This window comes from Corynebacterium sp. ACRPF, from assembly GCF_022347395.1.
Classification (GTDB): Bacteria; Actinomycetota; Actinomycetes; order Mycobacteriales; family Mycobacteriaceae; genus Corynebacterium; species Corynebacterium tuberculostearicum_D.
The window spans coordinates 1-41,393 of sequence record NZ_JAKRNB010000022.1 but is presented as its reverse complement, the minus strand read 5'-3'; the positions used below and the strand labels follow the sequence as shown (position 1 = coordinate 41,393).

40 protein-coding genes are annotated in these 41,393 nt (G+C 59.0%); 31 read left to right on the top strand and 9 right to left on the bottom strand.

Annotated features, from left to right (window positions below):
* The coding region (locus MHX61_RS09890) for an IS30 family transposase (protein ID WP_239194484.1) at positions 1-878 on the top strand (878 nt) is incomplete at its 5' end.
* Between the two features lie 43 nt (positions 879-921).
* Here MHX61_RS09890 and MHX61_RS09885 read toward each other — a convergent pair.
* Positions 922-2,277 (bottom strand): YdiU family protein, encoded by a 1,356-nt coding sequence (locus MHX61_RS09885; protein ID WP_239194481.1) that lies wholly within the window; start codon positions 2,275-2,277, stop codon positions 922-924.
* The gene (locus MHX61_RS09880) at positions 2,278-3,099 is read right to left on the bottom strand and encodes a PhzF family phenazine biosynthesis protein (RefSeq protein ID WP_239194478.1); all 822 of its coding nucleotides are present in this window, start codon (positions 3,097-3,099) and stop codon (positions 2,278-2,280) included.
* A 397-nt stretch (positions 3,100-3,496) separates the two neighbouring features.
* Between MHX61_RS09880 and MHX61_RS09875 the strand changes: the two genes are divergently transcribed.
* The 5 genes from MHX61_RS09875 to MHX61_RS09855 all read left to right on the top strand — a co-directional run bounded on the left by MHX61_RS09875 (position 3,497) and on the right by MHX61_RS09855 (position 8,179).
* Positions 3,497-4,351, top strand: a complete 855-nt coding sequence (locus MHX61_RS09875; protein WP_239194475.1) for a sensor histidine kinase — start codon at positions 3,497-3,499, stop codon at positions 4,349-4,351.
* Positions 4,344-5,087 (top strand): response regulator transcription factor, encoded by a 744-nt coding sequence (locus MHX61_RS09870; RefSeq protein WP_239194472.1) that lies wholly within the window; start codon positions 4,344-4,346, stop codon positions 5,085-5,087. Before MHX61_RS09875 ends, MHX61_RS09870 begins: the two co-directional genes overlap by 8 nt.
* A 66-nt stretch (positions 5,088-5,153) precedes the next feature.
* Positions 5,154-6,053, top strand: a complete 900-nt coding sequence (locus MHX61_RS09865) for an ABC transporter ATP-binding protein (RefSeq protein WP_239194469.1) — start codon at positions 5,154-5,156, stop codon at positions 6,051-6,053.
* Between the two features lie 32 nt (positions 6,054-6,085).
* A complete protein-coding gene (locus MHX61_RS09860) occupies positions 6,086-6,838 on the top strand; it encodes an ABC transporter permease (protein ID WP_239194466.1) in 753 nt (250 codons plus the stop codon).
* Between the two features lie 27 nt (positions 6,839-6,865).
* Entirely contained in the window at positions 6,866-8,179 is a 1,314-nt protein-coding gene (locus MHX61_RS09855) for a DUF4921 family protein (protein ID WP_239194464.1), read from the top strand.
* 30 nt (positions 8,180-8,209) lie between these two features.
* Here the strand turns inward: MHX61_RS09855 and yaaA are convergent, their stop codons facing one another.
* Complete coding sequence (gene yaaA, locus MHX61_RS09850; RefSeq protein WP_239194461.1) at positions 8,210-8,932, bottom strand: peroxide stress protein YaaA; 723 nt, start codon at positions 8,930-8,932, stop codon at positions 8,210-8,212.
* Positions 8,933-8,963: 31 nt separating this feature from the next.
* On the opposite strand from yaaA, the gene MHX61_RS09845 reads away from it, so the two are divergent.
* Both MHX61_RS09845 and MHX61_RS09840 read left to right on the top strand, forming a co-directional pair.
* A complete protein-coding gene (locus MHX61_RS09845) occupies positions 8,964-10,733 on the top strand; it encodes a proline--tRNA ligase (RefSeq protein WP_239194458.1) in 1,770 nt (589 codons plus the stop codon).
* Positions 10,734-10,772: 39 nt separating this feature from the next.
* On the top strand, positions 10,773-11,135 hold the full coding sequence (locus tag MHX61_RS09840) for a hypothetical protein (protein WP_204608594.1): 363 nt from the start codon (positions 10,773-10,775) through the stop codon (positions 11,133-11,135).
* 121 nt (positions 11,136-11,256) lie between these two features.
* On the opposite strand, the gene MHX61_RS09835 is transcribed toward MHX61_RS09840, so the two are convergent.
* Both MHX61_RS09835 and MHX61_RS09830 read right to left on the bottom strand, forming a co-directional pair.
* On the bottom strand, positions 11,257-11,586 hold the full coding sequence (locus MHX61_RS09835) for a transglycosylase family protein (protein ID WP_049377454.1): 330 nt from the start codon (positions 11,584-11,586) through the stop codon (positions 11,257-11,259).
* A 182-nt stretch (positions 11,587-11,768) separates the two neighbouring features.
* Positions 11,769-12,620: a DUF4439 domain-containing protein gene (locus MHX61_RS09830; RefSeq protein ID WP_239194455.1), complete on the bottom strand. Its 852-nt coding sequence runs from the start codon at positions 12,618-12,620 to the stop codon at positions 11,769-11,771.
* Between the two features lie 38 nt (positions 12,621-12,658).
* On the opposite strand from MHX61_RS09830, the gene rimP reads away from it, so the two are divergent.
* The 9 genes from rimP to MHX61_RS09785 all read left to right on the top strand — a co-directional run bounded on the left by rimP (position 12,659) and on the right by MHX61_RS09785 (position 22,167).
* Positions 12,659-13,198: a ribosome maturation factor RimP gene (rimP, locus tag MHX61_RS09825; RefSeq protein WP_049361179.1), complete on the top strand. Its 540-nt coding sequence runs from the start codon at positions 12,659-12,661 to the stop codon at positions 13,196-13,198.
* 23 nt (positions 13,199-13,221) lie between these two features.
* Positions 13,222-14,238: a transcription termination factor NusA gene (gene nusA, locus MHX61_RS09820; RefSeq protein ID WP_239194452.1), complete on the top strand. Its 1,017-nt coding sequence runs from the start codon at positions 13,222-13,224 to the stop codon at positions 14,236-14,238.
* Positions 14,239-14,322: 84 nt separating this feature from the next.
* Positions 14,323-14,670: a YlxR family protein gene (locus MHX61_RS09815; protein WP_239194449.1), complete on the top strand. Its 348-nt coding sequence runs from the start codon at positions 14,323-14,325 to the stop codon at positions 14,668-14,670.
* 106 nt (positions 14,671-14,776) lie between these two features.
* Entirely contained in the window at positions 14,777-17,590 is a 2,814-nt protein-coding gene (infB, locus tag MHX61_RS09810) for a translation initiation factor IF-2 (protein ID WP_239194448.1), read from the top strand.
* A gap of 263 nt (positions 17,591-17,853) precedes the next feature.
* Positions 17,854-18,297, top strand: coding sequence for a 30S ribosome-binding factor RbfA (rbfA, locus tag MHX61_RS09805; protein ID WP_239194447.1), 444 nt, complete (start codon positions 17,854-17,856; stop codon positions 18,295-18,297).
* On the top strand, positions 18,298-19,260 hold the full coding sequence (locus MHX61_RS09800; protein WP_239194446.1) for a bifunctional oligoribonuclease/PAP phosphatase NrnA: 963 nt from the start codon (positions 18,298-18,300) through the stop codon (positions 19,258-19,260). It begins immediately after the preceding gene.
* A 20-nt stretch (positions 19,261-19,280) separates the two neighbouring features.
* Entirely contained in the window at positions 19,281-20,597 is a 1,317-nt protein-coding gene (locus MHX61_RS09795) for an MATE family efflux transporter (RefSeq protein ID WP_040425272.1), read from the top strand.
* Between the two features lie 86 nt (positions 20,598-20,683).
* Positions 20,684-21,496, top strand: a complete 813-nt coding sequence (locus tag MHX61_RS09790) for a metallophosphoesterase (RefSeq protein WP_239194445.1) — start codon at positions 20,684-20,686, stop codon at positions 21,494-21,496.
* The gene (locus tag MHX61_RS09785; protein ID WP_239194444.1) at positions 21,493-22,167 is read left to right on the top strand and encodes a 4'-phosphopantetheinyl transferase; all 675 of its coding nucleotides are present in this window, start codon (positions 21,493-21,495) and stop codon (positions 22,165-22,167) included. The genes MHX61_RS09790 and MHX61_RS09785 overlap by 4 nt, the downstream gene beginning before the upstream one ends.
* Here the strand turns inward: MHX61_RS09785 and truB are convergent.
* On the bottom strand, positions 22,164-23,057 hold the full coding sequence (gene truB, locus MHX61_RS09780) for a tRNA pseudouridine(55) synthase TruB (protein ID WP_239194443.1): 894 nt from the start codon (positions 23,055-23,057) through the stop codon (positions 22,164-22,166). The genes MHX61_RS09785 and truB overlap by 4 nt on opposite strands.
* Before the next feature lie 23 nt (positions 23,058-23,080).
* On the opposite strand from truB, the gene MHX61_RS09775 reads away from it, so the two are divergent.
* The 4 genes from MHX61_RS09775 (at position 23,081) to MHX61_RS09760 (ending at position 27,865) form a co-directional block, all read left to right on the top strand.
* Complete coding sequence (locus tag MHX61_RS09775) at positions 23,081-24,103, top strand: bifunctional riboflavin kinase/FAD synthetase (RefSeq protein WP_239194442.1); 1,023 nt, start codon at positions 23,081-23,083, stop codon at positions 24,101-24,103.
* Entirely contained in the window at positions 24,104-25,036 is a 933-nt protein-coding gene (locus MHX61_RS09770; RefSeq protein ID WP_239194441.1) for a nucleoside hydrolase, read from the top strand.
* Positions 25,037-25,205: 169 nt separating this feature from the next.
* A complete protein-coding gene (rpsO, locus tag MHX61_RS09765) occupies positions 25,206-25,475 on the top strand; it encodes a 30S ribosomal protein S15 (protein ID WP_005278802.1) in 270 nt (89 codons plus the stop codon).
* Between the two features lie 143 nt (positions 25,476-25,618).
* On the top strand, positions 25,619-27,865 hold the full coding sequence (locus tag MHX61_RS09760) for a polyribonucleotide nucleotidyltransferase (RefSeq protein WP_239194440.1): 2,247 nt from the start codon (positions 25,619-25,621) through the stop codon (positions 27,863-27,865).
* Between the two features lie 97 nt (positions 27,866-27,962).
* Here MHX61_RS09760 and MHX61_RS09755 read toward each other — a convergent pair whose 3' ends face one another.
* Together MHX61_RS09755 and MHX61_RS09750 are read right to left on the bottom strand one after the other, a co-directional pair.
* Positions 27,963-28,667 (bottom strand): AMIN domain-containing protein, encoded by a 705-nt coding sequence (locus tag MHX61_RS09755; RefSeq protein WP_239194486.1) that lies wholly within the window; start codon positions 28,665-28,667, stop codon positions 27,963-27,965.
* Positions 28,668-28,774: 107 nt separating this feature from the next.
* Entirely contained in the window at positions 28,775-29,164 is a 390-nt protein-coding gene (locus MHX61_RS09750; RefSeq protein WP_239194439.1) for a VOC family protein, read from the bottom strand.
* Positions 29,165-29,307: 143 nt separating this feature from the next.
* Between MHX61_RS09750 and dapB the strand changes: the two genes are divergently transcribed.
* The 7 genes from dapB to MHX61_RS09715 all read left to right on the top strand — a co-directional run bounded on the left by dapB (position 29,308) and on the right by MHX61_RS09715 (position 39,436).
* Positions 29,308-30,054, top strand: a complete 747-nt coding sequence (gene dapB, locus MHX61_RS09745) for a 4-hydroxy-tetrahydrodipicolinate reductase (protein WP_200435522.1) — start codon at positions 29,308-29,310, stop codon at positions 30,052-30,054.
* Positions 30,055-30,057: 3 nt separating this feature from the next.
* Positions 30,058-30,804: an FAD-dependent thymidylate synthase gene (gene thyX, locus MHX61_RS09740; RefSeq protein WP_150851383.1), complete on the top strand. Its 747-nt coding sequence runs from the start codon at positions 30,058-30,060 to the stop codon at positions 30,802-30,804.
* Between the two features lie 56 nt (positions 30,805-30,860).
* A complete protein-coding gene (dapA, locus tag MHX61_RS09735; protein ID WP_200435524.1) occupies positions 30,861-31,769 on the top strand; it encodes a 4-hydroxy-tetrahydrodipicolinate synthase in 909 nt (302 codons plus the stop codon).
* Between the two features lie 2 nt (positions 31,770-31,771).
* On the top strand, positions 31,772-33,907 hold the full coding sequence (locus tag MHX61_RS09730) for a ribonuclease J (protein ID WP_239194438.1): 2,136 nt from the start codon (positions 31,772-31,774) through the stop codon (positions 33,905-33,907).
* 58 nt (positions 33,908-33,965) lie between these two features.
* Complete coding sequence (locus MHX61_RS09725) at positions 33,966-34,601, top strand: TIGR03085 family metal-binding protein (protein ID WP_239194437.1); 636 nt, start codon at positions 33,966-33,968, stop codon at positions 34,599-34,601.
* Between the two features lie 217 nt (positions 34,602-34,818).
* Positions 34,819-38,145, top strand: a complete 3,327-nt coding sequence (locus MHX61_RS09720) for a DNA translocase FtsK 4TM domain-containing protein (protein WP_370658418.1) — start codon at positions 34,819-34,821, stop codon at positions 38,143-38,145.
* Positions 38,146-38,314: 169 nt separating this feature from the next.
* Complete coding sequence (locus tag MHX61_RS09715) at positions 38,315-39,436, top strand: TerC family protein (RefSeq protein WP_239194435.1); 1,122 nt, start codon at positions 38,315-38,317, stop codon at positions 39,434-39,436.
* Here MHX61_RS09715 and MHX61_RS09710 read toward each other — a convergent pair.
* Positions 39,433-39,720 (bottom strand): YciI family protein, encoded by a 288-nt coding sequence (locus MHX61_RS09710; protein ID WP_204608652.1) that lies wholly within the window; start codon positions 39,718-39,720, stop codon positions 39,433-39,435. The two genes, MHX61_RS09715 and MHX61_RS09710, sit on opposite strands and share 4 nt — an antisense overlap.
* A gap of 59 nt (positions 39,721-39,779) precedes the next feature.
* Between MHX61_RS09710 and pgsA the strand changes: the two genes are divergently transcribed.
* Genes pgsA through MHX61_RS09695 form a run of 3 tightly spaced genes read left to right on the top strand, consistent with a single transcriptional unit; the run spans position 39,780 to position 41,258 of the window.
* Positions 39,780-40,364, top strand: coding sequence for a CDP-diacylglycerol--glycerol-3-phosphate 3-phosphatidyltransferase (gene pgsA / locus MHX61_RS09705; protein ID WP_239194434.1), 585 nt, complete (start codon positions 39,780-39,782; stop codon positions 40,362-40,364).
* A gap of 7 nt (positions 40,365-40,371) precedes the next feature.
* The gene (locus tag MHX61_RS09700) at positions 40,372-40,869 is read left to right on the top strand and encodes a CinA family protein (RefSeq protein WP_239194433.1); all 498 of its coding nucleotides are present in this window, start codon (positions 40,372-40,374) and stop codon (positions 40,867-40,869) included.
* Positions 40,870-40,895: 26 nt separating this feature from the next.
* Positions 40,896-41,258, top strand: a complete 363-nt coding sequence (locus tag MHX61_RS09695; RefSeq protein WP_005325127.1) for a helix-turn-helix domain-containing protein — start codon at positions 40,896-40,898, stop codon at positions 41,256-41,258.
* Positions 41,259-41,393 lie beyond the last annotated feature (135 nt).

Below are 41,393 nucleotides of genomic sequence, written 5' to 3'. Positions count from 1 at the left end.
AGGAGCTTAAACGCAACCGGGATGAATTTGGGGTGTATCTTCCCACGCATGCGCACCGTAAATCGGTGTTGCGTAGGTTTAGACCGAAAAAGCGCAAGATTGATGCCAATCCACGCTTGCGCACGGTGATCTGGGAAATGGTAAAAGATAGGTACTCGCCAGAGCAGATTTCTGGGAGGTTGCGCAGTCGCTATCCCGGTGATGAGACTATGTACGTGTGTCCTGAAACGATTTATCAGTCTTTGTATTTCCAGGCTAAAGGCGAGTTGAAAAAGGAAGTCGCTGCTGCACTGCGGCGCGGTCACGCCCAACGTCGACCTCGTGGCACGCGCAGTGCCCGCAAGCGGTTTGTTGACCCTATGGTGATGATTTCCGACCGGCCAGCAGAAGTAGACGACCGAGCAGTACCAGGTCATTGGGAAGGCGACCTCATCTTAGGCGCAGGTAATAAGTCTGCAATTGGCACGCTAGTAGAGCGAACCACGCGCTATGTCATCTTGCTGCATCTACCTCATGGGCATAGTGCTACCGAAGTAAATGAAGCACTTACTAAAGCGATTGCTACCTTGCCAGACCATCTCAAAGGATCACTGACCTGGGATCAGGGAAGTGAAATGGCCTGCCATAAGGCCTTTTCTGTAGCTACAAACTGTCCCGTGTTCTTCTGCGATCCTGGCTCGCCGTGGCAGCGAGGCACCAATGAAAACACCAATGGACTACTAAGGCAGTACTTCCCTAAAGGAACAGACCTAAGCGTCCATAGTGCAGCCGACCTAGAATTCGTCGCCATGCAACTCAACCGCCGCCCCCGCAAAACCCTGGGCTTTCAAACACCAGCCGAGAAAATGGCCGCACTGATAAACTCAACCGAAACATAAGACGTGTTTCCACGACCACTAGAATCCGCCGGTAATGGCAGCCCTAGGTGCCGCAGTAGGTGAGGTAGCCCTCGAGACCATTAGGATCCGGCGATTCGAACGTGGAGTTGGGCTCCCACGGGTGGGTGACCGCGTGGAGGAGCTCCTGATACGGGCCCATCTCCCCGCGTTCGGCAGCATCCAGCGCGGATTCTACGGCGAGGTTGCGCGGGATAACCCGCGGCATGGCGCTGTCGACGCGGGAAGGATCGGGGGAGGAGGCAAGGTAGTCATCCAAGAAGTCTCCCTCGGCAAAGAGCTCGCGGGCGTGGGTGGGGTGACCTGCGGCGGCGTCGGCAAGAGCGCGGTGAGCCAGCGTGATATCTGGACCGTTGAGCTGCATGGCTGCTGCATAGGAAGAAGCGACCTCCAGGGAGGTGTCCAAAGCCTTCGCCACATCTGCCCTGCGCTGGTGCTCAAAGCGGTCGCTAAAGCCGTTGATGGATTCTTGTGCAAGGCTCATGGCCTTATTCATGTCCATATCAAAAAGCGGCAGGAGGGATTCCGCTAAGCGGGCCAGGTTCCACCCCAGAATGGAGGGCTGATTGCCAAAGGCATAACGGCCCTGCCTATCGATGCTGGAGAAGACCGTCGCGGGCGAATAGGCCTCCATAAAGGCACAGGGGCCATAGTCAATGGTCTCGCCAGAGATGGTGGTGTTATCCGTATTCATCACGCCGTGAATAAAGCCCAAGCGCATCCACTGGGACACGGTGCGGATCTGCGCATCCATCACCTGGGTGAAAAATTCCTGGTAGTCCGCGCCAGGGTAGTGGCGCGCAATGGCATAGTCGGCCAATTGGCGGGTGTAATCCGTCTGCGCGGCTAGGTGAAAGGTGCCGACGCGGATGTGGCTAGCGGCCACGCGTACCACAATGCCGGCCGGTTGCACGTGCCCGCGCTGAATGGGCCGTCCGGTGGAAATAACCGCCAGCGCCCGGGTGGTGGGAACGCCCAAGGCATGCATAGCCTCAGAGACTAGGTACTCGCGCAGCATGGAAGACAGCGTTCCGCGGCCATCGGACCCGAGGCGGGAAAAGGGAGTAAGTCCAGTTCCCTTGGCATGGAGATCCCATAGCCGCCCGTCCTTATCCACCTCGCCCAAGAGCATGGCCCGGCCGTCTCCCATCTGCGGGTTAAACGCACCGAATTGGAAACCGGAATAGGCCATGGCGTGGCCGCCCGCGCGGCCGGTAAGGAAATCCATGCCCTCGGAGGAGCGCAGCCAGTCCGGGTCAAAGCCCAACTGCCTGGCCAGTTCCTCGTTGAGGATGACCATCTCTGGGTTCGGCTGCTCCTCCCCCTCGGTGGGGCGAACCAGGTGGGGAAGCTTCTGGGCAAAATCGTGGTGTAGCTGCATCTAAACCTCCAGTGTTCCGCGCACGCGAATCTGGGCGCGACCGCCTACCCAAATATCCGTGCCGTCATCGTTGATAAATACTTCGCCCGCCCGGCCAATCTGGCTGCCTTGTGTTGCGGTATAACGCGTTGGCACCAGGTTGCGCGAGCGCATAAACTGCGCGGCGCCGCCATTGAAAGAACCGGTGACCGGGTCTTCAAATTGCGTGGTAAAGGCCCGAACCTCATAGGCCGGCTCGCCCTCCGCGGCGTTAGGCTTAAGGCCCACAACGCCGACCTTGGGGCGCTCGCCTTGGGGCTTAACCGCACGCACCGCCTCGGCATCGCGTAATTGGAGCAGGCGCCAGCCCGGGCCATTGTCCACCCAGCCATGGTCGACAATATCCGCGCTATCTAGCCCCAGCCCACCGCAGGCCTCCTTCAGATCCGCCGGGCTTAGCGGTTCTTCGCGGCGCAGCGGCGGGGTAGCAAAGGACAAGACTTCGCCCTCTTGGCGGACAGTTACCAAGCCCACGCCGCATTCTTGGACGATGGCTCCCTCTGTCTGCGGGTTATTGCCTAGCGCCCGCCACGCGGCAGCGCTGCCCAAGGTGGGGTGGCCGGCAAAATCAAACTCTTCGTACGGGGTGAAAATGCGCACGCGGTAGTCCGCGCGGGCGTCGTGAGGTTCGAGCAAGAAGGTAGTCTCAGAAAAGTTGGTCCAGTTCGCGATTGCCTGCATCTGCTCGGTACTTAGGCCATCGGCGCCCGCAATCACCGCCAAGGCATTGCCATTAAAGGCACCCGTGGCAAAAACATCAACCTCAAAGAACTCGTGGTGCATGCCAGCCAGTCTAGTCAGCCCCAGGGATGAGGACTATGGCCTAGAGCCTGCGCTAGCCTAGAAAGCCATGAAGAAGCTATGGCCCGATGCACTTCGCGCGTGGGTAGGCCCACCGTGGAGAATTATCATTCCACTGTTTTTATGGGTTTCTTCTGCTTCTTATGCTGCTGATGTATTGGACGGGGATTCCCTCTTTCACAAGGGCGTTTTAGTTCTTTATTGCGTTGTCCTCCCATTGGCGTTGTGGCTGCAACCTAAGTTGAAGGAAAAGGCGATAGGCGCAATCGCCATTGTTTTTACCCTGTGTCTTTTTACCCCTTTGGCCGCGTTGAGTAACGTCCATGCTTTTCCCTTGGCGTATTGCGTTTTTCTCATTGGGGCGCATTCCCCGAAACGCATGCGCCGTGTATGGATTGTCTGGATAGGCGTAGGCACCCTTTTCTCTGTGTGGGCACAGCACTTTGGCAACCTTATCTTTAGGCATATTGATTTTGGGCTCGAGGGGGCACAGATTGATCCCCTAGTGTCCTTAGCCTCCGTTATTCTCATCGCGTGGCCGGTCATGGGATTTTTCTTCTTGCTTGGCACCAATGACCGCAAAAAGCGCGAGGACCAGCAGCTTCTGATTGAACGTGCGGAGATGGCTGGCGCGGTGGAGCGCAACCGCATCGCCCGAGAGATGCATGACATTGTGGCGCATAATTTAGCAGGCGTTATCGCTCTTGCCGACGGCGCCCGGTTCGCCGCTGCCAAAAATTCCGCAGCGGCCACAGAAGCCCTGGAAACCATTGCCTCTACCTCTCGCGATTCCCTCAAGCAGATGCGCGGATTGCTCTCCGTGCTGCGAGATGGCGATTCCCGCGCCGATACCAAGGCGCCTGGCGCGAGCGATATTGCCGGCCTTATCTCGGAAGCCCGCCGCAGCGGCTTCGATATCACCGTGCACGGGCTGGAGGACCTTCCGACCGAAAGCGACGAGCTCTACCAATTCACCGTCTACCGCGTGGTGCAAGAAATTTTGACCAATATGCTCAAGCATTCCCGCGATAAAAGGGGAGTACTGCGCTTCCGCTCTACTGGAAACGGCCTAGTATTGAGCGCCGATAACCCGGCCGCACGCACGCCAGACAATCACAAGCCCGGTTACGGGCTCATCGGAATGAGCGAGCGCGTTAAGGCCTATGGCGGCAGCGTTGCTACCCGTACTGAGGATGGACACTTCTTTATCACTGTGGAGGTACCCAATGACTAACCCTGAGCAGCCAATAGGTGCGTCCGCTGGCCCCATCCGTATCGGCCTAGTCGATGACCAGCCCCTCGTGCGCGCCGGGTTCGCCATGCTTCTTGGTTCCCAAGAGGATTTGGACGTTGCCTGGCAGGCATCCGATGGCGATGAAGTCCTCGACCTCGCCCGCGCGCAGCCTGCCGATATCGTGTTCATGGATGTCCAGATGGCCCGCGTCAATGGCATCGCCGCCACCGAAAGGCTGCTGCCGGAATTCCCGGACACCCAGGTCATCATGCTTACCACCTTCGATGACCAGAACTTTGTCCATGGCGCCATTTCCGCTGGGGCTTCTGGATTCCTGCTCAAAGACGTCGAACCGGAGGAACTCCTCGCCGCTATTCGTACCGTACATTCCGGCGAGGCCGTCCTTTCACCGCGCATTACCGCGCAGGTGCTGCAGCAATTGCGCAGCGAGCAGTCCGCGTCACAGCCTAATTCACATGCCACCCCCGTTGCGACAGCAGCTACCGCCCCTCCGACAGAAGATCTCACGCCACGCGAGCTGGACGTCCTCAAGCTGATGGCACTGGGGTATTCGAATACCGAAATCGCGGAGTGCGAGTTCGTCTCCATGGCCACGGTCAAGACCCACGTGCGCCACATCTTGACGAAAACCGGCTCGCGCGACCGCGTGCATGCTGTGCTTTACGCCCTTACTCATGGCGTGGTTTCGGTGGAGGAGCTGCTGTCTCATCCCTAGGTATGACCTGCTAAATCACTCCCAAGGATGGTTACTTCGTGCTGGTCAGGCGGCACGATGGAAACCATGCTCAAAGTTTCACACCTTTCCAAGAATTTCCGTTCCTTTAAAGCAGTAGATGACCTCTCCTTTGAGGTCCCAGACGGTCAAGTCACCGGCTTCCTCGGACCGAATGGTTCTGGCAAATCCACCACCATGCGCATGTGCGTGGGGTTGGAGAATCCGACTTCCGGCACCGCGACTTTTGATGGCACGCCCTTCCGCGGGCTGTCCAATCCCGCTACCACGGTGGGCACCTTGTTGGATGCCAACTGGTTCCACCCGGGCCGCAGCGCTCGTGCCCACCTGGGGTACATGGCCGCGTTGCAGGGCGTGTCCATGAACCACGTGGATGACACCCTGGACCGCGTCGGACTTACCCAGGTAGCCACCAAGCGAGTGGGCGGCTATTCGCTAGGCATGAAGCAGCGCCTGGGCCTTGCCTGTGCTCTCATCGGCGAGCCGAAGCACTTGCTTCTTGACGAACCCGTCAACGGCCTCGACCCCGAAGGCGTGCACTGGATGCGTGCCCGTATTCGCGAATTCGCCGAGGCCGGCTGCTCCGTGCTGGTTTCCTCCCACCTGCTTTCGGAGATGCAGCTCACCGCAGACCGCCTCGTGGTCATCGGCAAGGGCAAGCTGCTGGGCGAGGGCACCGTCGAGGAGTTCGTCAACGGCACGGGAGGCGCAAGCCTCGAGGTGATTGTGGACCAGCCCGATGAACTCCTGCGGCTGTTGCACGGCACCGATGCGGAGACCTCCTTTGACGGGGAAGTCTTGCGCGTGCGCGGCCTAGAAGGCTCCGACATCGGCCGCATCTGCCTAGACAACCGCATTCTTATCTCCAGCTTGGAACGCAAGCAGCCCTCCCTGGAAGAGGCCTACCTCGGCGCGACCGCTGACCACGTGGCCTACCGCTCCGCCTAAACGCATAACTCAACCTTTAAGGACAGATTTCTATGAATACTGTGGTTTCAGAATCCCGCAAACTCTTTTCTCTTCGCTCTACCTGGGTCTACCTCGCCATCGTGGCACTCGGCATGGCCGCCGGCGGCGTGCTCATGGCCTGGGGCTATGACTTTAACGGCAGCGTGGATGGCAAATTCCAATCTAGCGATATAGCTATTGCTAGTGAACTCGCTGTTGTAGTCATGATTTTCGCATCCGCGATGATGGTCGGCGGTGACTTAGGAAAAGGAACCGTTGCATGGTCTTATCTTTCATCCAACCGCCGCGTTGGTATAGTGCTCAGCCAATTTGCAGTCATCCTGGTAGCACTCTTGCTCGCAGCAACATTTGGCATGGCCGTGGGTGCCCTGCTGATTGCGGCATTCGGCGGCGATATTAACTTTGCTAGCTTCACCCAATGGCCGGATTGCAACCAGATTGTGCTGGCTTATGTGGAATGGACCGGTTTCACCTCACTTGCTATGGGGCTGGCATATTTGCTGCGCAGTGGCACCTTCGCTGCGATGATCTTAGTAGTGGAATTTTTCGTGGTAGAAACGGCACTTATAGCCTTCAATACCTCGTGGGCCCAATCCATCTTGAATGTCATGCCATTTGCCAATATGCAAACCTTGGTCCTTGGCAGCGAGTTAGGCGGCTTGGACCATTCCCGCGGTGTGTGTGCATTGATTCTCGGCGTGATGCTCGCGATCTGCGTCGGGGGTGCATGCGTGGTATCCCGCCGCCGTTCTGTCGCCAAATAGTGCCCAGAAATAACTACGCTGGTGGGCATGAGTGATGCACTTTTTGCCCGCATAGAACCCATCCAGACCATGCGGGATGGCACGGTCAAGCAGGTCAACCCGTTCTCCGGGACCGAGGTGTGGACCGTGCCGGGTCGGGGCAACCGCCCCTTGTCCACACCGGTGGCTAACCCGCAGCCCTTGCACGAAGAAGACTTCACCCACCGCTGCGCGTTTTGCTCAGGGCGCATGACCGATACCCCGCCGGAAAAGGCCCGCATCCTGCCATCCGGCGGGATTGTGCGTGGATTGCCCTTGAGCGAATACGGCCACACCGTCCCGGCCTTTCGCCGCATTCCCAATCTGTTTGAAATCGTCTCCTATGACTACTGGCACGCCAACTACGGCTTTGACATGGATGCGGAGACCCGCCAGCGCATGGACAACTACCTTGCCGATCCTGCTGGCCGTGAACATGTGCTCAATATCGTGCGCACGAAGCGCAAGGCGGCGCACCTGCCCGAGGCAAGCGAAGAGGAACTTATAGAACAGGCGGCGGGCTTTTTCGCAGGTGGCCATGACGTCATCGTGGCCGGACGCCATTTTGAGCGTGGTGCACAGGATGATTCCCAAGTGGTATCTTCCGGCACCTTGAGTGCCGAAGAGCACCTGCTCTTTATGCAGCTGACTATCGATGCCATGCGGGACCTCTACGAGCGCAACCGCTACGCACCCTATGTGGTGGCCTTCCAAAACTGGCTGCAGCCAGCCGGCGCCTCCTTTGAGCACTTGCACAAGCAACTCGTTGCCATCGATGACCGAGGAATGGCCTCCCACCGGGAGGTACAGATGCTGCGCAGCAATATGAACATGTACAACGAGTGGGCCGTGGACTATGCCGCTAGCCGCAACCTCATCGTTGCAGAAAATGACCATGCCGTTCTCTTCGCCGGCTTTGGGCACCGCTATCCCACCTTGGAGGTCTACTCCAAGTCCGCTACCTGTGAGCCGTGGCGGCAGTCAGAAGAGGAAATCCGCGCCATGAGCGACCTTGTTCACGCCGCCCACGCCGCAGTAGGCCGCGAGGTGCCCTGCAATGAGGAGTGGCACCACAAGCCTGCCGACGTCGACGTCGCTCAGCCATGGCGCATTCTCATCAAGCTGCGCATTTCTACCCTTGCCGGATTCGAAGGCGGCACCAAAATTTACCTCAACACGATCTCGCCTTGGGATCTGCGCGATAGGGTAGTAGGCAAGCTTTACCCCTTGCGCGAGTCCGGGCATGTTGCCCGCTCGGTCCGCGTGGCTACCGAATGTTTGGTACAGCGCAATAGCCTGCTGTATAACCCGCAGCTGCGCTAGGCAAGCTGTGCTGAGTAGTTCAAGGTGGGCTTAGCGCTTCACGACGAGCGTGAGCTCACTCGACCCAGGCCCCGGCTCCTCAACGGTCATACCCGCGGCGCGCGCGATGGCGGCAACGTCGGCGGCGCTATAGGCGTCAGCAGGCGAGAGCGCTAACTCGCGGGCTAACAGGCCCTTGTAGTGCTTATTGAAGTGGCTGACCACCTTGCGCGATCCATCGTCCTGCACGCTTTCCACCCGTACCGTTACCGCATCCTTTACCCGGCCCAATTGCTGGTACGTACCCGAGCGCAGATCCACAATAAGATCGTCTACCCCCTCGAGCGCCTGCGTAATCTGCTTGCCCCAGCGCGACTTCATGGTGCGGCCGCCAAGCTTCGAGCCCCCCGAAAGCCGGTAATGCGGAATCGGGTCGCTGGCGCGGAGGACGCCAAAGAGGGCGTCGCCAATAGCAAGGCGATCCCACGTGGGCAGGGAAGGGGCATCCAAGGCATCAAAAAGCACGCCGGTATAACGCAACACGGCCGGCATGGTGGGGGTGGTAAAAAGCCCCTGATTGGATTCGGCCTCACCACGCAGCTTTTCCGAAAGCTTGAGTACCTCCATGGCCTCGTCTTCCGGAAGAGACTGCAGCTCAGCGGCAATTTCGCGCCGGGTATCGTGCAACTGCGGAAAGGACAGCTGGCTGAAGTCAAGGGGCTGTCCCGTACCGCCATGGGCCTTAGTTTCTGAAGGAGGGAGGATAATGAGCATATATACAGGGTAGCGGGGTATATTTTTGTGCATGATTACCCGCCTTTCTGAACTATTTCTCCGTACCCTTCGTGAGGACCCCGCCGATGCCGAGGTCCCTAGCCACAAGCTGCTCGTCCGTGCCGGTTATGTACGCCGCGTCGCGCCGGGCGTGTATACCTGGCTGCCGTTGGGTCTGCGCACCCTGCGCAAGATTGAAGATGTAGTCCGTCAGGAAATGGACGCCATTGGCGGCCAGGAGATGCTCTTTCCTGCTTTGCTGCCGCGCGAGCCTTATGAAAAGACCAACCGCTGGGTGGAATACGGCGATAACCTCTTCTGCCTCAAGGACCGCAAGAACGCAGATATGCTGCTTGGCCCTACCCACGAGGAAATGTTTGCCAGCGCGGTCAAGGATATGTACTCCTCCTATAAGGATTTCCCGGTCACGCTCTATCAGATTCAGACCAAGTACCGCGATGAGGAGCGCCCCCGCGCTGGTGTGCTGCGCGGTCGCGAATTCACGATGAAGGATTCCTACTCCTTCGACATGACCGAGGAGGGATTGGACGAGTCCTACGGCCGCCACCGCAAGGCGTATCAAAATATCTTCAACCGCCTAGAGATCGATTACGCCATCTGTAAGGCCACCTCTGGTGCCATGGGCGGCTCCGCGTCCGAGGAATTCCTCGCCGTCTCTGAGGTGGGCGAGGATACCTTCGTGCGCTCCACCGAGGGCGACTACGCAGCCAACGTTGAGGCCGTGGTGACCCCAGCACCGGCGGAGAAGGATATCGAGGGCCAGCCAGAGGCACAGGAGCATGACACCCCGGGAGCAGAGACCATTGAGAAGCTGGTCGAATGGGCCCAGGGCGCAGGCATTACTGTCGACGGCCGCGAGGCCACCGCTGCAGACACCCTCAAGTGCATGATGGTCAAGCTCTACCACCCGGCCGTGGAGAGCGAAGAGCGCGAGTCCGAGTTGGCAGCCGTTCTCATTCCTGGCGACCGCGAGCTGGATGAAAAGCGCCTTGAGGCCGCACTCGAGCCGGTGGAATTTGAGTTGGCAGGGGACAAGGACTTTGCAGACAATGACTTCCTGGTCAAGGGCTATGTTGGCCCGCGCGCTTTAAACGCCAATGGCATCAAGGTCCTGGCCGATCCGCGTGTGGTCAAGGGGACGGCGTGGATTACCGGCGCCGATGCGAGCGAGCGCCACGTGGTTGGCTGCGTAGCCGGCCGCGATTTCACCGTGGATGAGTTCATTGAGGCCGCAGAGGTTAAAGAAGGCGACCTGGCTCCCAATAACCAGGGCACCTTGACCCTGGAGCGCGGCATTGAGCTCGGCCATATCTTCCAGCTGGGCCGCAAATACACCGAGGCCTTTGACGTGCAAATCTTGGATGAAAACGGCAAGCGTGCGGTTCCTACCATGGGTTCTTATGGCATTGGTATTACCCGCATGCTGGCCGTCTTGGCCGAGCAGCGCCATGACGACAAAGGCCTCAACTGGCCGGTTGCCGTCGCTCCTTACCAAGTGCACGTGGCCGTGGCTAACAAGGACGCCGCCGCCATGGAGGCCGGCGACAAGCTGGTAGAGGAGCTATCTGCCAAGGGGCTCGAGGTGCTCTTCGATGACCGCCCAAAGGTCTCCCCGGGCGTGAAGTTCAAGGATGCGGAGCTCCTTGGCATGCCATTCGTGGCCATCTTGGGCCGTGCCTTCAAGGAAGGGAAAATTGAGCTGCGCATCCGCGGGGGAGAGACCCTCGAGGTTCCGGCCGAGGACATCGTGGACAAGATCCTCGAGCTCGTGCATGGCTAGAAAAGACCCAACTCTGCGCGGCGGGGTACCGTGGAAGGTATGAACTTTCAAAAGAATGGGCTTTCCACGGTGCTTTCAGCAATGGGCGTATTGCACTTTGTGAAGCCGAAGACTTTCGAATCCATTGTTCCGCCGCAGCTGCCAGGCCCTGCGCGCTTTTATAACTTTGCTTCGGGCCTGTGGGAGATTGCCACCGGTGCCTTGCTTCGCCGCCGCGCCACCCGCGGCTTCGGCGGTGCTTCCGCACTCGCGCTCTTTGCCGCGGTGTGGCCGGCCAATATGTACCACGCCTGGATTGAGCGCAAGGCAGGGTGGGCAAAGAAGCTCTACCACATCATCCGCCAGCCGCTGCAGGTGTTGTTGATGATGTATGCCTGGAATATCGCCAAGCATGAGGCATAAAGCCGCCTTGGCTGCATGCTAGCCAGTTAGGTCAAGCACAAAACCGGCCTCCTCCCTTACTCCGCGGGGTTTCGCGGGATGGGGAGGAGGCCGGTTTCGTGTTAAATGCCGAGGCTATAAACTAGCCGGCGACGGGGCCGCCGCAGTTAGGCCAAGCGCCAGCACCCTGGGTGGCTAGGACGCTTTCGGCCACGGCAATTTGCTGCTCGCGGGTTGCCTGGTCAGCGGTCGGGGCGTACTGAGTGCCGCCATTGGCAGCCCAGGTCTGCGGGTTGAACTGCAGGCCGCCCTGGTAACCGTTTCCGGTATTGATGTGCCAGTCACCGCCGGACTCGCAAGCAGCTACCTGATCCCAGGCGCTAGCCGGTGCGGCGGTAGCAGCAGGCGCGGCCAAGCCAGCAAGGCCGAGTGCTGCGGCGGATACGGTCAACATGGTCTTCTTAGAACGCATTGAGAGGAAACTCCTTCTCTTTGTGTCTGTTTAGCTTGCGGAATCTCCTGCAAGCTCATGGTGAACCAACCTACGCACGCTAGAGGAGCCGAAGCAATGCATAGGGCCGTAGAGGTTGCTGCCATTTCGCTGGCCCGTTGTCAGGGGATGGACAGGTGGGGGCTGGCCGGGGTGGTAGTGGTCTAGCGCATTCCGTGGGACTCCGCCGCGATGCCAATGAGCCAAGTAACCCATTCCTGATCCGGGGATTCTTCTTGCGCTGCACCCGTGGCGGCAGCGGACCACTTGCGGCCGTCGTGTGCGGCAAGGCCATCGATAAAGGCCAGGGCGGAAGCAGAATCGTGGGGCAGTTCTTGCTCTCCGGAGGTATAAGCCGGCTCCGGCTGCGGAGTGTTGCCGTAGCGGGCAAGTGCGCCCTGGAGGGCGTCGATGCGGCGATGATGAACAGCGAGGCGATGATCCACCTTGTCCTCGTGCTCGGGGCCAACGTAGGCGCGGGCGAAATCTAGACCGTATACCTGCTCATACTCCCAGCTCAGGAGATCAGCAGCGCTTTTTTGCTCTGGTTGGGAAAGCTCGGGAATATCGGGGGCATCGCCAGGCAGCCAAGCATTGAGCGCGATGGCCTGCTCGGTAACTAGGGTGCGTGATTCAACGGTGACCTCATCGGCGGCCTCGGTGGTAGCGGAAGCGGCATTTTCCATAATTTCGCCAGAGTCTGCGGCGTGATTGGCCTCGGTAGGGCGCTCTACCTCGCAGGAGCGTGGGGGATTGCCGGCATCATCCGTGCCGCATAGCCGCGTAATTTCGGCATACAGGGCATCCGCCTGGGAGCTGCGCAGCCCCGCGGCATGGTCATCGACGCCGCTGAGGGACAAGGCGTCGGTGGCGGCGGCGTCGGCAAGCGCCAGCAGCCTGCTCTCTGGCCGCGGGCCAAAATAGTCGACGACGGAATCAACCGCTTGGCACCCAGCCAAGGTGGGCAGGGTGGCGGTTGTGGCTACGAGGGTCAAAGCTAAACGTCGGCGGTTCACGCAAAAGACTGTACCCCGTAGCACGTAGGCTAGTGGGCATGGCTTTCCCAGATGCACAACAATTGACCGAGCTCCTGCAACCCAAACTAGCTGAGCGGGGATTGGACGTAGAAGACATTAAAACCACCAAGGCGGGAAAGAAATCCCAGGTCATTATCCGTATTGATGGCGATAAGCGCCCTAGCTCCGATGTGTTGGAGGAAGTATCCAACGAGATTTCTGCCTTCTTTGATGACAAGGAAGCGCAAGGAGAGCTGAACTTCGGCGCCGGCTATACCTTGGAGGTCTCCACCCCCGGCGTGGACCTGCCGCTCACCGCCCCGCGCCACTGGCGCCGCAATCGGGGGCGCAAGGTCTCCTTTGACCTTGGCGATGGCAAGACTCAATCGGCGCGCATTGGCGCGCTTAACGACGCCGCCGATGCCGTAATCCTCATCACGGCAAGCAAAAAGGACGTGCAGGTGCGCGCTGAACGATTGGAAAACATTGCCCGGGCAGTGGTAGAAATTGAGTTTGCACAGCCGTCCGAACAGGAGTTAGAGGCAGTGCGCAAGACGTTTGAAGAAGCCGAGAATTAACCGGCAACCGAGAGGAATGACAAGTGAATATTGATCTACAGGCACTTCGTACCATCGAGTCCGAGCGCAACGTCCCCGTAAAGGACTTGCTGGAAGCGATTGCGGGTGCCTTGTTGTATTCCTACCTGGATTACCGCGAGTCTAATGCTGGCGGCAAGGTAGAAGGCGCCAAGTCCCGCGTCGATATCGACGCCATCACCGGTGCGGTCAGCGTCATTGTCTCGGAGCGCGACCCAGAAACTGGGGAAGTAACCACCGAATACGATGACACCCCGGAAAACTTTGGACGCGTGGGCGCACAGGCCGTGCGCGAGGCCATCCTGCGCAAGTTGCGCGAGGCCGAGGCAGAGCGCACCTATGATTCCTACTCGGAGCTTACCGGCCGCGTTGTCAGCGGCATCGTCCAGCGCGATGCGCGCGCTAATGCCCGCGGCATCGTCGTGGTCCAGCTTGGCTCTGAGCTGGAGTCCCAGGATGGCATCTTGCTGCCGGCTGAGCAGATTCCGGGTGAAAAGCTCGAGCATGGTGACCGCATTAAGGCCTATGTCGTAGGCGTTAACCGCAACGGCGCCCAGGTACAGATCAATCTCTCCCGCACCCACCCGGAGCTGGTGCGTGGCCTTTTCCAGCTCGAAGTTCCCGAAGTTGCTGATGGCACCGTAGAAATGATTGCCATCGCCCGCGAGGCAGGACACCGTTCCAAGGCGGCAGTTGTGGGTCATGCCAAGGGCCTGAACGCTAAGGGTGCCTGCATTGGCCCGCGCGGTCAGCGCGTCAATAACATCATGCGCCAGCTTGGCGGTGAAAAGATTGACATTATCGACTTCAGCGAGGATCCAACGGTCTACGTAGGCAACGCATTGGCTCCCTCGAAGGTGGTCAAGGTCACCGTTGTAGACGACGAGGCGCAAATCGCGCGCGTGGTGGTGCCGGATTACCAGCTGTCTCTGGCTATTGGTAAAGAGGGGCAGAATGCCCGTCTAGCTGCCCGTTTGACCGGTTGGAAAATCGATATTCACTCGGACGCTGACGCTAATTAAGGATCTGCGCTTTTGTAGCGTAGGCTAGTAAACGGCCCAGTTGCAGATTGGGGCATATTGGCGACGCGAAAAGTAAGGAGTTGAATGTCTGAGAGACTAAGACTCCGGACCTGCATCGCTACTCGCCGCCGCCTGCCAGATACGGACTTGCTACGGGTGGTCATCGACCACGATGATCCGCACGGCCGCCGTCTGGTAGCAGATCCACACCGCCGGCTTCCCGGCCGCGGGGCGTGGATTAGCCCCACACTATCTGCACTCGAGCTAGCGGAGCGCAAACGCGCCTTCAAGCGCGCGCTTCGCACGTCCGCACCCGTGGACACAGGTCAGGTACGGCAGTACTTGGAAGCGCATAGCGGACAGGTACTTAGCGTGGAAAACGCCGCGTTGGATTCGTACGAACCAGAGTTACAAAGGAAGACCGAACACTGATGAGCGCACAACGATGAAGCATCAGCGATGAAAGTCCTACACACCTAACTAGGGGTCAGGCCAGTTTCCGCGGCCTTGACTCCTAGTCGATACCAAGAGGAGACAAGTGCCCGGAAAGCTACGTGTTCACGAGCTCGCAAAGCAGCTCGGAGTAACCAGCAAGGAACTGCTCGCCACCCTGAAAGAACAGGGTGAGTTTGTAAAGACTGCTTCTTCCACCATCGAACCGCCGGTGATTAAGAAGATGCGAGCTCATTATGAAGCACAGTCGGGCGGCGATGACGCCGCCGAGAAGAAGCAAGACAATAAGCCTGCCAAGGGTGCCGCTAAGAGCACTACAAAGGAGGGCGCTCCTAAGCCAGGTGCGAAGGCCGCTGCACCCAAGCCGGGCGCAGAGGCGCCAAAGCCAGGCGCGAAGGCCGCTGCACCGAAGCCTGGCCAGGGCGCACCGAAGCCGGGACAGGGTGCTGCTGCTAAGCCCGGCGCAAAGCCAGCTGCCCCGAAGCCTGGTGCTAAGCCTGCTGCACCGAAGCCTGGCCAGGGCGCACCGAAGCCAGGACAGGCTGGCGGCAAGAAGTCGGGCGAGCGCCCGACCCCAGGCAATTCCATGCCTCGTCCAATGCCGAAGCCAGGCGGTTCCCGTCGCGTAGCCAATAACCCGTTCTCCACGGGTGGCGGCGACAACCGTCCGGGCCCCCGCCCAGGCGGCTCCAAGGGGCAGCGTGGCGGCAATAAGCCAGGCGATAACCGCGGTAAGCGCGGTGGCCAGAACGAGGGCGGAAATAACCGCCAGGGTGGCAATAACCAGGGTGGCGGCGGTCGTCGTCCATCCCCGGCCATGATGCCGTCCCACCCGAACCCTGCGTCGATGCCGTCTAAGGCACCGAGCGGCGGTGGACGTGGTGGTCGCGGTCGAGGCGGTCGCGGCGGTCCGAGTCACGGTGGCCCAGGTGGTGGCCGTCCAGGCGGTTTCCGCGGAGGCGGACGCGGCGGACGTCGCGGCGGCACCGCGGGTGCATTCGGCCGCCCAGGTGGCGCTCCACGTAAGGGCAAGAAGTCCAAGCGTCAGAAGCGCCATGAGTACGAGGAGCAGCAAAAGCATGTCGTAGGCGGCGTGCGCTTGCCAGACGGCAAGGGCCAGACCGTCCGCCTGCGTCGTGGCGCATCCCTGTCTGACTTCGCCGAGAAGATCGGCGCGGATCCAGCAGCACTGGTGCAGGCACTGTTCAACCTCGGTGAAATGGTGACGGCAACCGCTTCCGTATCGGAAGATACGCTGCAGCTGCTTGGCTCCGAGATCAACTACAACGTCGAGGTCGTCTCCCCTGAGGACGAGGACCGCGAGCTGCTCGAGTCCTTCGACCTGAAGTTCGGCGAGGACGAAGGCGACGAGGAAGCACTGGAGAATCGTCCTCCAGTCGTCTCCGTTATGGGTCACGTTGACCACGGTAAGACCCGCCTGTTGGACGCCATCCGTAAGACCAACGAGGGCGCCCGCGAGGAAGGCGGTATCACCCAGGGCATTGGTGCCTACCAGACCACGGTGGTCGTGGACGGCGAGCGCACCATCACCTTCCTGGATACCCCGGGTCACGAGGCCTTTACCGCCATGCGTGCTCGTGGTGCTAAGTCCACCGACTTGGCCATCCTCGTGGTTGCCGCCGATGACGGCGTCATGCCACAGACCGTGGAGGCCATCAACCACGCCAAGGCTGCCGATATTCCGGTCGTCGTGGCTGTGAACAAGGTGGATAAGCCGGAAGCTCAGCCGGATAAGATCCGTGGCCAGCTCACCGAGTATGGCCTGGTTCCGGAAGAGTACGGCGGTGACACCATGTTCGTGGATATCTCCGCGAAGCAGGGCAAGAACATTGACCAGTTGCTTGAGTCGGTCATCTTGACCGCGGATGCCGCCTTGGAGCTGACCGCTAACCCGGACATGGACGCACAGGGCGTGGCCATCGAGGCTCACTTGGATCGCGGCCGTGGTCCGGTGGCAACGGTCATCATTCAGCGCGGTACCTTGCACGTGGGTGACTCAATCGTCGTCGGTGATGCGCACGGTCGTGTCCGCCGCATGCTCGATGAGTTCGGCGAAGACGTCAAAGAGGCCGGTCCATCCCGCCCGGTTCAGGTCCAAGGCCTGTCCGGTGTGCCTGGCGCTGGCGATAACCTGCTCGTGGTGGAAGACGACCGCGTTGCCCGCCAGATTGCCAACCAGCGTGACGCCCGCAAGCGCTCTGCCCTGCAGGCCAAGCAGCGCAAGCGCGTCTCCCTGGAGGATCTGGACAAGGTATTGCAGGAGACTTCGACCCTCAACCTCATCCTCAAGGGCGACAATGCCGGTTCCGTCGAGGCACTGGAAGACGCCCTGCTGGATATCAAGACCGAGGACGAAGTCGAGCTCAACATCATCGACCGTGGTGTCGGTGCTGTGACCGAGACCAACGTATCTCTCGCAGCGGCTTCCGACGCCGTCATTATTGCCTTCAACACTCGTGCGGAAGGCAAGGCAACGGAGATGGCTACCCAAGAGGGCGTGGATATTCGTTACTACACGATCATCTACAAGGCCATCGAAGAGGTCGAGGCTGCGCTCAAGGGCATGCTCAAGCCGATTTACGAGGAACGCGACACCGGTGCTGCCGAAATCCGCGCCCTGTTCAAGTCCTCCGCGGTGGGTACCATCGCCGGCTGCATGGTTACCGAGGGCAAGGTTGTCCGCAACGGCAAGGTTCGCTTGCTGCGCGATAACAACGTCATCACTGCCGACGCCAAGATTGAGTCCCTGCGTCACGAGAAGGACGACGCAACCGAGATCAAGGCCGGCTACGAGTGCGGTATGGTGCTCTCTTACCCGGATATCCAGGTAGGCGACATCATCCAGGCCTACGAAGAGGTCGAGGTTCCGCGCGACTAATCGCCGCCGTCTCAAGGCCCGCTTCCGCTCCCGCCGTCCCCACTGAATGTGCTGCCAGCACTCAGTAGGGAAGGCCCGGGGAGATGGGAAGCGGGCCTTGTGCTATTCCTGCGTCTGTGAGTTGAGGGCGCCGTGGGCGCCGCTGCCTACAGGTGCTGCCGCGACGGGTTTTCATTGTCCGGTATTCGGCACTAAACTGGTGGTTTCTTGTACCGGTTGGCGGTAATTTTAGAGATAGATTCTTTTCGAGCTGGGAGGTTCACATGGTCGATCACGCACGCGCAGCGCGCATGGCCAAGCGCATTCAGGAAATCGTGGCAAGCGCCATCGAACGCCAGATTAAGGATCGCCGCCTCGAGTTGGTGACCATTACGGATACTCGAGTCACGGGCGACCTGCACGATGCCACCGTTTTTTATACCGTGCGCGGAAAAGACATCGACTCCGAGCCAGACTTCGCTCAAGCAGAAGAAGCCCTCAAGCGCGCTAAAGGTCAACTGCGCAAGATTGTGGGTGATCAACTCTCGGTGCGGTTTACCCCGACGCTCACCTTCGAGGTCGATACCGTTCCGGAGGCCTCCGCTCATATGGAAGAACTTCTCGCCCGTGCTCGCGCCCGCGATGAAGAACTGGCAAAGCTGAAGGAAAACGCCCAGCCGGCAGGGGATGCGAACCCGTATAAGACCTCCGATGAAGACGAGGCTTAAGTGACTAAGAAGCAATACCAGCCGGCAGTTGCCGCTTTGCATGATGCTCATAGCATCTGCATTGTGACGCACCTGCGGCCGGATGCCGATGCCATCGGCTCTGCTGCGGCGTTGCTGCTCGCGCTGCGCCAACGGGGCAAAGATGTGTGTGCCGTTGTGGGCCAGGAGCGGGAAATTTCCCGTAACCTTTACACCATTCCTGCCGCCGACGACGTCACCACTAGTCGTGAGCTGCCGGAAGGCTATGACCTCTACGTCACCGTTGATTGTGGTTCTTTGGACCGAACGGGCTTTTTTGCGGATCGGATTGAGCAGCTAGCCCAGCAGGGCCGGGTTCTGTGCATTGACCATCATTCTTCTAATCCAGGGTTTGGTGCCATCAATGTGGTGGACACTGAATGTGAATCCACCACCGTGGTGTTGCTGAGCATCTTGGATTCATTGGAGATTCAGATTGACCGTCATATTGCACACTGCTTATATGCCGGTTTGATGACCGATACTGGCAGCTTCCGCTGGGGTAGGCCGGCTATGCACGATATTGCTACCCGCCTCATGCACTACGATCTGGATACCAAGCAGATCGCAGCTGACCTGTTAGATTCCACCACTCCGGACGATCTTCAGATGATCGGTAGGGTATTGGCCGGTTTGCGCCTCGAAGAAGCAGGGGAGCACACCCTAGGCATTCTCGTCGCGCGGCTGGAAGATATCCAGGGACACTCCGATTCGGCTGTCGAATCACTAGTGGAGTTCGTTCGCGCGCTTGAAGGAACCACCGTCGGCGTGGTGTTTAAGGAACAAGCTCCGGAGGTGTGGGCAGTTTCTTTGCGTTCTTCTCGCATCGATTGTTCTTCGGTGGCGCTAACCTTCGGCGGCGGCGGGCATGTACCGGCCGCGGGCTATACCGCCTACGGGGCTCCGGAAAAAATTATTAAGGAATTGGTGGCCGCTATCCAATGAGAAATAGGCAGACGGATGGAATGAACGCTCAGGATCGCTCCACCGCTGGCACGGTAACCGCACGCGAGGTCTTTGGCCTCGCGTTTCCCGCGCTTGGCGTACTTGCGGCCATGCCGCTCTACCTTTTGCTAGATACCGCGGTTGTTGGTCGTCTAGGTGCCCAAGAGCTCGCCTCACTTGCTGCAGCCACCACAATTCACTCCGTGGTGACGACACAGTTGACTTTCTTGTCCTACGGCACGACCGCTCGTTCTGCTCGGCTCTTTGGCTCCGGCAAACGGGAAGCTGCGGTTGCTGAAGGCGTGCAAGCCACCTATGTGGCCCTAGGAGTAGGCGGGCTGCTCGCGGTAATCATGTGGATTTTTGGCGGCGTATTTGCACGCGCCTTAACCGGTGATCCCACCACGGCCGCCGGGACGGCCTTGTGGCTGCGCATCGCAGCACTGGCTATTCCCGTTACTTTGGTGGAAATGGCCGGAAATGGCTGGATGCGCGGTGTCCAAGATACGAAGAAGCCGCTGTACTTTACGTTGTCTGGCATGATTCCCGGCGCTATTGCGGTGCCCATCTTCGTCCATTTCTGGGGGCTGGCAGGCTCGGCCATTGCCACGGTATTAGGCATGAGCATTATTGCCGCGCTATTCGTCCGCGAATTGCATAAGGAACATACCGGCTCCTGGCAATTTCAATGGCATGTGGTACGCGAACAGCTCATCTTAGGCCGCGATCTTATTTTGCGTTCAGCCAGCTTCCAGGTGGCCTTTCTTACCGCCACGGCTGTGGTTTCCCGCGTTGGTACCGCTTCTTTGGCCGGTCACCAGATCATGATGCAGCTGTGGAACTTCATGTCCCTCATCTTGGATTCGTTGGCCATTGCCGCGCAATCATTGACTGGTGCTGCACTAGGTGCTGGCTCTGCGCGGCACGCACGCAGTGTGGGCAGCAAGGTGGCGTTGTACTCTACGATTTTCTCTGGCCTCTTGGCTGTCGTATTTGCTGCTGGTGCAGGGATTATTCCGCGCATCTTCACCTCCTCTCCGGAAGTGCTCGATGCCATCTCTAAGCCGTGGTGGATCCTGGTAGCCATGGTTATCGGCGGTGGCGTGGTCTTCGCCTTCGATGGTGTCTTGCTCGGCGCCGGCGATGCTGCGTTCCTGCGCACGCTGACCATTTCTTCGGTCCTAGTGGGATTTTTGCCGGGCGTTATCTTGGCGCACTTTATGGGCACAGGCTTAACCGGCGTGTGGTGTGGCCTCGCCGCCTTCATTGCTTTCCGCATGGTGGGTGTCGTCTACCGGTTCCGATCGATGAAATGGGCCGTAGTGCAGGAGGGCTAGCTGCGCTAAAGTGGGCGTGTTGATACTCTCGCGTGGTGTGCGGCTACGTGCAGCGCGCAGCTTCTAGGAAGACAGGTGAGAAACCTATGCCAACAGTGTGGGCGGTTTCTGACCTGCATGGAGCGGTCAGCGCCAATAGCGAGCGCATTGATCAGCTCACCCCGCCCGATCCCGCAGATTGGCTCATCGTGGCCGGGGACGTTGCAGAACGCACCGATCTCATTATTCGTATTTTGCGCCAGCTCAATGATCGCTATGCCAGGGTTATCTGGGTGCCGGGTAACCATGAGCTATTCTCCCGCTCTCAGGACCGCTATCAAGGCCGAGAAAAGTATGCGCACCTGGTGGAAAGGTGCAGGGAAATTGGAGTTATTACTCCCGAAGACCCGTATCCGGTATTCCACGGGACCACCATCGTTCCGCTATTTACTTTGTATGATTACAGTTTCCGTCCGCATGGCCTTACCGTGGGCGAAGCTATTGACGCGGCGCGCGCAAAACAACTGATGATGACCGATGAGTTCGCCATCGCCCCCTTCGTAGACGTGCGGGCGTGGTGTTGGGACAGGTTGGCCTATTCTATCAAGCGCCTTTCCCGAGTACATGGTCCTACCGTGTTGGTTAACCATTGGCCGTTGGTCCAAGAGCCGACAATGTTATTGCGCTTTCCGGAAATTGCCTTGTGGTGCGGAACCAGGCATACGCGGTCGTGGCCGCGGCGCTATAACGCGCAGTCCGTCATCTATGGGCACCTGCATATGCCGTCTCGCATGAATGTGGACGGCGTTGACCACATCGAAACGTCATTGGGGTATCCGCGTGAATGGCAGGGGCGTGAGAGCGCCCAGGCGTGGCCCTATCCGGTACTGCGTTCCTTTGTAGAGGAGGGGACACGATGATGTATCCAGAGCTATTTCCAGAATGTGCGCGCTATTGCTACGTACGCACGGACTCGAGCTATACGGATTTGGCCAATTTTGAAGAACTCGCGGCCGAAGAAAAGTCTTTGGTTTCCCAGGCCGTTGATGTACGTAAGGCCGAGTTCGGTGATGCTCGGTGGTGTGCGCACCGAGCCTTGCAGGAATTGGGGGCCAGCCCGGCGACGCCGATTTTGCGCGGTGAGCGCGGCATGCCGCTGTGGCCAGAAGGTTTTGTAGGCTCGATGACGCATACCGAGGGGATGCGGGCTGCGGTGGTTGCCCCTACCTCATCCTTAAAATCCGTAGGCCTGGATGCAGAACCCGCCGAACCGCTGCCGGATCATGTGCTCACCATGATCGCCCGGGCGGGGGAGATGCCGCAGCTTTTGCGGCTGCGTGAGGCGGGGATTACCTGCCCGGATCGTTTGCTCTTCTGCGCCAAAGAGGCCACGTATAAGTCGTGGTTTCCCATGACCTTTCGCTGGCTGGACTTTGACCAAGCAGAAATCGACCTGCGCGAGGATGGCACGTTAATTTCCTATATTTTGGCTAGGCCCACACCGGTGCCTTTTATCACCGGGCGCTGGGTAATCAGAGATGGCTACGTTATCGTCTCCACCTCGGTTCCGGCTTTAGACTTTAGCCACTAAAGGGTAGAGGGCCGTGCCACAAATACGGTGGCGAGGCGCTTGCCTTTTTCTTTAATGAGCGCCACGGCTTGGCCATTAGGGGCTACAGCAGCGTGGACGCCCTTGAGTCCGCGGGGCTCAAGCCACTTGCCCATAGCGAGGGCGGCTGCCTCCTCCTCCGAAACGGAAAGGACGGGGAAGCAGCGAGCCAAGGCCTCATCCAAGCTGAGGGAAAGGCGCGGGGAATCGGCAAGGGCGTCGAGCGAGTGGGCGTCGGGAAGCGCAAAAGGGCCCACCTCAGTGCGGCGCAAGGCGGTCAGGTGCCCGCCCACCTGCAGCGCTTCGCCCAGATCGCGGGCCAGGGAGCGAATATAGGTACCGGAAGAACAATCCACCGTGACGTCTAGATCGATGTAGTCGCCCTCGCTGCGCTCTGCCAGAACGTCAAACCTATCTACCGTTACTGGGCGGGCGGGAATGTCTACCTCCTGGCCCTCGCGTACTAGCTCATGGGCGCGGCGGCCGTTAATTTTAATAGCGGATACGGCCGCGGGCTTTTGCATAATATCGCCGGTGAGCTTGGCAATCTCTGCCTCGATTGCGGTGCGGTCAATGGCCGCAGCGCTAGCGCCCCAGCAGTGTTCTCCTTCGGCGTCATCGGTTGTGGTGGCGGCGCCGAGGCGAATGGTGGCGTCGTAGGACTTAGTGGAGGCAACCATGTGGGCCAAGAACTTGGTGCCACGCTCCAAGCCAAGGACAAGCACGCCGGTGGCCATGGGGTCTAGAGTGCCGGCGTGGCCTACCTTCTTGGTGTGAAAGTACCTGCGTAGGCGGCCGACAACATCGTGGGAGGTCATGCCGGCGGGTTTGTCTACGATGACGAGTCCGGAGTTTGCGAGCGCATCAGTCATAGCCTCTAAGTCTATGCTCTACGATGGTCTGCGTGGATATTTGGTACGGAATCGATGACATCCCTGCGGAAGTGGGCCCAACGTCAGTAACCATCGGCGTCTTTGACGGCCTGCACCGCGGCCATCAGCAGCTCATCTCCGCCTGCGTGGAGCATGCACGCGCTCATGGTGAGCGCCCTGTCATGGTGACCTTTGACCCGCACCCGGTGTCGGTATTCCTCCCGGAGCGTGCGCCCTTGGCGGTGCTGAGTTTTGAACGCCGACTGGAATTGGCCGAAGAGATGGGCATTGCAGCCGTGCTTGTTATTGACTTCACCCGCGACCTTGCTGGGGTGGAGCCACGGCCCTACGTAGAGGATTTATTGGTAGGAAAGCTCGCAGCACAGCACATCGTGGTAGGCGAGAACTTCACCTTTGGCGCCGGCGCGACCGGAACCGCCCAGTCTATGCAGGACTTTGGTGCCGAGTTCGGCTTTAGTGTGGACATCGTTCCGCTGCTGGATGATGAGGGCGTGCGCATTTGCTCCACCCACATTCGTGAGTGCCTTGCGCAGGGGGATATCGAATCCGCTAATTGGGCTCTCGGTCGCCATTTCACCGTGACCGGGCCTGTAGTGCGCGGCGCAGGACGTGGTGGCAAGGAGCTCGGATTCCCCACGGCCAATCAGTATTTCCCGGATACAGTGGCTATCCCGGCCGATGGCGTTTACGCGGGCTGGTTCATCGTCCACTCTGACTCCGATATCGAGGGGGATATGCGGCCTGGCGTGGCCTATGCGGCCGCGATTTCCGTAGGTACCAACCCCACCTTCGGCGACGAGGAGCGCTCTATCGAGTCCTTCGTGCTCGACCGCGACGCTGACCTGTACGGCTACGAGGCTACGGTGCACTTTGTGGGCCACCTGCGCGATATGGTGAAGTTCAATTCCGTAGACGAGCTACTTGAGGCCATGGCCAATGATGTAGCCAAGGCCCGCCAGGTGCTTGCTGCCGACGCGAAGGCGCAGAGCTGGACCGCGAAAGACTACTTCCTGCGGGAGAAATAAATGAAGGCGATTCTCGATCTTGATACCGGCATTGATGATGCCCTAGCGCTGGCGTATGCCATCGCCCATCCGGACCTGGACTTAATCGGCGTGACCTGTACGTACGGCAACGTGACCGTGCCCTTGGCCGTGCGCAACACACTGGCCCTTCTAGAGCTGCTGGGCCACGACGATATTCCAGTCTTTGCCGGGCCTAGCCCGGATGGGTTTCGGCCAAGCGAGATTTCTTCCTTTATCCACGGCCACAACGGCGTGGGGGAGGTCCTTCTTCCGCCGGCAACCCCCCAGGCGCAGTCCCAACCAGCGGCCGAGTTTCTCATCGAAGCTGTGCACGAGCACGGCGATGATCTAGTAATCATTCCGACCGGCCCGTCCACCACGATTGCTGCCGCCATGCAGCAGGACCCTTCTTTTGCCGCGGCCGCGCACTTGGTGATGATGGGTGGGGCTCTTACCGTTCCTGGCAACGTCACGCCGTGGTCTGAGGCCAATATCTCCCAGGATCCGGAAGCTACCGATTACCTGTTCCGCCACACGAGCGATACCACCATGGTGGGCTTGGATGTCACCTTGCGCACCCTTTTGACCACGGCGGAGTCCGCTCGTTGGCGCGCTACCGGCACCCACGCCGGCCGCATCTTTGCGGATATGGTGGACTATTATATCCGCGCTTACGCCACCACATCGCCGCACTTGGGCGGGTGCGGTTTGCACGATCCATTAGCCGTTGCGGTGGCGGCAGATGCCTCGCTTGTCGACGTCCTATCTATAAACCTCAAGACGGACACCACCGGCCCTACCCGTGGACGGGCAATCGCGGATGAAAAGCGATTGGATGCGCCGCCTACTGCCCGGGTGGCTGTGGGCGTGGATAGTGAGCGCTTTGTGCGGGAGTTTGTCGGACGACTTGAGGCGCTCTTCAGCGAGCTCTAAAAGCACAGCCTAGAAGCCGTGTGGTTTTGATTTTCTCTGCCTGAGCGCTGTAAGGTATTTCTTTGGCTTAGCGACTGCGGTTCACAGCAGTTGCGGCACGCACAAGCAATGCGCATCGCGCTGGCTTATGCGTCACGATAATGTGGACTGAAATAAAGGAGAAATACTCATGGCATTGACCACTGAGAAGAAGGCCGAAATCCTCAAGGAGTACGGCCTGCACGAAACCGATACCGGTTCCCCTGAGGCACAGGTTGCCCTGCTGACCTCCCGCATCAATACTTTGACCGAGCACCTGAAGTTCCACAAGCACGATCACCACTCCCGTCGTGGTCTGCTGCTGATGGTTGGTCGCCGTCGTGGCCTGCTGAAGTACCTGGCTGAGAACAACGTCGATCGCTACCGTGATCTGATCTCTCGCCTGGGTCTGCGCCGTTAATTTCGGCCCAGCTTCGGCCACCTCGCCCCGCCCTTTGGCGGGGCTTTTGTGGTTTTTCTGTTAGAATTTGACACCGTTGTCATAGACAAAATCGACCAGGCGGCATCGACGATCGCCTAAACCACTCAAGGAGACATTTTTTAATGAGCGTTCAGAACTCCGTCGAGTTCAATATTGACGAGGACTTTGGCATTACCGAGGCCATTGCCACGCTAGACAATGGTGACTTTGGTACCCGCACCCTGCGCTTTGAAACCGGCCAGCTGGCCCGGCAGGCAGACGGCTCCGTGACCACCTACTTGGACGATGACACCATGTTGCTGGCCACGACCACTGCGTCCAACCAGCCGCGCGAGGGATTCGACTTCTTCCCCCTGACCGTGGACGTAGAAGAGCGCATGTACGCCGCCGGCAAGATTCCGGGCTCCTTCTTCCGCCGTGAGGGTCGCCCGTCTTCTGAGGCCATCCTGGCATGCCGCCTTATCGACCGCCCGCTGCGCCCAACCTTTGTCAAGGGCCTGCGCAACGAGGTCCAGGTCGTTGTCACCGTGATGTCCCAGGATCCGGAGGAGTACTACGACGTCGTTGCCATCAACGGCGCTTCCGCCGCCACCCAGCTGTCCGGTCTGCCCGTCTCCGGTGCAGTCGGTGGCGTCCGCATGGCACTGATTGCTGACGATAAGCACCCAGAAGGCCAGTGGGTAGCGTTCCCGAACCACGAGCAGCACGAGCGCGCACTCTTTGAGATGGTCGTTGCCGGACGCATTGTTAAAAAGGGCCGCAAGGACGACGTAGCCATCATGATGGTTGAGGCCGGTGCTGGCACCAACGTTGCTGAGCGCATTACCGACGGCGCTCCTGCACCGCAGGAAGCAGCCGTCGCTGAAGGCTTGGAGGCAGCAAAGCCTTTCATTAAGACCCTGTGTGAGGCCCAGAACGGTCTGGCGGAGCGTGCCGCCAAGGAAACCCAGGAGTTCCCGCTCTTCCCGGCATACGGCGATGATGTCTTCGCGGCAGTTGAAAAGGCCGCTGCAAAGAAGCTAGAGAAGCTGCTGACCATTCCGGGCAAGCAGGAACGCGACGACGCCACCAATGAATACATGGAGCAGGTCGAAGAAAAGCTCTTGGACCAGTTCGAGGACTTGGAAGAGGCCGATGCGTCTAAGCAGATCCGCGGCGCTTATAACGCTTTGATGAAGCAGATCGTGCGCCAGAAGATCCTCTCCGAGGGCTTCCGTATCGATGGCCGCGGCGTTACCGATATCCGTGACCTCTCCGTTGAGGTGGACTTGGTTCCGCGTGCTCACGGTTCCTCCCTGTTCGAGCGCGGTGAGACCCAGATTCTGGGTGTTACCACTCTGGACATGCTCAAGATGGAGCAGCAGATTGATTCCCTGACCCCGGTGGAATCCAAGCGCTACATGCACCACTACAACTTCCCGCCATTCTCCACTGGCGAGACCGGCCGCGTGGGCTCTCCGAAGCGCCGCGAGATCGGCCACGGTGCTTTGGCCGAGCGCGCTCTGCTTCCGGTCATCCCATCCCGTGAGGACTTCCCATACGCCATCCGCCAGGTCTCCGAAGCCTTGGGCTCCAATGGCTCTACCTCCATGGGCTCTGTATGTGCCTCCACCTTGTCCCTCTACAATGCCGGTGTTCCGCTGAAGGCTCCGGTAGCTGGCATCGCTATGGGCCTGGTTTCTGGCGAGGTTAATGGCAAGGAGAAGTTTGTCGCCCTGACCGATATTCTCGGCGCCGAGGATGCCTTTGGCGATATGGACTTCAAGGTCGCCGGTACCTCTGAGTACATCACCGCCCTGCAGCTGGACACCAAGTTGGATGGCATCCCGTCCAAGGTCCTGGCCCAGGCACTGGAGCAGGCTCGCGATGCCCGCTCTACCATCCTGGAGACCATGGCTGAGGTCATCGATACCCCGGACGAGATGTCTGGCCTTGCACCGAAGATCACCTCCGTGAAGATCCCGGTTAATAAGATCGGCGAGCTCATCGGACCAAAGGGCAAGACCATCAACCAGATCACCGAGGAAACTGGCGCCGATGTCTCCATCGAGGATGACGGAACCGTCTACGTTTCCGCTGCAACCGGTGAGGCTGCGGATGCTGCCATCGATAAGGTTAATTCCATTGCTAACCCGCAGCTGCCGAAGGTAGGAGAGCGCTTCCTAGGCACCGTGGTAAAGACCGTGCCGTTCGGCGCATTCGTTTCCTTGACCCCGGGTCGCGATGGCTTGATCCACATTTCCAACCTGGGTGGCGACGAGCGCATCGAGAAGGTAGAAGACGTCATCAACGTTGGCGATAAGGTTCAGGTAGAAATCGCGGATATCGATAACCGCGGCAAGATTTCCCTGGTTCCGGTTGAGGACTAATCCCTAAACCCAAAGAAAGGCTCTGCCTTCCAGTTCACTCGCTGGAAGGCAGAGCCTTTCTTCGTAGGTGTGCAACATTTAGAGGCGCCGCTATACCTTAGTTCTGGAAGTCGATGACAACGCGCGATGGGTCCTTCAGATACGTCACGGAGTAGGCGGTCTTCTTCTCTAGACCGATAATGAGCTGGGTTTGCGCCTCAAAGGTGGTGGTGTAGTTGACTGCACTGACCACCCCGGCACCAGGGGTAGTGCCTGGTTGCATGTACTTTTCTTTTAGCTCTGGGGTAGAAGGCCACGGTGTTTCCTCAATGCCGAGGTTGAGGAAAGTATTTCCTTGGACCTCGACTGATTTTCCGGATGCCTGTTGGGCGGGGCTATCGGTATAGGTCGTAAACCAGCCCGGTTCACCTTCGCCCTCTAGGTCGATGACGACTCGGGTGAAGCCATCGTGTGCTCCCACTCGCACACCCGTGGGGATGAGGTTTCCGAGCCCCTCCGGCATGTGCTGTTGGTCCTCGAGCGAGGCCGTGCCCATACCGGCGAATGCCAGTGGGGCTGAGTCCTGGGGGAGCTTCTGCTTTTCTGCATCCGCTGCAGAGGTACTGCGCGGGGCAGAAGTAGCGGCGGGGGTAGCGGAGGAGGTCTGAACTTCAGCGGTGTCGGTAGCTGACTGAACCTCACTGAAAGTTGGTGCGCCTGCCTGCGTAGTTTCTTCATCGGAACAAGCGGCAAGTGCTAACGCGCATCCTGCACTGATGGCCACGGCGAGAGGGCGAGAGAAAATTGAGGGAGACAAATTCATCACTTCCTTGGTGCTTACCGTGTCGTTACACCCATTCTACTGGGGCAGATGGGACAAGCATTAGGAAGTGATGCAATTGTTAACCCATGTGAGAGGGGAGGGTGCGGCTACTTCTTTAGTTCAACCAGCTGAATAAGGTTGCCCACGGTGTCATCGAATACAGCGATGATGGACGGGCCAACATCGGTGGGCTCCATGGTGAACTTCACGCCCTTGTCACTGAGCTCTTTGTATTCTTTTTCCACATCGGCGGACAGGAACTGCGTGACCGGAATACCGTCAGCTTTGAGTGCTGCGGCGTAGTTTTTGGCGGCGGGGTGGCCCTTCGGTTCCAGAAGCAGCTCGGTATTTCCCTCATCTTCAGCATTGGTGACGGTGAGCCACCGAAAATCGCCGTGAGTTACATCATCCTTAACTCGGAAGCCAAGGGTATTGACGTAAAAATCGTGAGCGCGGGCAACGTCGTCTACAGGAACGGAAGCGATATATATCTGCATGCCCGCCATCCTAGTGAGAGTGAGGGGGGCATCGTCGGAGAGCGCAAGTCCGTTCCAAGGAAGGCGAGGAATTGTGCAACCCCCATGCGCGTTAGGATGGGGAGAAAAGTACTACCGATGTGGCTGAAGAAGGAGAACACACCATGGCTATCAAGGTTGGCGTACTAGGCGCTCACGGACGCGTAGGCCAGGCAATCGTTGAAGGCGTCAACGCGGAAGATGACCTAGAGCTGGTGGCAGAAATTGGCCGCGATGATGATTTGCAGCAGCTTATCGACGCCCACGCAGAGGTCATCGTGGACTTTACCCAGCCAGATTCCGTAATGGGAAACCTGGAATTCTGCATCGCCCACGGAATCCACTGCGTGGTGGGAACCACCGGCTTTGATAAGGAGCGCTTGGCTCAAGTAGAGGAGTGGACCAAGCAGGACGGTGCCGGCAATGTCCTCATTGCGCCGAACTTTGCCATTTCTGCGGTGCTCACGATGGTGCTAGCTAAGCAGGCTGCGAAGTTCTTTGAGACTGCAGAGGTTATTGAATTCCACCACCCAACCAAGTTGGATGCACCGTCCGGTACTGCGATCCATACCGCTGAGGGAATTGCCGCCGCCCGCAAGGAGGCTGGTCTGGGAGACATGCCGGATGCTACGGAAAAGCAACTCGATGGTGCTCGCGGCGCCACTGTCGATGGCATTCCGGTACACGCGGTTCGCACCCGTGGCATGGTGGCACACGAGGAGGTCATCTTTGGTGCGCAAGGTCAGTCGTTGACCATCCGCCAGGATTCTTATGACCGCGCGTCCTTTACTCCGGGCGTGCTGGTGGGCGTGCGCCAGATTGCAGATCACCCGGGCCTAGTCGTAGGCCTCGATAAGTACCTGGGGCTTTAAGCCATGGCTAAAGCAAGTGAGCTAGATATTCAGCTCATTGCCGCAACACAGTTCCACGCCCCGCAGGGCGTGGAGTGGCACGCGGATGACTCGGCCTCTGATGGGGAAGCACTTGTCGAGTTCGCTGGACGGGCGTGCTACGAGTCTTTTGATAAGCCAAACCCCCGGACAGCAACCAATGAAGCCTACCTGCACCACATCATGGAGGTAGGCCATACTGCGTTGCTTGAGCATGCCACGGCCACCATGTACATCACGGGGCTATCGCGGTCGGCGAGCCATGAGCTCGTGCGGCACCGGCACTTTTCTTTCTCGCAGCTCTCCCAGCGCTTCGTTCACCCGGAGGAGACCGAGGTGGTTCTACCAAAACTGGTAGCCGAAGACGAGCAACTAAGTCGATTGGTAATGCAAGCGGTAGATGAAACCCGCTTTGTCTACGATGAACTGCTTAGCGCACTGGAAGAGAAGCTGGATGAGCCCAACGCTCTCCTGCGCAAGAAGCAGGCCCGTCAGGCGGCGCGTGCCGTGCTACCAAACGCCACAGAAACTCGCATTGTAGTCACTGGCAACTATCGCGCTTGGCGGCACTTTATTGGTGCACGGGCCGCCGAGCAGGCCGATGAGGAGCTCCGCCATGTTGCGGTGGAGTGCCTGAAACTGCTGCAAAGCAAGGCGCCAGTGCTCTTTGATGATTTCAATATCACCACTCTGGCTGATGGAACCCAGATGGCGGCAAGCCCCTACGCCTAACACGCGCGTGACCCCGATGCGGCTAATTGCAAGCCAAAAGGGTAATCTTGACGGCTATGAGCACAGGTATGACAGCAAAGACTGGCGTCGACACCTTTGGACGCATCGGCGTCGCCATGGTCACCCCGTTTGACCGTGACGGTGCGCTGGACGTTGCAGCAGGTCGTCGCCTAGCAGCTCATCTCGTTGACAATGGCGTTGATTCGCTCATCCTAGGTGGAACCACCGGCGAATCACCGACCACTTCAGTTGAAGAGAAGCTGGAGCTGCTCAAAGCCGTAAAGGAAGAAGTAGGAGACCGCGCAAAGCTTTGTGCCGGTGCCGGAACGAATGACACCGCAACCTCCATTAAGTTGGCTCAGGCCACCGCTGACGCGGGGGCAGACAGCCTGCTGGTGGTAACTCCGTACTACTCCAAGCCTTCTCAAAAGGGCGTTTACGAGCACTTTGCCGCAGTCGCGCAAGCCACGGATCTACCGATCTGTGTCTATGACATCCCTGGCCGCTCGGGCATCCCAGTGGCGCCGGATACCCTCCGCCGCCTTGCGGATTTGCCGACCATCCAAGCCGTAAAGGACGCCAAGGGCGACCTTCCTGCGGCCGCAGAACTCATCCAAGAAACCGGTTTGGCTTGGTATTCCGGTGATGATCCGATCAACCTGCCGTGGCTTTCCCTCGGCGCATCTGGTTTCATCTCCGTTATCGGCCATGTTGCACCGCGTGCCTTGGTAGAACTTTATGAAGCTTTCGACGCGGGCGATATGGCCCGCGCCCGAGAAATCAATGTCACTACGCTCCTTCCGCTAACCCATGCACAAGCTCGGTTGGGTGGAGCGACGTTTGCAAAGGAAGCCCTGCGCCTGCAGGGCATCGAAGTTGGCGATACCCGTCTTCCTATCACCGCTGCGAGCGGGGAGGAACGCGAGGAACTTCGCCGTGATCTGGAACAATCTGGAGTCCTCTAAGAATGAATGAACCCCGTAACCGTTCCCGCAAGGTGACCCGCAAGGCGGGCCCACCGGCGGAAAACGAAACCGCCTCCAACGAGGCGGCTTCGCCAGTTTTCCAAGCCCCAGCAACTGACGCGGGCAATTCCGCTCAGGGCGACAAGGATAATTCTGGCAAGAAGAATTCTTCCGACAACAACAACGAAGGTGGCGGCAACAACCGTCGCTCCCGTTCCCGTGGCAGCCGCGGCCGTGGCCGTGGTGGCAACGGCAATGGCAATGGCAATAACCACGGTGGAAACAATAACCACGGCGGCAAGAACGGCAATGGAAACGGAAAGAACGGCAACGGTAAGGGCCGCGGCCGCAACAACCGTGGCCGCCGCAACGTGCCCAAGTCTATGCAGGGCGCGGATCTGACCAAGCGCCTGCCGGAGCCACCGAAGCAGCCAAAGGATGCCCTGCGTATTTACGCTCTGGGCGGTATCTCGGAGATCGGCCGCAATATGACCGTCTTCGAGTACGGCGATGACCTCATCATCATTGACTGTGGTGTGCTCTTCCCATCCTCTGGTGAGCCAGGCGTGGACCTCATCCTGCCTGACTTCGGCCCTATCGAGAAGAAGATCCACAAGGTCAAGGCCCTCGTCGTTACTCACGCGCACGAGGACCACATCGGCGCTATCCCGTGGCTGCTCAAGCTGCGTCCGGATATCCCCATCGTTGCTTCCCGCTTCACCATCGCGCTTATTGCTGCAAAGTGTAAGGAGCACCGCCAGAAGCCGAAGTTCGTCGAGGTTAATGAAAAGTCCGACGTAACCTACGGTCCGTTCCGCGTGCGCTTCTGGGCCGTCAATCACTCCGTGCCGGATGCCCTGGGCATCATGCTGGGCACCCCAGCCGGCAATATCATCCACACCGGTGACATCAAGCTGGACCAAACCCCGCTGGATAATCGTCCAACGGATCTCCCCGCTCTGTCCCGCTATGGTGATGAGGGCGTTGACCTCATGCTGTGCGATTCCACCAACGCTACGGTCCCTGGTGTATCGGCATCTGAGGGCGATATTCCTGCCAACTTCAAGCGGCTCGTCGCCGGCGCTAAGCAGCGCGTAATCTTGGCGTCCTTCGCCTCCAACGTTTACCGTGTCCAGGCAGCTATCGACGCCGCTGTGGCAAACGGCCGCAAGGTGGCCTTCAATGGCCGTTCGATGATGCGCAACATGGAAATCGCAGAGAAGATGGGCTTCTTGAAGGTTCCACGCGGCACCATCATCCCCATCGATGAGGCTGCCAAGATGGCTCCGCATAAGACCATGCTGATTACCACCGGTACGCAGGGTGAGCCCATGGCCGCACTGTCGCGTATGGCCCGACGCGAGCACCGTCAGATTACCGTCCGCGATGGCGATACCATCATCTTCTCTTCCTCGCTCATTCCGGGCAACGAGGAGGCCGTCTACGGCGTCATCAACATGCTGTCCCAGATCGGTGCAAACGTCATTACCAACCAGGACGTAAAGGTGCACGCTTCCGGTCACGGTTACGCTGGCGAACTGCTCTTCCTGTACAACGCAGCGCGCCCGCGCAACGCGATGCCGGTGCACGGCGAATGGCGCCACCTGCGCGCCAATAAGGAACTGGCTATCTCCACCGGTGTGGATCGCGACCGTACGGTGCTGGCACAAAACGGCGTCGTCGTGGACCTGCGCAAGGGTCGCGCCGAGGTCGTAGGCCAGATGCAGGTGGGTAACCTGTACGTCGACGGCGTGTCCATGGGTGACGTGGACGCTGATACCTTGGCTGATCGCACCAACCTGGGTACCGGCGGCGTGGTTTCTATCACCTGTGTGATTGATAACCGCACCTCGCGCCTGCTGGAGCACCCAACGGTATCTACCACAGGCTTCTCCGATGATGACCGCGGCATCGTGCCGGAGGTTGCGGAGATGGTGGAAAACACCATGAACGATCTCGCCGCTGAAGGCGAGAATGATACTTACCGCATGGTGCAGAAGCTGCGCCGTAAGGTATCCAAGCTCATGGATTCCAAGTACAAGCGCGAGCCGGTCATTCTGCCGACCATCGTGCCGACGAATTCCGGTCCTTTGGTTACCGATGAAGAAGACGTTGACGCTTCTCGCGAGTCCCTGTAAATAGCACGGGTACCTCGCGCTAAGCGAAAGCAAGCCCCAGCATGCCAGCTAGCTCGGTATGCTGGGGCTTATGTCGTTTTCTTCTGCTGAGCGCGCCAAAATGGTAGCGCTATTTCATAAGCTTGGTCCCGATTCCCCTACCTTGTGCGAGGGCTGGACAACCCGGGACTTGGCCGTACATTTGTGGGTGCGGGAAAACCGCCCCGATGCCGCCGCCGGCATCTTCGTCAACGCGCTGTCCGGCCGGCTGGAAAAGGAATCACGTAAGGTGGCCGACCGCGACTTTGATGAGTTGGTTGATGACTGGGGGAGGGGACCAGCTGCCTATAACCCCGTCCGGTTCGTGGATGCACAGCAAAACTTTGTGGAGCACTTTGTTCACCACGAGGATATTCGCCGGGCTAATGGCATGGGCCCGCGCGACTTTTCGGCTCGCATCAAGCAGCAGATGCATAGCTATCTAAAGCTCTTGGCTAAGGTGGCCCTGCGCAAATCTGAACGTCCGGTGATTCTGCAGCCGGAAGGATTGCCGCGAATCGTTGCCGCAGATACCCATGGCGTGGCGGATAAGGGCGATGCCGTGGTCCGCGTTTCGGGCGAGGTAGGCGAACTCATCCTCTGGTCCTTCGGGCGTGATGCTGCTGAAGTCAAGGTTGAAGGTGATGCCGGCGCCATCGTAAAGTCAATTCTCTAATCTTGTTTTAGTTGCAGTTTCTTAGCTTTTGGGTGCGTGGGAAGCGTTCTCCGTGAGATTGTGGGGCCAGACGTTAGGGAAACGCGTGTGGTTAATGTGATTTATGGGGTGGCGCGGTTAAGGTAGAGGCATGTCTGTCAAAAATGCCTCTTCGCGCGGAACGCGCCGAAAGTCGAATCGTTCACGGCCGTCGGGCCGCAGCCGGTCCGGTGCTGGCATGCCGGAAAGCCTGGCTATGACGTCTTCGCATCGGCGCGCGGCGGCGACCTCGCAGGAACGTACGGGCAGTGCGTTTCGGGCCGTCGGCAAGGGCTTGGGCGTTGCCTTTGGTGCCACGGCCCGCGGCATGGGAAATATGGCGCGGGGCGTAAGCCATGGCATGGCCGGGCTCAAGCCCAGCGAAGACTTATATGACACCGAGGAGTACGAGACGACGAGGGAGCCGGAAGAAATTTCTGCACGCGGGGAGAAAAAGAAGAAGAGCAAGGTTACTCGGGCGCGCGATGTAGCCGCAGAAGAAGAGCTTTCTGCCATGGAAGTAAGCGAGGAAGAATCGCGCGGTATTCAGGTGAAAAATCCTGATGCGGTGGCGCTCGTTTTGATCGGCATTGCCATCGTGCTTGCGGCTACCGTCTGGTTTGGCGTTGCCGGCCAAGTAGGCGCCTGGGTGGGCAATATCGTCCGCTATGTCATTGGTGCAGGCGCCTGGGTGCTGCCGGTTGCGCTAGTGGCCTTGGCCATTGCCTTGATGATGGACATCTCTGGTCCAGCGGGGCACTTTAAGCCGCGCATTGTGGGCGGTATTAGCATTATCGTCCTTGCCATGCTCAGTTTGATCCACATCTTTGCTGGTACCCCTGAGCTCGGCTTTACCCCGGACAGCGCCGGTGGTGCCGGCGGTGTAATCGGCTACGCCATTGGCGGCCTTCTGGAGACGGCCTTCACCTCTTTCGTCGCTGTGCCGTTGCTTTTCCTCGTCATTATCTACGGCGCCCTATTGGTCACCGGCATTACTATCCGCGAGGCCTATGAGTTGGTGGCTGATGCCATTTCTGCGGCCTTTTCCCGCTTTGGCGGCGCGGACGAGGACTATTACGACGAAGAGGGCGATGACCTCTACGGCCACGTCACCGGCGATATTGATGACATCGCAGAAGGCCGTGAGCGCAGCGAGCGCCCAGCACGACCTGCAGCCAAGCGCCGTTCCTCTGAGCGTGGTGGCAGCCTGCGCGCTTTCCGACGCCCCACTGAAGACCCCGCCCCGCGTGGTTCTTCTTATCCGGTGGATTCCCCTGCTGCAGCAGAGGAGGAACATGCCACCCGCGCCTTTAGTGCACCAAAGCGAGGCGGGTTCCAGTCTGTGTCTAACGCGGCTGAGAAGCCGGTCTTTCGTGACATCGGCGATACCGATGAGATCCCGGTGGTAGACGACGCCGCTGCGTCGTCGCCGGAACAACCGGCTTCCGGGGATCCGGAACCGACCCGAGTGCTGGGCACTACTCGTCAACGCCCCACTTCCCCTTCTACCCGCTCGGCTACGGCAGCAGGTGCTGATGCTGGCACCGCCGCCGGTACCGCCATTGGCTCGGCCGCTGGTGCGGCTGCGGGCGCCGCGGGTGCTGCGGGAGCAGCAAGTGGTGCAGCAAAGACTGCTGCTGCGGGTGCTGCTGGTGCCGCTGGCGCTGCAGCAGCCGGTGCAGCTGCAGGCGCTGCTGGATCTGCGATGGAAGGAGGCGCTGATGCAGTATCGTCCGCGCACGAGAAGGCCCGCCAACTCTTCCGCGAGCGCTCCGGACGCGACGCTACGACCGGCGCACAGGTGGACTCCACCGAGCCTGCGGCCGAGGCCGCAGGGGACACGGGTACTTCTGCTGCTCCTGCACCGGCCGCACAGTTTGGCAACGAGAATTACGCGGTTCCCACTACGGACCTGCTGACCCCGGGCACTCCAGCAAAGGAGCGCACGGAGATTAATGACCGCATCATCGAAGCGATTACGGATGTCTTCGAGGAGTTCAAGGTCGATGCCCAGGTAACCGGCTTTAGCCGTGGCCCAACAGTGACCCGGTATGAAATCGAGCTGGGACCAGGCGTCAAGGTATCGAAGATTACGAACCTGCAGTCCAATCTGGCCTACGCCGTGGCCACGGATAATCTACGTTTGCTCACGCCCATCCCCGGCAAGTCGGCCGTCGGCATTGAGGTTCCGAACCCAGATCGTGAAATGGTGCACCTGCGCGAGGTGCTTGATGCGCCAAGCATGACCAGCTCCCCGGATCCCATGCTCATCGGTTTGGGCAAGGACATCGAAGGCGAATACACCTCGTTCTCGGTTCAAAAGATGCCGCACTTGCTGGTCGCCGGTGCTACCGGTTCCGGTAAGTCCGCTTTTGTGAACTCCATGTTGGTCTCGCTGCTTACCCGCGCCACCCCTGAGCAGGTTCGCCTCATCCTGGTGGACCCGAAGATGGTGGAACTTACCCCGTACGAGGGCATTCCGCACTTGATCACGCCCATCATTACCCAGCCGAAGAAGGCCGCTGCAGCCCTGCAGTGGCTGGTGGAGGAGATGGAGCAGCGCTACATGGATATGAAGGCTGCTCGCGTGCGGAAGATTGAGGACTATAACCGCAAGGTGGTCTCCGGCGAATACCAAGCACCGGCAGGCTCCGAGCGCGAGGTACGCCCGTACCCGTACATCGTCTGTGTCGTCGACGAGCTGGCGGACCTGATGATGACTGCGCCAAAGGAGATTGAGGACTCCATCGTCCGCATCACCCAGAAGGCGCGTGCCGCCGGAATTCACCTGGTCCTGGCAACCCAGCGCCCGTCCGTTGACGTGGTGACCGGTCTGATTAAGACCAACGTGCCTTCACGCTTGGCCTTCGCGACGTCCTCACTGACGGACTCTCGCGTTATTTTGGACCAGGGTGGCGCGGAAAAGCTCATTGGTATGGGCGATGGCCTCTTCATTCCGCAGGGCAAGCGTCCTGTGCGTATGCAGGGCGCATTCGTCTCGGATGATGAAGTCATGGCGGTTGTCGATGCCGCCAAGTCGCAGGCCGCGCCGAACTACACCGAGGGCGTGACTGAGGAGAAGCAATCCGAGGCCAAGCAGGAAATCGATGAGGAGATTGGCAAGGACATGGACGACCTCCTCGAAGCCGTCGAGCTGGTGGTCACCGCCCAGTTGGGCTCGACCTCGATGCTGCAGCGCAAGCTGCGCATCGGTTTTGCCAAGGCCGGTCGTCTCATGGACCTGATGGAATCTCGTGGCGTCGTCGGACCGTCCGAGGGCTCCAAGGCCCGCGAGGTCCTAGTGAAGCCGGAAGAGCTCGATACCATCATCTGGATGATCAAGGGTGCCGACCCTGCCGAGGCGCCAAAGGAAATTCAGGAGGAGATGCAACAACAGGAGCAGGATGATGCCTCCGCTACTTCCGATGCCGACTCTTCCGCAGGCTCCGATTCCTCCCCGCAGGGCGATGCTGGCGACACCCGTACCGTCCAGGCAACGTATAACCCTTCGACAGGTGCCTTCTAAGATCGTGTAGAGTTGGACGGGTCTTGGAGGGGAGTACCCCATCCTTCGGCATTGATCGTCAGCACGGAAGCGTTACGCTCCCGGTCGTGCCGGCCCAGCTGCAATTATCCAGCCGGGCGGGGGAGACCTCCGGTCACTTTGTTGTATCTTCGACCGGAGGGATGTACCAATGCATGTGCCATTGTGGATCTGGGCGATTTCCATCGTCGTCATTCTTGGATTCTTTGTTTTTGATTTCTACTCCCACGTGCGCACCCCGCACGAGCCGACGCTGAAGGAATCCGGGTTCTGGACCCTATTCTATGTCGGTATTGCTTTACTTTTTGGTGCCGGTGTCTGGGCCATATGGGACCACGAGCACGGCATCCAATACCTCACGGGTTACGTGACAGAGAAGGCGCTATCCGTAGATAACCTCTTTGTTTTCGCGCTTATCATGGGCGCCTTCAAGATCCCGCGTAAGTACCAGCAAAAGGTATTGCTCATCGGCATCGTTATTGCCTTGGCATGCCGCCTGGTGTTTATCCTTTTGGGTGCTGCGGTCATCGCGGCATGGTCCGATATCTTCTACCTGTTCGCGATTTTCCTCCTCTACACAGCTATCAAGCTCATCGTCGATGAGATTCGAGATGCTCCTGAAACCGATCCCAATGACATGGGCATCATCAAGCTGATCCGCAAGGTAGTCCACGTCACCCCGCGCTACCACGGCGATAAGCTCACGCACCGCGTGGAAGATTCTTCGGGCAAGCGTAAATTCGCGTTCACCCCGCTATTTATCGCGTTGGTGTCCATTGGTCTTATCGACGTGATGTTTGCCTTTGACTCCATCCCAGCCATCTACGGCATTACCTCAGAAGCGTTCTTGGTCTTTACCACCAATGCCTTCTCCCTCATGGGCTTGCGCCAGATGTACTTCCTGCTGGATGGCCTGTTGGATCGCTTGGTGTACCTGCCCTATGGTTTGGGCATCATCTTGGGCTTCATCGGTGTGAAGCTCATGTTCCATGCGCTGCATGAGAATAACTTGCCGTTTGTAAACGGCGGCGAGAACGTGGAGTCCATCCCAGAATTTTCCACCATTACCTCACTTATCGTGATCGTGGGCGTCCTGGTTATTACGGTTATCGCCTCGATTATTAAAAACAAGCGCGATGAGAACCAAGGCGGAGTACCGGTATCGCACAATCACTTCGACTGGGACGAGGAAGGCAATAAGATCGTCCGCAACAAGAAGGGCGAATTCCTGGGCAAGGCCGAAGACCTGCCCAAGGAAGAGCTACCACACTAGAAACGGGCGTTGACGGGATTCCATTCGCGGAAGCTGCGGCCGGTGATGCAGCCTGCCTGGTAGAAGGGGTCTTTGTCCATGAGGGCGATGGCGTCGGCGACCACGGCGTCGTCGGCAAGCCCCACGATGATGAGCGCGCCGCCCTTGGAATCCGTCAAGGGGCCGGTGGCAATGATGGTGCCCTCCTCAAAAAGTTGCGCGGTAAACTCGCGGTGCGCGGGGCGAGCCTTAGCAATCTCAGGATTATTGGGGTTGTAGTCGTAGCTAACAGCAAAATACTTCATGCTTCGCATTTTAAAATGCAGGGGCATCCAAGCGCAGGTGCTTGGTGCTAACAGGTAGTATGTATAACGTGAATCAACCCGGAACACAGTCAGCGCAATCCTCGGATGTGAATCCGCAGGTGTCCAATTGGAACCTGCCAAATATTCTCACCAGCCTGCGCATTCTTTTCATTCCGGTTTTCGCATGGCTAGTTATTGCCGGCCATCAATGGTGGGCTTTTGGCCTATTCGCGGCCTTAATGCTGACAGATAAGCTCGACGGGGACATCGCACGTGCCCGTGGTCTTATCACCAATTTTGGCAAGATTGCTGATCCCATCGCGGATAAAGCGCTTATGACTACCGCACTGGTATGCCTCAACATCATTGGAGTGCTGCCAGTGTGGATTACCGTGGTCATTCTCATTCGAGAGTTCGGAATCACCATCTGGCGTATGGTTTTGTTGCGCCGCGGTAAGGTCGTGCCTGCTTCGAAGGGCGGCAAGCTGAAGACTGTATTGCAATCCCTAGCAGTGGGGCTGTACCTGTGGCCGTTGCCGGAGTGGATGAACGTACCTACCTTCTTGGTGATGCTCTTGGCCGCAGTGGTGACCGTGGTTACCGGCGTCCGGTACCTCATCGACGGCAAGAAGCAGAATAGCTAGGCAGTTCATGAGCACCACGGCGTCCCGCCTCGTATCTGAACTCACCGAGCGCGGCGAAACTTTGTCCTTTTGTGAGTCGCTTACTGCTGGGTTGGCCAGCGCCACGGTGGCTTCTGTCCCTGGAGCTTCGGCTGTGTTGCGCGGAGGGCTTGTAACATATGCCACCGATGTGAAATCCCACTTTTTGCATCAATCGGTAGCCGATATCGAAGCAGCCGGTGTGGTTTCTGGGGAGACTGCCCTTGCAATGGCGCGCGCGGCGGTGGCAGAAACCGCCGCGGACTGGGGGATAGGCCTTACCGGAGTGGCAGGTCCAGACTTACAAGAAGGCAAGCCGGCGGGCACCGTATATATCGGCATCTATTCTCCTGACAGAGTGGCATTCTCCCAGTTGCTATCCGGATTAGGCAAGGAGCGCAACGAAATCAGAGAGGCCACGGTCGCAGCCGCCTTGCGGCTCCTGGGCTCAACTTTGGAAGAAAATCCGGCACTGCGGGAACAATAACGAGACAAGGAGCGTTGACCATAGTGATGAACACTTCTACTGCTGTCCTCGAACACCCGGTAAACGGCGCTGTTGCACCAGCGGCGCCCGCCACTGCTCGTACCCCTGAGCCGCTTTTGCGTGAGGCTCTTGGGTTGACGCTGCGCGCCTTCCGCGCGGACAAGGGAGTAACCCTGCGCGAATTGGCCGGGGTGGCCCGCGTATCGCCGGGTTACCTTTCGGAACTTGAACGCGGCCGCAAGGAGGTCTCCTCTGAGCTTCTTGCGTCCGTGTGCCACGCGCTGGATTGCTCAGTCTCGGACGTATTGATTGAAGCGGCCGGTTACATGGCCCTGCCCTCCATGGATGAGGAGCTTGCCCATACGGCACCTGCCGCATCAGAGCTTTAGCCCATAGCGGTCTATGTGGGTTAAGTAGCAAAAAGTGTGTCTGAGTTACAGTGATCTTGCTGCTCAGGTTGGGTAAATCGGGCGGATATAAGGTCTTGGTGCTTATATCCGCGCGTTTCGTGTTCAATCCATCGG

Bases quoted from the DNA above. Each gene is read 5' to 3' on its own strand.
- MHX61_RS09885 (WP_239194481.1), bottom strand. From the start codon at position 2,277: ATGCAGCTACACCACGATTTTGCCCAGAAGCTTCCCCACCTGGTTCGC.
- MHX61_RS09880 (WP_239194478.1), bottom strand. From the start codon at position 3,099: ATGCACCACGAGTTCTTTGAGGTTGATGTTTTTGCCACGGGTGCCTTT.
- MHX61_RS09875 (WP_239194475.1), top strand. From the start codon at position 3,497: ATGCGCCGTGTATGGATTGTCTGGATAGGCGTAGGCACCCTTTTCTCT.
- MHX61_RS09870 (WP_239194472.1), top strand. From the start codon at position 4,344: ATGACTAACCCTGAGCAGCCAATAGGTGCGTCCGCTGGCCCCATCCGT.
- MHX61_RS09865 (WP_239194469.1), top strand. From the start codon at position 5,154: ATGCTCAAAGTTTCACACCTTTCCAAGAATTTCCGTTCCTTTAAAGCA.
- MHX61_RS09860 (WP_239194466.1), top strand. From the start codon at position 6,086: ATGAATACTGTGGTTTCAGAATCCCGCAAACTCTTTTCTCTTCGCTCT.
- MHX61_RS09855 (WP_239194464.1), top strand. From the start codon at position 6,866: ATGAGTGATGCACTTTTTGCCCGCATAGAACCCATCCAGACCATGCGG.
- yaaA (WP_239194461.1), bottom strand. From the start codon at position 8,932: ATGCTCATTATCCTCCCTCCTTCAGAAACTAAGGCCCATGGCGGTACG.
- MHX61_RS09845 (WP_239194458.1), top strand. From the start codon at position 8,964: ATGATTACCCGCCTTTCTGAACTATTTCTCCGTACCCTTCGTGAGGAC.
- MHX61_RS09840 (WP_204608594.1), top strand. From the start codon at position 10,773: ATGAACTTTCAAAAGAATGGGCTTTCCACGGTGCTTTCAGCAATGGGC.
- MHX61_RS09835 (WP_049377454.1), bottom strand. From the start codon at position 11,586: ATGCGTTCTAAGAAGACCATGTTGACCGTATCCGCCGCAGCACTCGGC.
- rimP (WP_049361179.1), top strand. From the start codon at position 12,659: ATGGCTTTCCCAGATGCACAACAATTGACCGAGCTCCTGCAACCCAAA.
- MHX61_RS09815 (WP_239194449.1), top strand. From the start codon at position 14,323: ATGTCTGAGAGACTAAGACTCCGGACCTGCATCGCTACTCGCCGCCGC.
- rbfA (WP_239194447.1), top strand. From the start codon at position 17,854: ATGGTCGATCACGCACGCGCAGCGCGCATGGCCAAGCGCATTCAGGAA.
- MHX61_RS09795 (WP_040425272.1), top strand. From the start codon at position 19,281: ATGAACGCTCAGGATCGCTCCACCGCTGGCACGGTAACCGCACGCGAG.
- MHX61_RS09790 (WP_239194445.1), top strand. From the start codon at position 20,684: ATGCCAACAGTGTGGGCGGTTTCTGACCTGCATGGAGCGGTCAGCGCC.
- MHX61_RS09785 (WP_239194444.1), top strand. From the start codon at position 21,493: ATGATGTATCCAGAGCTATTTCCAGAATGTGCGCGCTATTGCTACGTA.
- truB (WP_239194443.1), bottom strand. From the start codon at position 23,057: ATGACTGATGCGCTCGCAAACTCCGGACTCGTCATCGTAGACAAACCC.
- MHX61_RS09775 (WP_239194442.1), top strand. From the start codon at position 23,081: ATGGTCTGCGTGGATATTTGGTACGGAATCGATGACATCCCTGCGGAA.
- MHX61_RS09770 (WP_239194441.1), top strand. From the start codon at position 24,104: ATGAAGGCGATTCTCGATCTTGATACCGGCATTGATGATGCCCTAGCG.
- rpsO (WP_005278802.1), top strand. From the start codon at position 25,206: ATGGCATTGACCACTGAGAAGAAGGCCGAAATCCTCAAGGAGTACGGC.
- MHX61_RS09760 (WP_239194440.1), top strand. From the start codon at position 25,619: ATGAGCGTTCAGAACTCCGTCGAGTTCAATATTGACGAGGACTTTGGC.
- MHX61_RS09755 (WP_239194486.1), bottom strand. From the start codon at position 28,667: ATGAATTTGTCTCCCTCAATTTTCTCTCGCCCTCTCGCCGTGGCCATC.
- MHX61_RS09750 (WP_239194439.1), bottom strand. From the start codon at position 29,164: ATGCAGATATATATCGCTTCCGTTCCTGTAGACGACGTTGCCCGCGCT.
- dapB (WP_200435522.1), top strand. From the start codon at position 29,308: ATGGCTATCAAGGTTGGCGTACTAGGCGCTCACGGACGCGTAGGCCAG.
- thyX (WP_150851383.1), top strand. From the start codon at position 30,058: ATGGCTAAAGCAAGTGAGCTAGATATTCAGCTCATTGCCGCAACACAG.
- dapA (WP_200435524.1), top strand. From the start codon at position 30,861: ATGAGCACAGGTATGACAGCAAAGACTGGCGTCGACACCTTTGGACGC.
- MHX61_RS09730 (WP_239194438.1), top strand. From the start codon at position 31,772: ATGAATGAACCCCGTAACCGTTCCCGCAAGGTGACCCGCAAGGCGGGC.
- MHX61_RS09725 (WP_239194437.1), top strand. From the start codon at position 33,966: ATGCTGGGGCTTATGTCGTTTTCTTCTGCTGAGCGCGCCAAAATGGTA.
- MHX61_RS09720 (WP_370658418.1), top strand. From the start codon at position 34,819: ATGCCGGAAAGCCTGGCTATGACGTCTTCGCATCGGCGCGCGGCGGCG.
- MHX61_RS09715 (WP_239194435.1), top strand. From the start codon at position 38,315: ATGCATGTGCCATTGTGGATCTGGGCGATTTCCATCGTCGTCATTCTT.
- MHX61_RS09710 (WP_204608652.1), bottom strand. From the start codon at position 39,720: ATGAAGTATTTTGCTGTTAGCTACGACTACAACCCCAATAATCCTGAG.
- pgsA (WP_239194434.1), top strand. From the start codon at position 39,780: ATGTATAACGTGAATCAACCCGGAACACAGTCAGCGCAATCCTCGGAT.
- MHX61_RS09700 (WP_239194433.1), top strand. From the start codon at position 40,372: ATGAGCACCACGGCGTCCCGCCTCGTATCTGAACTCACCGAGCGCGGC.
- MHX61_RS09695 (WP_005325127.1), top strand. From the start codon at position 40,896: ATGAACACTTCTACTGCTGTCCTCGAACACCCGGTAAACGGCGCTGTT.